The 54741-nt window shown below is 61.2% G+C and carries 51 protein-coding genes, 2 pseudogenes and 3 riboswitches (1 of these 56 cut by a window edge); of the genes and pseudogenes, 29 read left to right on the top strand and 24 right to left on the bottom strand.

The annotated features are described in order from the left end of the window. Nucleotides 1-705 precede the first annotated feature (705 nt). From E0L29_RS08220 to E0L29_RS08210, 3 genes and pseudogenes are all read left to right on the top strand, one after another. Nucleotides 706-1764, top strand: coding sequence for an IS5 family transposase (locus tag E0L29_RS08220; RefSeq protein WP_242664333.1), 1059 nt, complete (start codon nt 706-708; stop codon nt 1762-1764). 125 nt (nt 1765-1889) lie between these two features. Further along, nucleotides 1890-2183, top strand: a pseudogene (locus E0L29_RS11735) (NAD-dependent dehydratase); the annotation flags it as partial. A 130-nt stretch (nt 2184-2313) separates the two neighbouring features. Then, nucleotides 2314-2604: pseudogene (locus E0L29_RS08210) on the top strand (GDP-mannose 4,6-dehydratase); the annotation flags it as partial. Nucleotides 2605-2818: 214 nt separating this feature from the next. On the opposite strand, the gene E0L29_RS08205 reads toward E0L29_RS08210, so the two are convergent. Next, nucleotides 2819-3208 (bottom strand): hypothetical protein, encoded by a 390-nt coding sequence (locus tag E0L29_RS08205; RefSeq protein WP_131357495.1) that lies wholly within the window; start codon nt 3206-3208, stop codon nt 2819-2821. A gap of 242 nt (nt 3209-3450) precedes the next feature. On the opposite strand from E0L29_RS08205, the gene E0L29_RS08200 reads away from it, so the two are divergent. From E0L29_RS08200 to E0L29_RS08165, 8 genes are all read left to right on the top strand, one after another. Further along, entirely contained in the window at nt 3451-3906 is a 456-nt protein-coding gene (locus E0L29_RS08200; RefSeq protein ID WP_207387764.1) for a VanZ family protein, read from the top strand. A gap of 94 nt (nt 3907-4000) precedes the next feature. Then, nucleotides 4001-4648: a tetratricopeptide repeat protein gene (locus tag E0L29_RS08195; protein ID WP_131357492.1), complete on the top strand. Its 648-nt coding sequence runs from the start codon at nt 4001-4003 to the stop codon at nt 4646-4648. A 133-nt stretch (nt 4649-4781) separates the two neighbouring features. After that, the gene (locus tag E0L29_RS08190; protein WP_131357489.1) at nt 4782-6206 is read left to right on the top strand and encodes a mannose-1-phosphate guanylyltransferase/mannose-6-phosphate isomerase; all 1425 of its coding nucleotides are present in this window, start codon (nt 4782-4784) and stop codon (nt 6204-6206) included. Between the two features lie 466 nt (nt 6207-6672). Beyond that, nucleotides 6673-6957, top strand: a complete 285-nt coding sequence (locus E0L29_RS08185; protein WP_165498858.1) for a helix-turn-helix domain-containing protein — start codon at nt 6673-6675, stop codon at nt 6955-6957. Between the two features lie 115 nt (nt 6958-7072). Then, a complete protein-coding gene (locus E0L29_RS08180) occupies nt 7073-7864 on the top strand; it encodes a hypothetical protein (RefSeq protein ID WP_165498857.1) in 792 nt (263 codons plus the stop codon). A gap of 23 nt (nt 7865-7887) precedes the next feature. Then, nucleotides 7888-8412: a hypothetical protein gene (locus E0L29_RS08175; protein ID WP_131357484.1), complete on the top strand. Its 525-nt coding sequence runs from the start codon at nt 7888-7890 to the stop codon at nt 8410-8412. A gap of 346 nt (nt 8413-8758) precedes the next feature. Continuing rightward, a complete protein-coding gene (locus E0L29_RS08170) occupies nt 8759-11239 on the top strand; it encodes an ATP-binding protein (protein WP_131357481.1) in 2481 nt (826 codons plus the stop codon). Nucleotides 11240-11295: 56 nt separating this feature from the next. Further along, nucleotides 11296-11808 carry a UpxY family transcription antiterminator gene (locus tag E0L29_RS08165; protein WP_131357478.1) on the top strand — a complete coding sequence of 171 codons (513 nt, stop codon included), beginning with the start codon at nt 11296-11298 and terminating at the stop codon, nt 11806-11808. Nucleotides 11809-11833: 25 nt separating this feature from the next. Here E0L29_RS08165 and miaA read toward each other — a convergent pair whose 3' ends face one another. The 5 genes from miaA to E0L29_RS08140 all read right to left on the bottom strand — a co-directional run bounded on the left by miaA (nt 11834) and on the right by E0L29_RS08140 (nt 18094). Further along, entirely contained in the window at nt 11834-12772 is a 939-nt protein-coding gene (miaA, locus tag E0L29_RS08160; protein ID WP_242664332.1) for a tRNA (adenosine(37)-N6)-dimethylallyltransferase MiaA, read from the bottom strand. A 4-nt stretch (nt 12773-12776) separates the two neighbouring features. Beyond that, nucleotides 12777-13358, bottom strand: a complete 582-nt coding sequence (locus E0L29_RS08155) for a Maf family protein (protein ID WP_131357472.1) — start codon at nt 13356-13358, stop codon at nt 12777-12779. Between the two features lie 8 nt (nt 13359-13366). Then, nucleotides 13367-15124, bottom strand: a complete 1758-nt coding sequence (locus E0L29_RS08150) for a sodium:solute symporter family protein (protein WP_131357469.1) — start codon at nt 15122-15124, stop codon at nt 13367-13369. A gap of 75 nt (nt 15125-15199) precedes the next feature. Further along, nucleotides 15200-16111, bottom strand: coding sequence for a PfkB family carbohydrate kinase (locus E0L29_RS08145; protein WP_131357466.1), 912 nt, complete (start codon nt 16109-16111; stop codon nt 15200-15202). 78 nt (nt 16112-16189) lie between these two features. Then, nucleotides 16190-18094, bottom strand: coding sequence for an alpha-amylase (locus E0L29_RS08140; RefSeq protein ID WP_131357463.1), 1905 nt, complete (start codon nt 18092-18094; stop codon nt 16190-16192). Between the two features lie 86 nt (nt 18095-18180). On the opposite strand from E0L29_RS08140, the gene truA reads away from it, so the two are divergent. The 6 genes from truA (at nt 18181) to E0L29_RS08110 (ending at nt 24599) form a co-directional block, all read left to right on the top strand. Further along, nucleotides 18181-18918, top strand: coding sequence for a tRNA pseudouridine(38-40) synthase TruA (truA, locus tag E0L29_RS08135; protein WP_131357460.1), 738 nt, complete (start codon nt 18181-18183; stop codon nt 18916-18918). A 111-nt stretch (nt 18919-19029) separates the two neighbouring features. Further along, nucleotides 19030-20523, top strand: a complete 1494-nt coding sequence (locus tag E0L29_RS08130; RefSeq protein ID WP_242664335.1) for a lytic transglycosylase domain-containing protein — start codon at nt 19030-19032, stop codon at nt 20521-20523. Between the two features lie 159 nt (nt 20524-20682). Continuing rightward, nucleotides 20683-21876: an ArsA family ATPase gene (locus E0L29_RS08125; protein ID WP_131357454.1), complete on the top strand. Its 1194-nt coding sequence runs from the start codon at nt 20683-20685 to the stop codon at nt 21874-21876. Between the two features lie 204 nt (nt 21877-22080). After that, nucleotides 22081-23133 (top strand): 3-deoxy-7-phosphoheptulonate synthase, encoded by a 1053-nt coding sequence (locus E0L29_RS08120; RefSeq protein ID WP_131357451.1) that lies wholly within the window; start codon nt 22081-22083, stop codon nt 23131-23133. Between the two features lie 37 nt (nt 23134-23170). Beyond that, nucleotides 23171-23374 carry a DUF2892 domain-containing protein gene (locus E0L29_RS08115; RefSeq protein ID WP_131357448.1) on the top strand — a complete coding sequence of 68 codons (204 nt, stop codon included), beginning with the start codon at nt 23171-23173 and terminating at the stop codon, nt 23372-23374. Between the two features lie 88 nt (nt 23375-23462). Then, the gene (locus E0L29_RS08110; protein WP_131357445.1) at nt 23463-24599 is read left to right on the top strand and encodes a GNAT family N-acetyltransferase; all 1137 of its coding nucleotides are present in this window, start codon (nt 23463-23465) and stop codon (nt 24597-24599) included. A 2-nt stretch (nt 24600-24601) separates the two neighbouring features. Here the strand turns inward: E0L29_RS08110 and E0L29_RS08105 are convergent, their stop codons facing one another. The 5 genes from E0L29_RS08105 to E0L29_RS08085 all read right to left on the bottom strand — a co-directional run bounded on the left by E0L29_RS08105 (nt 24602) and on the right by E0L29_RS08085 (nt 27808). Next, nucleotides 24602-24937 (bottom strand): type II toxin-antitoxin system PemK/MazF family toxin, encoded by a 336-nt coding sequence (locus E0L29_RS08105; RefSeq protein WP_131357442.1) that lies wholly within the window; start codon nt 24935-24937, stop codon nt 24602-24604. Continuing rightward, nucleotides 24927-25151: an AbrB/MazE/SpoVT family DNA-binding domain-containing protein gene (locus tag E0L29_RS08100; RefSeq protein WP_131357439.1), complete on the bottom strand. Its 225-nt coding sequence runs from the start codon at nt 25149-25151 to the stop codon at nt 24927-24929. Before E0L29_RS08100 ends, E0L29_RS08105 begins: the two co-directional genes overlap by 11 nt. 176 nt (nt 25152-25327) lie before the next feature. Then, nucleotides 25328-26011 (bottom strand): hypothetical protein, encoded by a 684-nt coding sequence (locus E0L29_RS08095; protein ID WP_131357436.1) that lies wholly within the window; start codon nt 26009-26011, stop codon nt 25328-25330. A 108-nt stretch (nt 26012-26119) separates the two neighbouring features. Continuing rightward, the gene (locus E0L29_RS08090; protein ID WP_131357433.1) at nt 26120-26461 is read right to left on the bottom strand and encodes a P-II family nitrogen regulator; all 342 of its coding nucleotides are present in this window, start codon (nt 26459-26461) and stop codon (nt 26120-26122) included. Nucleotides 26462-26482: 21 nt separating this feature from the next. Then, nucleotides 26483-27808 (bottom strand): ammonium transporter, encoded by a 1326-nt coding sequence (locus E0L29_RS08085; RefSeq protein ID WP_131357430.1) that lies wholly within the window; start codon nt 27806-27808, stop codon nt 26483-26485. 222 nt (nt 27809-28030) lie between these two features. Here E0L29_RS08085 and E0L29_RS08080 point away from each other — a divergent pair, with 222 nt between their 5' ends. Beyond that, nucleotides 28031-28483, top strand: coding sequence for an ATP-binding protein (locus E0L29_RS08080; protein ID WP_242664330.1), 453 nt, complete (start codon nt 28031-28033; stop codon nt 28481-28483). 37 nt (nt 28484-28520) lie between these two features. Next, nucleotides 28521-30209 (top strand): glucose-6-phosphate isomerase, encoded by a 1689-nt coding sequence (gene pgi, locus E0L29_RS08075; RefSeq protein ID WP_131357540.1) that lies wholly within the window; start codon nt 28521-28523, stop codon nt 30207-30209. On the opposite strand, the gene E0L29_RS08070 is transcribed toward pgi, so the two are convergent. From E0L29_RS08070 to E0L29_RS08010, 13 genes are all read right to left on the bottom strand, one after another. Then, entirely contained in the window at nt 30189-31256 is a 1068-nt protein-coding gene (locus tag E0L29_RS08070; RefSeq protein WP_131357427.1) for an FAD:protein FMN transferase, read from the bottom strand. The two genes, pgi and E0L29_RS08070, sit on opposite strands and share 21 nt — an antisense overlap. Further along, complete coding sequence (rsxA, locus tag E0L29_RS08065) at nt 31256-31831, bottom strand: electron transport complex subunit RsxA (protein WP_131357425.1); 576 nt, start codon at nt 31829-31831, stop codon at nt 31256-31258. The genes E0L29_RS08070 and rsxA overlap by 1 nt, the downstream gene beginning before the upstream one ends. A gap of 3 nt (nt 31832-31834) precedes the next feature. Beyond that, a complete protein-coding gene (locus tag E0L29_RS08060) occupies nt 31835-32437 on the bottom strand; it encodes an electron transport complex subunit E (protein ID WP_131357422.1) in 603 nt (200 codons plus the stop codon). Then, nucleotides 32434-32979 carry an RnfABCDGE type electron transport complex subunit G gene (locus E0L29_RS08055; protein ID WP_131357419.1) on the bottom strand — a complete coding sequence of 182 codons (546 nt, stop codon included), beginning with the start codon at nt 32977-32979 and terminating at the stop codon, nt 32434-32436. The genes E0L29_RS08060 and E0L29_RS08055 overlap by 4 nt, the downstream gene beginning before the upstream one ends. Further along, nucleotides 32976-33950: an RnfABCDGE type electron transport complex subunit D gene (locus tag E0L29_RS08050; RefSeq protein ID WP_131357416.1), complete on the bottom strand. Its 975-nt coding sequence runs from the start codon at nt 33948-33950 to the stop codon at nt 32976-32978. Before E0L29_RS08050 ends, E0L29_RS08055 begins: the two co-directional genes overlap by 4 nt. A 21-nt stretch (nt 33951-33971) precedes the next feature. Next, nucleotides 33972-35297 carry an electron transport complex subunit RsxC gene (rsxC, locus tag E0L29_RS08045; protein ID WP_131357413.1) on the bottom strand — a complete coding sequence of 442 codons (1326 nt, stop codon included), beginning with the start codon at nt 35295-35297 and terminating at the stop codon, nt 33972-33974. Next, nucleotides 35298-36131: a Fe-S cluster domain-containing protein gene (locus tag E0L29_RS08040; RefSeq protein WP_131357410.1), complete on the bottom strand. Its 834-nt coding sequence runs from the start codon at nt 36129-36131 to the stop codon at nt 35298-35300. 180 nt (nt 36132-36311) lie between these two features. Further along, nucleotides 36312-36740 (bottom strand): SoxR reducing system RseC family protein, encoded by a 429-nt coding sequence (locus E0L29_RS08035; protein WP_242664328.1) that lies wholly within the window; start codon nt 36738-36740, stop codon nt 36312-36314. 7 nt (nt 36741-36747) lie between these two features. After that, a complete protein-coding gene (purB, locus tag E0L29_RS08030; protein ID WP_131357407.1) occupies nt 36748-38055 on the bottom strand; it encodes an adenylosuccinate lyase in 1308 nt (435 codons plus the stop codon). A 52-nt stretch (nt 38056-38107) separates the two neighbouring features. Then, nucleotides 38108-39535 (bottom strand): CCA tRNA nucleotidyltransferase, encoded by a 1428-nt coding sequence (locus tag E0L29_RS08025; RefSeq protein ID WP_131357404.1) that lies wholly within the window; start codon nt 39533-39535, stop codon nt 38108-38110. A gap of 5 nt (nt 39536-39540) precedes the next feature. After that, the gene (locus E0L29_RS08020; protein ID WP_131357401.1) at nt 39541-40599 is read right to left on the bottom strand and encodes a Gfo/Idh/MocA family oxidoreductase; all 1059 of its coding nucleotides are present in this window, start codon (nt 40597-40599) and stop codon (nt 39541-39543) included. Nucleotides 40600-40618: 19 nt separating this feature from the next. Beyond that, a complete protein-coding gene (locus tag E0L29_RS08015) occupies nt 40619-41923 on the bottom strand; it encodes an MFS transporter (protein ID WP_131357398.1) in 1305 nt (434 codons plus the stop codon). Nucleotides 41924-42023: 100 nt separating this feature from the next. Beyond that, nucleotides 42024-42920 (bottom strand): cobalamin-binding protein, encoded by an 897-nt coding sequence (locus tag E0L29_RS08010; protein WP_131357395.1) that lies wholly within the window; start codon nt 42918-42920, stop codon nt 42024-42026. Nucleotides 42921-43082: 162 nt separating this feature from the next. Between E0L29_RS08010 and E0L29_RS08005 the strand changes: the two genes are divergently transcribed. From E0L29_RS08005 to cobJ, 10 genes are all read left to right on the top strand, one after another. Beyond that, nucleotides 43083-44756, top strand: coding sequence for a Na/Pi cotransporter family protein (locus E0L29_RS08005; RefSeq protein ID WP_347564595.1), 1674 nt, complete (start codon nt 43083-43085; stop codon nt 44754-44756). 60 nt (nt 44757-44816) lie between these two features. Then, nucleotides 44817-45035: riboswitch (cobalamin riboswitch) on the top strand. Between the two features lie 29 nt (nt 45036-45064). Continuing rightward, the gene (locus E0L29_RS08000) at nt 45065-45376 is read left to right on the top strand and encodes a hypothetical protein (RefSeq protein ID WP_131357392.1); all 312 of its coding nucleotides are present in this window, start codon (nt 45065-45067) and stop codon (nt 45374-45376) included. A 49-nt stretch (nt 45377-45425) separates the two neighbouring features. Continuing rightward, nucleotides 45426-45634, top strand: a riboswitch (cobalamin riboswitch). A gap of 145 nt (nt 45635-45779) precedes the next feature. Then, nucleotides 45780-46751 (top strand): alcohol dehydrogenase catalytic domain-containing protein, encoded by a 972-nt coding sequence (locus tag E0L29_RS07995; RefSeq protein WP_131357389.1) that lies wholly within the window; start codon nt 45780-45782, stop codon nt 46749-46751. A gap of 92 nt (nt 46752-46843) precedes the next feature. Continuing rightward, entirely contained in the window at nt 46844-47926 is a 1083-nt protein-coding gene (trpD, locus tag E0L29_RS07990) for an anthranilate phosphoribosyltransferase (RefSeq protein ID WP_131357386.1), read from the top strand. An 86-nt stretch (nt 47927-48012) separates the two neighbouring features. After that, nucleotides 48013-48216, top strand: a riboswitch (cobalamin riboswitch). Between the two features lie 121 nt (nt 48217-48337). Further along, nucleotides 48338-50494: a ribonucleoside triphosphate reductase gene (locus E0L29_RS07985; RefSeq protein ID WP_131357383.1), complete on the top strand. Its 2157-nt coding sequence runs from the start codon at nt 48338-48340 to the stop codon at nt 50492-50494. Beyond that, nucleotides 50491-51171: an anaerobic ribonucleoside-triphosphate reductase activating protein gene (locus tag E0L29_RS07980; RefSeq protein WP_131357380.1), complete on the top strand. Its 681-nt coding sequence runs from the start codon at nt 50491-50493 to the stop codon at nt 51169-51171. Before E0L29_RS07985 ends, E0L29_RS07980 begins: the two co-directional genes overlap by 4 nt. Before the next feature lie 12 nt (nt 51172-51183). After that, a complete protein-coding gene (cobA, locus tag E0L29_RS07975) occupies nt 51184-52002 on the top strand; it encodes a uroporphyrinogen-III C-methyltransferase (RefSeq protein WP_242664327.1) in 819 nt (272 codons plus the stop codon). A gap of 8 nt (nt 52003-52010) precedes the next feature. Next, entirely contained in the window at nt 52011-52964 is a 954-nt protein-coding gene (locus tag E0L29_RS07970) for a sirohydrochlorin cobaltochelatase (protein ID WP_131357378.1), read from the top strand. Continuing rightward, nucleotides 52961-53698: a precorrin-2 C(20)-methyltransferase gene (locus E0L29_RS07965; protein WP_242664326.1), complete on the top strand. Its 738-nt coding sequence runs from the start codon at nt 52961-52963 to the stop codon at nt 53696-53698. Before E0L29_RS07970 ends, E0L29_RS07965 begins: the two co-directional genes overlap by 4 nt. An 11-nt stretch (nt 53699-53709) precedes the next feature. Then, a protein-coding gene (cobJ, locus tag E0L29_RS07960; RefSeq protein ID WP_131357375.1) for a precorrin-3B C(17)-methyltransferase crosses the window boundary here: on the top strand, nt 53710-54741 show its 5' portion. 378 nt of this gene lie beyond the right edge of the window; 1032 of the gene's 1410 nt are visible here — the first part of the coding sequence; its start codon is at nt 53710-53712; its stop codon lies off the right edge, out of view.

Genomic DNA, 54741 nt, shown 5'->3' with positions numbered 1-54741 from the left:
TTTTTTGCGCCTGTTCGAATGGCTCCTTTTGGAGCTTGACGTAATCAGAAATTCGTTCGTGTGGTCACCTTCCCGAACGGTGATTGAGTGCCGCTCGGCGATGGCTTGAATTCTTCAGCAACCCCTATTTAATGACGCAGATCTAATTATCTTCGCGAATATTGATGGTAGGTCTGACATTCATTCTGTTCGCCATCTTCTTGATGTTGCATCAACAAATAACCATCGGGTTATTTTTATTGGCTCTAAGCACTTTGGATATAATCTTGACTGGATAACACGGATTGATAGGGATAAGAGAGGGCTGCTTCGTAATCCCCTTTTAGATGGAGTATTGCGCTCTGAAGAAAACGTGAAAAGACTTCAGCTGCCTTCTCTGAACTATATTTCAATTATTGATCCTCTTTGTGACGGTAATGGTAATATCTTGATTACTGATGATCTCGGTAGATTGATTTCACCTGATCGAAATCATTTGACAAAGTACGGAGCGATATATATCGGTCAGCATGTCTTTCACTCATCAATTCTGTCGGATCTATTACCTCGAAAATCCTGTCAGTTTTAATTGGGAATTATCATACAGGAGGGGATCTCTATTTATTCTTAAATGATATATCTTTCATAAAAATAATAACTTAGCATTCATAAAAAGGCCGGAAATCCGTATATTTCAGCAGATTTCTTCATTCATCCTCTGCTATCATGAAAAACATCAATCCTCTTGGCCTTTTCGACGAACATTTTCTGCTGGAACGGCTCACCAAGCTCAAAGATCCATTGGTAAAACTGGATACATATATCGACTGGAACATCTTTGCGCCGATCCTGAATGTCGTCTTCAGTAAGCCTGAAAACAGTAGCAAAGCAGGTCGCCCTCCGTTTGATAGAGTCATGATGTTCAAACTGCTCATTCTACAAAGCTTGTATAGTCTCTCCGATGATCAGATGGAGTTCCAAATAACAGACAGGCTGAGCTTCAAGCGATTTCTGAAGCTGAAGACCAGCGACAAGGTTCCCGACAGCAAGACCATCTGGAAGTTCCGTGAAACTCTCATCCAGGAAGGGGTTATCGAAGCCCTGTTTCACCGGTTCAATGAGGCCCTTGACGACCAGTCCGTCTTTGCAAATACCGGCCAGATTGTCGATGCCAGTTTTGTTGAAGTGCCCCGTCAGCGCAACACACGGGACGAGAACCAGCAGATCAAGAAAGGCGAAACCCCTGAAGCCTGGAAAGCAAAACCCAACAAACTTCGTCAAAAAGATCGTGACGCCCGCTGCACCAAGAAAAACAAGATGTCTTTCTATGGCTACAAGAACCATATAAAAGCCGACAAGGGAACAAAGCTCATCAGCGACTACATGGTTACCGATGCTTCAGTTCATGATTCACAGGAGCTTGAAACCCTTATCAGTACCGACGATGGCGGTCAGAAACTGTACGCAGACGCAGCCTATATTGGACAGGAAGAAACTATCGAAAGCAGTGGTATGAGGAATATGGTTCATGAAAAAGGCAACAGGTACCATAAGCTCACCGATGCCCAGAAGGCTTCGAACAAAGAAAAGTCTCGTACTCGCGCCAGAGTTGAACATGTGTTCGGCTTCATGACCAATTCGATGAACGCCATGTACATCAGAACCATTGGCTACATACGGGCAACTGGCAAGATTGGATTAGCTAACTTGACCTATAACATGATGCGCTGCACACAGCTGAAGAAGAAAGTGCACAATGTTTTCCTGCGGGATAGCTACGCCTAAAAGGTGCTTCCAGGGGGCTTTTAAGCCCAAAATGTGTCAAAGAACGGTGTTTTTTAGGATCGACGACAATCCTGCCGGGTCACCCGGTTACAGCGATATATCAAAAATCAATTCTTAGAGGTGCCCTTTACATAGATGAATGCCTTGAAGCCACCCTTCGATTGACCCGTTCAAATTGGACCGGACCGGTAAATATTGGTTCAGATGAAATGGTCTCTATTGATCAACTTGCTGAAATGGTTATGGACGTTGCGGGAAAGAGGCTAAAGATCAAGCATATCGATGGGCCCTTGGGCGTCAGAGGACGGAATTCTGATAACCATCTTATCGAAGAGCGTTTAGGGTGGCGTCCCACACAGGCATTACGGGTAGGGCTGGATAAAACCTACGCATGGATACAGACCCAAACCAAACCGTAACGTTGGACGGTCGAGACCCGTTGACTGGCCCCCGAAAGATCTTGCAACGGGTCTCGGTCATATTCATGCAACTTCCGTGTTTCATGGCGTGAACATATTCCACTCCAAGATTGCATATGGCAGGTGAAAGGATGAGGTCGGTATTGTCGAGTCGTGCCCTTCCCCCTCAGGCGAACAGGAGTGCCCGTTGATGGTTCCCGGCCGGGTGATCGTAAGGATTGATCCGAGGTACTTCCGCCCGGCGGAAGTGGAGACCCTGCTCGGCGACCCCTCGAAAGCGGAGCGGGAACTGGGGTGGGTGCCGGAGATCGGCCTGGAGCGTATGATCGAGGAGATGGTTAAGCATGACCTCGACGCTGCCCGAAGCGGCGCCCTCCTCAGGGCCCACGGCTACGATTTTGCCGTCACGCATGAGTACTGATTGTGAGGCATAGCCTCCAATGAGGCGCTGGCCGGCAGCAGAGCTTCGCGGTGTAGCGCTTCGAACCGATGCGTTGACGTTCTGCATGCCGGCACCTGCCGGCAATCCCTGCAGGGAAACCCGCCTCCTCACCTCTGTCCCAGCCGGAGGCCCCCCCGGCCATTCGCTTTCCGGATAAGGCACCTCAACCCCGTCAGGGTTTTAGCTGCACACGTCAGACCTCCTGCCGGGATAGCGCATCCGGCGGGTCGTTCTCCGTAAGGATGAGCTCCCGCCGCTCTTCGGCCTCGAGTTCACGCCTCCTTGCCTCGTACTCCATGGTCATTTTCCTCTCCAGGTACCGGCTGTAGTGTTCGTCGTCCTGCATCTCCGGCCGGTAGCGGCTCTGGAGAATGAAGAGGCCGACGAGGCCGATGATGGTGATGAGGAGGTCGCCGAGGATGACGAGCATCCGCACCATTGGCGCGTCCCCGATCGATACCGCAACCGAAAGCAGTACGATGTTGATGAGGACGATGCCGGTGATCTGCGCGGCCGTCAGCTGGGTGGGCTTACCGATGCGTTCGGGATCGAAATGCGGTGGCGTGGTGAAGATGCTCATCATGCTTCTCCTCTTGTCTTGAGTTCTCCTCTCCCGGAGTGCTGGAAAGGATTCCGCCGGGGTGGCGGGGTGCTGCCCTCGTCCTCTCGCCGGTGCCCCTGGCGATGGAGGAATGAACTCTATGTAGTGTATAAATATATGAAAAAACGCACATAGGCGCAAAAGCCGCGTAATGGAGCGCCTCACCCTGCAGCAAGACGAGGGGAAACGGGCGCAATCCTGAGTGCGGCGCATCACCATCACACATGAGTACAGATACCAACCCCTCATCCGCACCGGACCCCGATGGCTCGGCCCCGCCGGGGGGGCTGCGCCCGAAACACTCGCTGGCGGAGTGGTACTGTGCGCTCGGCCGCGTCGCAACGGTTGTCCTGATGATCGTCATCTTCTTCGTCGCCCTGGCTCCGAGGGAGGTCCTTCCGACGGTGGAGGGGTGGAACGACAAGGTGGAGCATTTCATCGCCTTCGGCGTACTCTCCATAGGCATTTCTCTCTATTGGAGGCTTTCTGGGTGGCCGGTCGCCGCCATCCTGACCTGCTACGGGGTGCTGATCGAGGTGGCCCAGTCGTTCACTCCGTGCAGGCAGGCAAGCCTCTTCGACGTGGCGGCCGATATCGCGGGGATCGCCATGGGGCTGCTCCTGCATGCGCTCGTGCGCCGGGCATCCCGATCTGTTCTTGGGACGGGTGCCCTGTCCTGAAGCGCCTGGCTGCCGTTGCCGCGGGTATTGTCCAGCGCAGTTCCCTCCGCTTGCGGGCGAGGTGACCGAATAATAAACAAGAAGTGGTGAAGCGATGAGTAAAAAGACCGATTGGCCCTCCCGGGCCTACCAGCTCGAGCAGCGGCGCGAGTTTGCGGAGCTCGAGATCCATTGCCGGCAGTGGGTTATTGCCGAATCGGAAAGCGCCACGGCATGGTATCATCTGGGCAACGTCCTGCTCAAAACGCAAAAGGTTCACGATGCCCTCGAGCCGTTCAGGAAATGCGTCTCGCTCGACAGCGGGATTGCAGAGGGCTGGAACAACCTCGGCGTGGCCTTGATGATCTCCGGCGAGGGGGCTCCTGTCGAGATGTTCGAAAAGGCGATCGCCCTGAAGCCCGGGTACGCTGAAGCCTTGAACAACCTCGGTGTCGCGCTGAAGGACGTCGACCCCGCCCGCTCTCTCTGGCTGCTGCGGAAGGCGATCAGGCTGAAGGCCGATTATGCGGATGCGTGGAGCAACCTCGCCGACATCCTCTGGCGCGGCGGCAATGCCGATGCGGCCGTCGACGGGTACCTGCATGCCATCGCCCTCAGGAAAGAGTATCCCCAGGCATGGTCGCGCCTCACCCATGCCTGTCGGCAGATGGTGGAGCCGGCGAGGCGCCGGGAGGTGCTCGACGAACTGCGCCGGATAGATCCCGCTCGATCGGAATCCTTCGCACGCGAGGTGCTGGCGTAGGAGTGCAGGGGCGACAGGCTGTCCGCCCCGTCTTCCTTGCGCCGCTGATTCACTTCATTCAAGCAATTGCAACGACTTCGTTTTATGCCGGATTTCGTACCGGCGGGGGCGAAGGCATCCCTACAGAAAGAATATGGCTGAAGTGAAGCTTCTCACGGTCATCATGGCCGGCGGTTCGGGTACGCGGCTCTGGCCGCTGTCACGCGAGTCCAATCCCAAGCAGTTCCTTTCCCTCGCAGGGAAAGAGTCGATGCTGCAGCAGACGCTGCGACGGGTCGAAGGGCTCGGCGATTCGCTCCCGCTCGTCATCTGCAACGAACGGCACCGGTTCCTTGCCGCCGAACAGCTGCAAGAGCTCGAACTGCTCGACCATAACGTCATGCTTGAGCCGGCCGGCCGCAATACCGCTCCCGCCGCGGCCCTTGCCGCACTGAAGGCGATTCTGGGGGGGGGCGATCCCGTGCTGCTGGTGATGGCGGCCGATCATGTGATAGCCGACGGCGTGGCGTTCCGGGATGCCGTGAAGGAAGCGTTGGCGTATGCCCAGTCGGGATCGCTGGTGACGATGGGCGTTGAGCCGGACCGGCCCGAGACCGGCTACGGCTATATCCGTACCGGAGAGGAGCTGGTGCCCGGGGTCTGGCGGGTTAAGGAGTTCGTGGAGAAGCCCTCCCTCGAGACGGCCGAATCCTATCTCTCCTCAGGCGACTATTTCTGGAACAGCGGGATGTTCATGTTCAGGGCGAGCCGCTACCTTGAGGAACTCGAGCATCACCGGCCAGACATTCTTGCCGCATGCCGCCAGGCGCTTGCTGAAGCGGTCAGCGATAAGGATTTCATCCGGGTCGATCCGGCTGCGTTCAAGGCCTGCCCTGCCGATTCCATCGATTATGCCGTGATGGAGAAGACCGGGGACGGGGTGGTGGTGATGCTGGACGCCGGCTGGAGCGACGTGGGGGCGTTCGGCGCCCTCCGCGACGTATTGGCGAAGAACGAGGATGGAAATGCGCTCAGCGGCGACGTGCTTGTCCATGACAGCCACGACAACCTGGTGATTGCCGAGAACATGCTCGTGGCAACGGTCGGGCTGGAGAACTGCATCGTGGTGCAGACCAGGGATGCTGTTCTTGTCGCATCGCGCGACAGGGTCCAGGAGGTGAAGCGCATCGTCGAGTCGTTGAAGGCGGCAGGCCGAAGCGAGCATGAGCTTCACCGGCAGGTATACCGGCCGTGGGGGCACTACGACTCCGTCGAGGCGGGGGAGCGCTATCAGGTGAAGCGCATCTGTGTCAACAGGGGAGCCAGGCTCTCGGTACAGCAGCACCACCACCGTGCGGAGCACTGGATCGTGGTGTCCGGGACGGCGAAGGTGACCCTTGACGCGACCGAGCGGCTGCTGACGGAGAACCAGTCGATCTACATTCCGGCCGGCTCGGTGCATTCGCTCGAGAATCCCGGTCGGATCCCTCTCGAGCTCATCGAGGTGCAGTCGGGAAGTTACCTCGGGGAGGACGACATCGTCCGGCTCGAGGATCTCTATGGGAGATGCCTTTCATGATTGTTGTGCCGGTTCCTCCGGCATGGCCCGATGCCTACCTCTCATCCTGTATTTCATCATCACCACTATTTGATGCCCGCTGAACAGTAACCCGCGGCGTAGCGGTCCTACCGCTACAGGTCCGGGCTGTGGCGACTCTCTCCCGACTGCCACGTGGCATGGCATAGGGAGGGCTGTCCCACGGCAGTCCAGACTCCCGCATCTTTGACTCAGCGGCTGCGTCCGCAATTTCCTCTTTCGGTTTTCAGTCGCTTTCGGTAGCGGCTGGCATGCCTTTTACGAAGACGGTGTAATTCGAAGTCCGGCCGGACTCGTTCTAACCGGTATTCATGAACATGAAACGCAAGCAACTATGGTAGAGCAGCAAGGACCAGCGTGTTCAGAACGTCCGCCGCAAGGGGACGGTGCCCGGCTTCGATCCCCTCAAGGAGAGGATTCGTCAATGGGCGAACGGGAGTGGGTCCTGTTGCATCAGAGCTGGGAGATCGTTTCACCTGAGAACGGTCGTATCCAGCTGACTTTCAGGGAGTTCCAGGCGTTCCTGCTGCTTGCGACTGCCGAGGGCAATGTCAAGGATCGTGGGGAGATGCTCTCCTTTTTCGGCTACAGTGACGACAAATTGGGCTACAAGGCCCTTGAGTCGCTGGTCTACAGGATCAGGAAAAAAACGCGGCGCATCGGTTTCCCCAACCTTGTCAACACCGCCTACGGCCTCGGCTGGACGCTGAGCGTGGCGATCAGGGTGGTCTGACGGTTCGTTTACCCCTTCCGCCGGGGGGGCGTTCCCTCCGCGCGGAGGGTTCATCCCTTCGCCACAGGGCTAATCTCTCCCCGATATCGCTTATAACCACTTACCCCCAATTACCATGAAGCACACGAGACTGTTTTGCTCTGTTCTTGTTCTCAGCTCTCTGGGTTCGCTTGGGCTGACGGCGCCCTCCGCCCATGCGGCAGCTCTTCCCGAAGCAGCCTACCTTCCGAACTACCACGGAAAATCAGTCACAACCCCCGTCGCCTGGGGTGCTTCAGACAACGTGGTGTTCGTCGGCATCGGCGGAACGACCCCTTCCCCCTACATCGGCACCAACGACGGCGCTGCGGTTTTCGGCTTCGGCGTCGGCAACCCTGAAAAGAACGTCGGCATCCAGGTCGCGCTGGTCTCCGTCGACATCAGCGAGTGGAAGGAGTATTCCGCCGGCCTCCATCTCTCCAGGGAGATCGGCAAAGGCAAAGGTATCGGCGTGGGTGTCGAAAGCATCATGCTGACCGATGGCGGCGACGCTACTGAGAGCTATTACGTGGTTTACAGTCAGGTTGTGCAGGCCGAGCCCTTCATCAACAGGCAGACCGGGAAGTCGAAGTTCCATTTCAGCGTGGGAGCCGGTACCAACCGCTTCGGCGAAAAAAGCCCCGTGGACCAGGAGCATGGAAAGGGCCGGTACGGAACCTACGTGTTCGGCAACGTGGCCTACGAGGTGGCGGAGTCGTTCAATCTGGTCGCCGACTGGAACGGCCTGAATCTGAATGCCGGTATCGCCAAGACGTTCCTCCTTCCCGGGTTCCCGCTCGTCACCACGATCGGCGTGGCCGACCTGACCGAGAATTCCGGAGACGGTCCCCGCCTGGTCTTTGCCGTAGGTACGGGCCTTAAACTCTAACCATCTATTTACGGAGAACACACATGAATCATACCACCGCATTCGTTACGGCTCCTCTTGCCGGGTTCATCATGCTGTCGGTCTGTGCCGGTGAGCTCAGGGCCGGTGGCACGGGGACGATGACCGACGTCTCGGCCGGGTCCACGCCGATGACTGTTTCCTCTACAGTCTCCACGGCCATCAGCGCCATTCCTGCCGCCCCATCTGTCCCGGTTGCCCCTGCGGCGCCGGCGACCCCTGCCCCAGCCCCTGCGGCGCCGAGCGCTCCGTCGTCACCCTCGTCTCCCTCAGCGCCCGACGTCGACAAGAAGACCTTCGTCATCGAAAAAGGTGCGACCTCTGAAGGTGTGGGGGCGCCTGATGTCGACAAGAAAACCATCGTGATCGAGAAAGGCTCGAAATCTGAAGGCGTGTCGGTGGATGGACCCGAATCTCCCGATGTGGATAAAAAAACGCTGGTTATCAAAGAGTCGCCCTCAGAAAAGGACGGTGTCCCGGACAACCAGCCCGAAGGCTCCGAGGGAGGAGACGGGCAGACTGCCGATTAGATGAAGCGCGAGATGAAGGACCAGATTGGACCTCTCAAGTAGTCTGAGATGCGATACGTTGTTGCTGCCGCTCCAGCTCTTTTCCTTTCATGTGGCCACCTTGCGCGGATGCGATCTCGATCGGCCCCGGAATCCTGCCATGTCGGCAACAACCGAGTGAGGGACTCGCCCGAGCCCCCCTCGTTCGGGTGGAACACCCGGTTAGCTGTAGTCCTGCCGAAAAGCCGCCTCGGTTCCTCCGGCCAGAGCGGGCTGCAAGGGGTCGGCCTCCGTCCGAACCCGCCGGTACCGATCAGGTTCGTGGAAATGGGCGGGTGGCCGAAATCAACATTCCTTACTCGTTGCAATGAAAAAACAAGCCGCCGGCGCTTCCGGCAGTATCGGTGGATCCGGTACGGGCGGGTTGATCAACAGCCTCTTTGAAAGTACCTCCGACCCCATACTCTCCTTAGTGCATGCCGGCAGATGGGTATGGGATGTGACGACGAACGCCAATGAATGGTCAGAGGAACTCTGGCCCTTATACGGCCTCGCCCCTCACAGCACCGAGCCATCCTATGCCTCGTGGCGACAGACGGTATCGCCTGAAGACCGTGACGCCGTTGAGGCGGCAGTCCATAATGCCGTGTCGAAAGGCACGGAATTCAACAGCACCTGGCGTGTGAATCTTCCTGAGGCGCCGGACGAGGTTCGGTGGCTTATGTCGAAAGGGACTCCCATACGGGACGAAGAGGGGCGGACAGTCCGTTATGCGGGCATTGTTTTCGACATTACCGAGTGGATGCGTGCAGAGGAGATTCGGCGTGAAAGCCAGGCCTGGTTCAATGCTGTGTTTGACAGCAACAGCGCCGTCAAGCTCATTCTCGATCCTCTCACCGGCCGGATCATCGACGCAAACGGATGTGCGCAACGCTATTATGGGTGGACGCTGGCCCAGCTTCCGTCCTTGCACATCAGCCAGATCCATGTGCAGCCCCGGGAAGCGCTTCGGATGCTTCTCGGAGCATGGGAAGAGCGCCAGAGCCAGCGGTTTGAATTCCGTCATCGCCGGGCCGACCACAGCATTCGCGACGTCGAAGCCTTCGGGAGCAGGATCTGCATCCATGGCAGAACCTATGTGTATCTGATCATCAACGATATGACGGAGCGAAAGCGCCTGGAGTCCCTGATGGCCTTCAGGCTTCGCCTGTTCCAGATGTCAGGGAGCGCTGAAGAACCCGAACTGCTGCGGGCCACGCTCGACGAAGCCGAACGACTGACCGGCAGCACCATCGGGTTCTGCCGCACGCTTGAGGCTCCGCTTATTGCTGAAGCCCGGCAGGTCCGGGTCTGGTCGAGCAATACCATGCAGCACGAGTGCCGCATGGAGGACTGCGAGGGCGATATGGGGATGGATATGGACGGGATCCCGGGTAAGGTGCTTCGAGAGGGAAAAGCGGTCATACACAATGATTTCAAGGCGCTCAAGCCCAACCGCCCGCTGCCTCACGGCCACTGCGACGTAGAGCGTGTACTGATTGTCCCCCTTATGGAGGGGAGTGCCGTCACAGCAGTTTTCGGGGTCGGCAACTGCCCTTACGACTATACCGAAGAAGATGCGACCCTCGTCAGCAACCTTGCCGGTTTCGCGCGTGACATCATTGCCCGGAAGCAGGCCGAACGGGCGGAGCAGGCCATGCAGGAGCAACTGAACCAGTCGCAGAAACTTGACCTTGTAGGCCGGCTTGCAGGAGGGATAGCGCATGACTACAACAACATGCTGGCCATTACCTTAGGACATGTGGAGATCCTGCTGGAGCAGGTCTCGGAAACGCACCCGTTCTTCAATGGGCTCCAGGCCATTCGCAACTCCACCGAGCGTTCAGCCTTAATCACCAGCCAGCTGCTGGCGTTCGCCCGGAAACAGACCAACCGGCCGGCAGTCATGAAGATGAATACGCTGGTCGAAGAGTGCCTTCCGATGATTCGGGGTGCTATGGGTGAATCGATCACATGCGCCTGGCATCCCGGTCCGGAGAGCCTCTCCGTCTTGATTGATCCCGGACAGTTCAGCCAGATTCTCATCAACCTCTGCTTCAACGCCCGGGACGCCATACAGGGGAACGGCACCATTACCGTTACTGCTGCCGACAGCAGGGCGGCGGGGAACACGGATAAACAGGCGCCGGCCTCCGCCGTCCTTACCGTCACCGATAGCGGCGCCGGTATCCCCGAGCACCTTCTTCCGCACATTTTCGAGCCATTCTTCACCACAAAAGAGGTCGGCAAGGGCACCGGGCTCGGCCTCTCATCCGTCTACGGGATCGTGAAGCAGAACAATGGCCAGGTCGCATGCACCACCGAACCGGACACCGGCACCACCTTCAGTGTATCCTTCCCCCTGTACGCTGAAGCGTCTGGAACAGAAGCACCCGCTGATGCTGACGCAAGCGGATCGGAAGGGGAGTCCGGCAGGAAAATCCTGATTGTCGAAGACGAACCCGATATTCTTCATCTTGTCAGGAAGATTCTTGAAAAAAATGGATACCTGGTGCGCTCGGCCCCGGACGCCGAAAGCGCCCTGACGCTCAACTGGAAGGGCAGCAGCCTGCTGCTTACGGACGTGATGCTGCCGGGCATGAACGGGGTGCAGCTCTATGAGAGGATGCATGCGGCCGATCCTGAGCTGCAATGCCTGTTCATCTCGGGATTCGCCCCTGAACGTCTTGATCACCCTCACCGGCTCCAGGAAGGCGTGAACTTCATCCGCAAACCCTTCAGCATCAAAGATCTTCTCAGGCTTGTTCAGCGGAAACTTCAGCCTCCGCCGCCGTCCGGGCAGCGGTGAGGTGGACGATAACACCAAGAACATACATACCCACACGATAGGAGAAGACCGTGCTTATGGATAACGGGTGTGCTCAGCACTGGTATGCGGTCTATGTCCGCTCGCGCTACGAGAAGAAAGTCCATCAGTGGCTTGAGGAGAAGGAGTTGACCGCGTTCCTCCCGCTCATGGAAACCGTCCGCCAATGGAGCGACCGGAAGAAAAAGGTGCAGGAGCCGCTGTTCAGGGGCTACGTGTTCGTCTGCATCGATATGCGTAAGGAGCATGTGAAGGTGCTTGATACCGAAGGCGTCGTGAGGTTCGTCGGGATCGGCAGGGTTCCCTCGGTTGTCGGCGAGCGCGATATCGAGTGGCTCAAGACGCTGGTGCACGAACCCGACGCCCTGCACCGGACCGTGGACTCGATGCCGGCCGGAAGGAAGGTTCGGGTGCTGGCCGGGCCGTTCCGGGGCATGGAGGGTGTGGTTGTCAAGCAGGGCCGACAGGAGCGGATCGTGGTGTTCTTCGAGAGTATCATGCAGGGCATCGAGGTGAGCATTCTGCCCGATCTGCTCATGACGCTGAAATGAACGGGGGCCGAGGGCCAGAAGCGCTTCAGAGAAGGCCGAGGAGCTCTTCGCTGCCGATGGTTGCCGGCACCCACCTGCACTGCAGGCGGTTTCGCATGAAGGTCAGCTGGCGCTTGGCGTAGTTGCGCGTGTGCTGCTGGATGAGTGCGACGGCCTCATCCAGGGTCGTCTTTCCCCGGAAGTGCTCGAAGAGCTCCTGGTATCCGACGGTGCAGAGCGAGGGGAGCGAGCGGTCCTCGATTTCCCTCTGGTAGCGCCTCCAGAGCCCTTCGGCTTCCTCGAGCAGCCCCTCGTGCATCATCTGCTCCGTTCTCAGGTTGATCCTTCCGTAGAGCTCCTCCCTCGGGCGAAGGAGTGCGAAGAGGGTATAGTTCGGTTTCCATTTTTGTGTTGTGGCGTCAGTGTGTGTGCGCTGCAGTTCCGTGACGCTTCGTCCGGTGGTCTCGATGATCTCGAGGCTTCGGACGAGGCGTTGCGTTTTTGTGGGGTCGAGCGTCGCCGCCTGTTGCGGGTCCAGCTTCCTGAGCCGTTCATAGAGGCGTTCAGCGCCGAAGTCCGCCAGCTGCCGTTCGAGCAGCTGGCGGACTTTTGCGTTTTTCGGGGGCAGCCCGGCAAATCCTTCGACAAGCCCCTGCAGGTAGAGAGCCGAGCCCCCGACGACGATCGCCCGTTTTCCCCGCCGGATGATCCCGAGTATGCGCGCTTCGGCCTCTAAAGCGTACTCTCCGGCGCTGAAGGGTTCTGTGAGCTCCTTTTCGTCGATGAAGTGGTATCTGACCTCACAAAGCATTCCGGGGTCGGGCTTGGCCGAGCCGATGGTGAGCTCGCGGTAGACTTGGCGGGAGTCGCAGGAGACGATCTCGGCGTCACCGAGAAGCGCCAGGCGGTGGGCGAGCGAGGATTTGCCGGACGCGGTGGGGCCGGTCAGGACCAGCACCTCGTTCTCGATCGGCGGCACCCTCACCTGCTCAGTCCGAAAAGGTTTCGAGGGCCTGCCACAGGCGCGAGAGCGGCAGGCCGACGACGTTGTAGTAACATCCTTCGATGGCCGCGACATGGCAGGCCATGACCGGATCCTGGATGCCGTAGGCGCCGGCCTTGTCCATGGGGCCGCCGGTCTCGACGTATCGCATGATCTCGGCGTCCGTCATGGGGTTGAGGGTGACCCGTGTGGTCGCCATTTCGGTCTGCAGCCGATCTCCAAAGAGCAGGGCGAAGCCGGTGTGCACGCTGTGGGTGCGCCCCTGCAGCCGGCGGAGCATGGCAACGGCGTCGTTTCTGTCCTTCGGTTTTCCGAGGATGCGCCGGTCCATGGCGACCACCGTATCTGCGCCGAGTATGAGGGCCTCTTTGGCGGCATCGGGGTGCTGGAGGAGTGCCGCCCGGGCCTTTTCGGCGGCGATGCGCATGACGTTCTCTTCGAGCGGAAGCCCGGCCTGGAACCGTTCGGGGGTGTCGACGCCGACGGCCGAGAAGGGGACGGCCATGAGGGAGAGCAGCTCCCTGCGGCGCGGAGACTGTGAAGCGAGAAGCAGGTGCGGTATCCTCATCGTTCGGTTCAGTTCAGGGTGTTCCAGCCGCGCCGGTTGAGATCCATGAAGATGAACGCCCCGGCAACCGCTCCGGCTGCAATGAAGAGCGCGCCTTCGAAGGGGTCGCCGAAAATGATCCGCCCGGTGCCGAAGAGCACGGCGTAGACCATGGCGATGCCGAGCCCCCAGTCGAGGAAGAGGCGGAGGAACCCGGTGTCGGACTCCACGTCCGGAAGGGAGCGGGAGACAGGGTTCCACAGTATTCCGCCGACCCGCGTCTTGCGGTAGAAGGCCTCGAGGTGCTCCCGCTCGGTCGGCGCGGTGATGAAGGTGACCAGCAGGGTCGCTGCGATCGTGAAGGCGACGATGATGAAAATGGAATTCGGGAAGGCGACGTCGGTGAAGAGCGAGAGGTAACTGTAGGCAAGGAAGGGCGCCACCATGGAGGTGATCTCGCTCCAGGCGTTGAGCCTCCACCAGAACCAGCGCAGGATCAGCACGAACCCGGTTCCGGCTCCGCACTGGATGAGGAACTCCCAGGCTCCCGTGATGGTCTCGAGGACGAAGAAGGTGATGTAGAGGGCGAAGCCTGCCGTAAGGGCGGTCGTGAGCTTGGAGACCCGGACGTAGTGCTTCGCCGAGCCGTCGGTTTTGATGAAACGGCGGTAGAAGTCGTTGATGATGTAACTCGTGCCCCAGTTGAGGTGGGTCGCGAGCGTCGACATGTAGGCGGCGAGGAATGCGGCGATGAGCAGTCCCTTGAGGCCGGGCGGAAGCACTGCCTGCATGACATGGACGAACCCGTCCTCCTTCTCCGCCATGGGCAGGTCGGGGAACATCACGAGGCTCGCAAGGGCGACCACGATCCAGGGCCAGGGCCTGAGGCAGTAGTGCGCCACGGTGAACCAGAGCGTCGCCAGGAGCGAGTGCTTTTCATCTTTCGCGCTCATCATGCGCTGGGCGATGTAGCCTCCGCCGCCGGGCTCTGCGCCGGGATACCAGCTGGCCCACCACTGGATGAAGGCCATCGCGGCGAACGAGGCGAAGGGGAGTGCGAAGGCGCCGCTTTCGCCGACGCCGCTGGAGTCGATGGAGGGGAAGAAGTCGAACATCCACGCCGGCAGGGCTGCCTGGAGTCCCCCGGCGTCGACGACGGCCGGCGACTGCACGGCCAGGACCGCCAGGATGATGCACCCCACGATGGCGATGACGAACTGGACCGCGTCGGTGATGGAGACGCCCCAGAGCCCGGAAAGTCCGGAGTAGAAGGTGGTGAAGAGGACGAGGGCGACGATCGTCAGCTGCGGGTTGAGGCCCGGCATCATGATGCTGATGATCTTGAACATGGCCAGATTCACCCAGCCGATGATGACGGCGTTGATGAAGAGTCCGAAGTAGATGGCCTTGAAGCCGCGCAGGAACCGGGCTGCCCTGCCGCTGTAGCGGAGCTCGATGAACTCGAGGTCGGTCAGGATCTCGGCGCGCCGCCAGAGCCGTGCGAAGAAAAAGACGGTGAGCATGCCGCCCGAGACGAAGGTCCACCAGACCCAGTTGCCGGCGATGCCGTGGCGTGCGACGAAGCCCGTGACGGCAAGCGGCGTGTCGGCGGCGAAGGTGGTGGCGACCATGCCGGTTCCGGCGATCCACCAGGGCAGCTTGCGCCCCGAGAGGAAGAACTCCCCGACGTTCTCGGACGCCCTCCTGGAGAACCAGAGCCCGATGAAGAGCGTGAGAAGCAGGTAGCCGATGATGAAGCTGTAGTCGAGGGCGTTGAGTGCGTTCATGGGCTGGAAGGGAATCCGGGGGAGGGGTCCCCCGGGTTCATGGGAATGGGGGCCCGGGGGCCCGTCGGGGAATTGTCAGCATTCGATGCGCGAGAGCTCGAGGAAGCTCTCGTAGCGGTCCTCGATCTCGAGCATGTCGAGAGCGGCGATCTTCTCGGTACCGAACTTCTCGACGCAGAAGCTGGCCATGGCGCTGCCGTAGAGGACGGCCCTGCGCAGTTCCGTCTCGGTGATCTCCGGGCAGCGGGAGAGGTGGCCGATGAAGCCTCCGGCGAAGGTGTCTCCGGCTCCGGTCGGGTCGTAGATGGACTCGAGCGGGAAGGCGGGGGCGGCGAAGATGCCGCTGTCGGTGAAGAGCAGGGCCCCATGTTCGCCTTTCTTGATGATGAGGGTTTTCGGGCCCATCTGGCGGATGATGCGGGCGGACTTCACGAGGTTCGGGTCTCCGCTCAGGAGGCGTGCCTCGCTGTCGTTGAGGATGAAGACGTCGACGCGCTTGAGGGTCTCCTTGAGCGCTTCGGGTTTGCCTTCGATCCAGAAGTTCATGGTGTCGAGGATGACCATCTCGGGCTTGTTGATCTGGTCGAGCACCTTCAGCTGGAGCTCGGGGTCGATGTTGCCGAGCACGACGATGCCGGTGTCCTGGTAGTGGTGCGGGATATGGGGATCGAAATCGGCGAACACGTTCAGCTGGGTGTCGAGCGTGTCGCGGGTGTTCATGTCGTAGTGGTAGCGGCCGGCCCAGCGGAAGGTCTTGCCGCTGTCGACCACCTGGATGCCCCTGGTGTCGATGTCGCGGTCGTGCAGCAGCTTGAAGTGCCCGTCCTCGAAGTCGTTGCCGACCACGCCGACCATCTGGATCTTGTCGGCGAAGTAGCTTGCCGAAAGGGCGATGTAGGTGGAGGATCCTCCGAGGGTGTTGTCGGAGCGGCCGAAGGGGGTTTCGATATCGTCGAATGCGAGGGAGCCGACAATGAGAATGGGCATGATGCGATGGTCGTTTAAAGGGTTCGATGGAAAATCACTCAAGATACAACTTTTACGCCGTATGATTCCAAGGCCGGCTCAATTTTCATCCGGCAGCCGGAACAGCCTGCACTCGCCGGGCCGGAGTGTGAGTTCGAGGCGGTGGTCGATGACCCGGAATGGCTCGCCGGTGATGAGGCCCCGAAGCTCCAGCGAGGCTTTGCGGAACTCGATGACCCCGCTCTTCTCCTCCTCGAGGCTGCTGTTGCCGGCAAAGAGGATGGAGCGCCCGGCGGCGGTGCGCTTGAGGGCGAAGATGGCTTCGTCCGAGACGATCGGGATGGCGATGGAGCCCGGTTCGCCGGAGAGGATGACGTCGAGGTTCTCCTTCCGGGCCTCGAGCACACGCCTGATGTAGCCGTTGAGGGGGGCGAGCCGGTTCGCTTGCTCCCAGTCGAAGGCGGCTGCGCTGAAGAGCGGGAGCGTTTCGGGGGGCCATGCCGCCCGGTCCTCGTCGTTGAAGTTGAGCCCGAGGTTGACCGGCCGCCACTCGACGATCTCCATGCCCGCATGCAGGAAGGGGATCGCCGGCAGGACGGAAGCGAGCGTGAAGACGAAGCGCGAGTAGTTCCTGCCTGCCTCCTTTTCGGGATTGCGGAACGGGATGCGGGGGGTGTTGTGGTTCTCGCCGGTTCCGAAGAACGGCAGCGCCACGCCGGTGCGGTTGAGGAAGTTGAGCAGCCCGCGGATGTAGATGATGTCGCTTACGACGAAGGGGAGGGAGCCGAAGACGGCGTTGAAGCCTTCGTCGCGGATTGCCGGAGTCGGGTCGAAGTTCTCGTCCCAGAAGACGAAGTCGGGCCGGGAGCTGCGCGCCCTTCTGACGATCTCTTTTTTCAGTTCGGAGGGCAGGGCGTGGCCCATGTCCATCATGGCCCCGTCGATCCCGTATTCCTCCTGGTAGCGGGGGATGATGGAGGCGATCTCTTCCCAGAGCCCGCTGTTGAAGGTCTCCGGATCGCTGAGGGCGGCGTCGTACTGCCGTATGGTGTTGTAGGCGATGTAGTCGAACTCCGCCGGGGTGTGCATGCGCAGGTAGGTGACATCGGTCCAGGCGGGCTGGCGGTCGTCCGGCGGCCAGTCGGAGAACGCGCTGGCGATGCGGCACGCTTCTCCGTCGGCATCGGTTCCCCTGAATCCGCCGCTTTCCGTCCTCTCGGCGGTGACCGGATGGCGGCCGAACTGCCGGCGGTACTCCCCGGAGGGGGCCGGCAGGCCCTCGAGCTCCCTCCGGTCGACGAGGCCGTAGATCTCGTTGAGGGTTTCCTGGTCGAAATGCGGCGGGCCGTAGGATTCTGCCGGCACGCTCTCCTTCAGCCAGTAGAACCAGTCGGGGTGCTGTTCTATCCAGCGGCTGTCGACGGAGGCGGTGCGGAACACGAATTCCAGCACGACGTGCATGCCGAGGAGATGGGCGGCTTCGATGAACGCCTTGAGGAGGAGTTCGGCAGAGAGGCCGAGCGCCGGTTCGGCAAGCATCGGGTCGAGCCGGAGCGGATCGCATACGGCGTAGGGGGAGCCGAGGGTGCCTTTCCTGTTCTTTTCGCCGATGGCGGTGAGGGGGAGCAGGTAGATGGTATTGGCGCCAAGTTTTTTTATATAGGGGAGCATCGCCGTGGCCTTCAGGAGCGTGCCGGTCTCGCGGAAGCCCGAGGGCAGTGCCTCGCCGGAGACCCTGCCGTCGCCGTCATGGTCGAAGGCCGCGGCGAAGCGCACGAAAAGGTTGTAGACGACGGCTTCGCGGTGCCACTCTCCGGCCCGTTCCTGCGCTCCGTCCTCCAGGATCCCGAGGAGCCGCTCGCGGTACCACTGGGCGGGGTCGACGTCGAGCGAGCCGGGCGTTTCATCTTCCCACATGCGCGGGATGCGGTAGCCGGGCCCGTTGGCGGCTGAAGGAAGGGCGCCGAGGGCGGCGATGAGGGTTTCGAGATGCTCTCTCTGCACGGTGGAGGGGGTTGGATGGATGAATCGTTCGTTCCGCCCTGGCGGCGGCCTCGATGCTCGTAACGGTATGGAATGTAGCAAATCCCATGAGGAATATCAGACTGCGCGTGGAATATGACGGAACGCCCTATGCGGGATGGCAGCGCCAGCCGGGCGGCATCGTGACGGTGCAGGGTGAGCTGGAGGCCGTTCTCGGCCGCATCCTGCAGGAGAAGGTCAACCTTGCCGCTGCGGGCAGAACCGACCGGGGCGTCCACGCCCTCGGCCAGGTGGTCAACTTCACGACCGCCTCCCTGCTTCCCCTCGACAGGCTCGCCCATTCGATCAACTGCCTCCTGCCCGATACCATCCGCGTCGACAGGCCGATGGAGGTCGATGCCTCCTTCCACGCCCGCTTCAGCGCCACGGAGCGCCAGTACCGCTACTTCCTCATCGAAAGCCCTTCGGCCGTCTGTGGGCGTTTTACCGGCTGCTCCTTCGGGCCTGTCGACATAAAGCTCATGCACTCGCTTGCGGAGTCGATCCGGGGCACGCACGATTTCAGCGCCTTCTCCCGTGAGGACCGGGACGGAACGGGAAGCCTCTGCAGCGTCCGCACGGCAGGGTGGTACCGCCACGGCCGGTTCCTCGTCTTCCATGTCGCCGCCAACCGCTTCCTGCGCAGCATGGTGCGCGGCCTTGTCGGAGCGATGCTCGACCGAGGCCGCGACCGGCTCGACCGCGATTCCTTCCTCTGCATGCTCGAGGGCGGCGCTCCGGGGCTCAGGTCTCGTCCGGCGGACGCATCGGGACTCTTCCTTACCCGCGTCGTCTATCCCCGGTAGCGCCTCCGTCCCCGCAGGATCCCTCTTGTAATAGTCGGGAAGTGTTCATATGTTGATTTCGAGCAGTACCCCCTTGACCCAGAACTTCCATACCATCATTCCTTGCCGAACGTGACCGTAAGGATCCACCATACCCTCCGGGGGCTGCTGCTTGTGCTGCTGCTCCACATCGCTCCGCTCACCCGGGCTTCCGGCCAGGACAGCTCTTCCGAGGTTTTTTCGAGCGCTACGCTTTCGGCGCAGCTCGACAGCCTGATGGAGGCGACCTACTTCAGCGACGAACACTTCGATGCGCCCGTGCCGGGTGATTCGCGCATGGCCTTTCCCTCCCAGTTCGTCCCCCAGTTCAGCGATTCGGTCTATGCCTCGAGGATCGAGGCCCTCAACCGCAAGACCCCCTTCAAGCTGACCTACAACAATCACGTCAAGGGGTTCATACGGGTCTATGCCGTCGACAAGCGGATCGCGACGACCAAGATCCTCGGCCTTACCCGCGTCTACTTTCCGGTGTTTGAATCCGCGCTCCGCCGCCATAACGTGCCGCCGGAGATGAAGTATCTGGCCATCGTGGAATCTGCCCTGAATCCGACCGCCGTATCACGCGCCGGAGCCAAGGGGCTCTGGCAGTTCATGTACGGTACCGGCAGCCTCTACGGTCTCGAGTCGTCCGCGTTCGTCGAGGACCGGTTCGACCCCGAGAAGGCCAGCGACGCTGCGGCACGCCATCTGCGCGACCTTTACGACATGTACGGAGACTGGTTCCTGGCGCTCGCCGCATACAATTCGGGGCCCGGCAACGTCAACAAGGCCATCAGGCGCGCAAGGCGCTCCATGGGTTCCGGGGTCGGCAAGGACTACTGGACCATCTGGCGCTACCTGCCGGCCGAAACCCGGGGGTACGTGCCTGCCTTCATCGCCGTCAACTATATCATGAACTTCAATCGGGAGCACAACCTCGAGCCTCTCGAGCCGGGGTTCCTCTACCGTGACATCGCCACCGTCGAGGTGCGCCGTCCGGTCTCATTCGAACGGGTGGGCCTTCTTCTCGGACTTCCTGTCGACGACCTCCGATTCCTCAATCCCCAGTACAAGATCGGCATCGTCCCCGCCGGCAACGGCACGAAGGGCGGGCTTCGCCTTCCGGAACAGTATGCGGAGCTTTTTGCCGAACGCCAGGACGAACTCTATGATCCTTCCGCTCCCCTCACCGCAGCGGTCGACTCGCTCGAAGGCAGGGCGGCGGCCGTTTCCGGGACGGAGCCGCCGCCACAGCCGGCAAGGATACTCGTCCATCGGGTGGAGAAAGGGGAGACGGCGGCCTCCATCGCGCGCCGTTACGGAACGAGCGTGCAGCGCCTCGCCGAGCTCAACAGCCTCGACTCCAGGATGAAGATCCATCGTGGACAGCGACTCCGGGTTGCCCGCCCGGGACCGCAGGACAATCGCTACGGACGCGATACGCGCTACCACCGGGTGAGAAGGGGAGAGAGCCTCTCCGTCATCGCCGCCCGCTACCATACGAGCGTAAGGCGCCTGGTCGAGTGGAACCATATTTCCGGTCGAAAGGTCATCCGTCCCGGACAGCGGCTCAGGGTCTCGCCCTGAAGCCGGTCTCGTCCCGAACGGGGCCTAATTAGTTGGCCGGGATGGTTCAATTAATGGAGAATTTTTTTATCTTTATCCTTTTCAGGTTGCGTGGCCGAATGGTTGCAGGTGGTGGAGACGTATTTTTCTTAATTCCTTAAATGAGAATCATCAAAACGTATGCGTAATATCATTTTTACCGGAAAGGGTGGCGTTGGTAAGACCTCTGTTGCAGCGGCAACGGCGCTGAGAGCCGCCGACATGGGGTACAAGACGCTCATCATGTCCACCGACCCGGCACACAGCCTCGGCGACTCGCTCGACGTCAAGCTCGGACCCTCGCCCGTGAAGGTTGCTGAAAACCTCTGGGGCCAGGAAGTCAGTGTGTTCGGCGACCTGAACCTGAACTGGGATGTCGTCCGCGAGCATTTCGCACAGCTCATGGAATCCCGCGGCATTGAAGGCGTCTACGCCGAAGAGATGGGTGTGCTTCCCGGCATGGAAGAGCTCTTCTCGCTTTCCTACATCAAACGCTACAACGAGGAACAGGCCGGCGAGTTCGACCTTCTCGTCGTCGACTGCGCTCCGACCGGAGAGACCCTCCGCCTGCTCTCGCTTCCCGAGACCTTCGGCTGGTTCATCAAGATGATCCGCAACATCGAAAAGTACATGGTCAAGCCGGTCATCCGTCCGCTCGCCAAGAAGGTCAAGAAGATCGACGACTTCGTGGCTCCCGAAGAGGTCTACGAGAAGGTCGACAACCTCTTCTCCTCGACCGAGGGCATCATCGACCTGCTTGCCGACGGCTCGAAGACCACCATGCGCCTCGTCATGAACCCCGAGAAGATGGTCATCAAGGAGTCCATGCGCGCCCTGACCTACCTGAACCTCTACGGCATCACGGTCGACCGCATCACCATCAACCGTGTCATGCCTGACCAGAGCCCGGATCCCTACTTCCAGCAGTGGCGTTCCATCCAGCAGAAGTACATCGACCAGATCGAAGAGGCTTTCGCTCCGATCCCGATCGCCGAAGTTCCGCTCTTCAACAACGAAGTTGTGGGTCTCGACATGCTCCGCAAGGTCGGCGAAAAGGTCTACGGCGAGCAGAACCCGATGGAGGTCTGCTTCAGGGAGAACCCGATCGACATCAGCAAGGTTTCCGATGGGCACTACAAGGTCCGCGTCCGTCTTCCCTTCATGGAGAACATGGGTCTCGAGCCCAAGATCATGAAGCTCGGCGACGACCTGACCATCCGTATCGGCGACTACCAGAAAATCGTTGCCCTGCCGATCTTCCTGGCAGGCATGGAGTCTACCGGCGCCTCGTTCGAGGACAAGTGGCTCAGCATCGATTTCGAAAAGGGCGCGTAAGGCCGGCGGCGCCCCGGACGTCGGGGCTCCCGTTTCCAAGAGTTCCAGCCTGCCGGTTTCCGGCAGGCTTTTTTAATGCCCGTGCCGTCAGAGCGGACCGGGTTCTCGGGGGACCGGAATTTATTGGTGCACCACTTCATTATTATATCGTTGTTTTTTTTATCTTCACTCACTACTAGAACGAGCATTTTGTCTGTATCGCTGATGGAACAGTTACATGATTTACGGGTCTCGAGCATCATCCGGCTCTCGTCCCCCGGCGACCTGAAAGAGCAGCTTCCGGTCGATGAGGCTGCGGCCGGGACCGTTGCCGCCGGCCGCCGTGAGGTGGAGGGAATCCTGACGGGCAAGGACCGTCGCATGCTGGTGATCGTCGGTCCCTGTTCGATCCACGACATCGGTTCCGCACGCGAGTACGCCGAGCGACTGCTGGCCCTTCGTCGCGAGCTGAAGGAGGATCTTTCGATCGTCATGCGGGTCTACTTCGAGAAGCCCCGCACGACCATCGGCTGGAAAGGATTCATCAATGATCCGCACCTTGACGATACCTTCGATATCGAGCACGGACTGTTCCACGCCCGGAAGCTCCTGCTCGAGATCAACGCCATGGGCCTGCCCTGCGCCACGGAGTTCCTCGATCCCATCACGCCCCAGTACGTGGCCGACGTCATCAGCTGGGCCGCCATCGGCGCCCGCACCATCGAGTCGCAGACGCACCGCCAGATGGCCAGCGGCCTCTCCATGCCCGTCGGGTTCAAGAACTCGACCGACGGCCGCCTCGGCGTGGCCGTCGACGCGATCCGTTCGGCCATGCATCCGCACAGCTTCCTCGGCATCGACCAGGAGGGTCGCAGCAGCGTCATCACCACCAAGGGCAATCCGTTCGGCCACATGGTCCTGCGTGGCGGAAGCGGCGGGCCCAACTACGACAGCCGGAGCATCGCATCGGCGGAGGCCCTCCTGAAGAAGGCCGGCCTGCAGCAGTCGCTCCTTGTCGACTGCAGCCATGCCAACTCCGGCAAGAAGCACGCCGAGCAGCTCAACGTCTGGGAGAACATCCTCAGCCAGAAGCAGGCAGGCAACCGCAGCATCGCCGGTGTCATGATCGAAAGCAACATCTGTTCCGGCAACCAGCCGTTCCCCGAGGACCCCGAAAAGCTTCACTACGGCGTCTCGATCACCGACGAGTGCATCTCGTGGGAGGAGACCGAGCGCATGCTGCGGCAGGGAGCCGAGGTGGTCCGCAATCTCTCTTGACAGTTCTCATTTTTAAGTAACACAACCCCGTTCAACCATGAATATCGATAAGCTTGTCCTTGCCATCGCCGGCACCCTGATTCTTGTCAGCATCGCCCTTGCCATGACCGTCAGCACCGCCTGGCTCTGGCTGACCGCCGTCGTCGGCACCATGATGCTCCAGTCCGCCTTCACCGGCTTCTGTCCGATGGCTCTCATCCTCAAGTCTCTCGGCGTCGAGCCCGGCAGCGCGTTCAAGTAAACCGCCCTTCAGAGAGCGATCATTGACTGAAATCCCCCTTCTCCAGGGGGATTTCTTTTCCTGAAAAGCAAATCCCCGAGGAGGACCCATGTCCGTAGAGATCCGACAGGTGCGTACGAAGGCCGAACGCAAAGCGTTCATCAAGTTCGCCTGGAATGTGTATAGGAAGGACCCCCAGCTGAAGAAGAACTGGGTTCCGCCGGTGATCTCCGACTACATGAAGACGCTCGACACCGAGACCTTTCCGCTTTACGAGCACGCCGAGCTTGCCATGTTCACGGCCTGGAAGGACGGAGCGATGGCCGGCACCATCGCCGCCCTAGAGAACAGCCGCCACAACGAGGTGCATCAGGACAGGGTCGGGTTCTGGGGGTTCTTCGAGTGCTACAACGACCAGGAGGTCGCCAACGCCCTGTTCGCCGCTGCCGCCGTATGGCTGAAAAAGAAGGGGCTCGACACGATGCGCGGACCCGTCAGCCCTTCGATGAACGACCAGTGCGGCATGCTGACGAAGGGCTACGACAGCCCGCCGGTCTTCCTCATGCTCTACAACCCTCCCTACTACAACGACCTCGTCATCAATGCCGGCCACCATGTCGGACAGGAGCTGCTGGCGTGGTATATCGACCAGAAGATCATCGATATCGGCCGTCTCCGTAAGATCTCTCAGCACGTCATGAAGCGCGAGGGTCTTTCGATCCGCATCATCGACATGAAGAACTTCGACGCTGAGATCGCCAAGGTGCGCGATATCTACAACAGCGCATGGGAGAAGAACTGGGGGTTCGTGCCGATGACGGATAGGGAGTTCGACTTCATGGCCAAGAGCCTCAAGCCGATCGCCAATCCGCACTACATTTATTTCGTCGAGGATGCAGAGGGCAGGACCATCGGGTTCTCGCTCTCGCTGCCCGACATCAACCAGGCGCTCCGCCACGTCAACGGCAACCCGTTCACCCCGTGGGGCTTCCTGAAGTACCTCTGGTACAGCCGCAACATTTCGCTGGTCCGCACCATCGTGATGGGCGTGCTTCCCGAATACCGCAACAAGGGCATCGACAGCATCCTCAACACGCATATCGCCGATTACGGCGGGCAGCACGGCCTGTTCGCAAGCGAGATGAGCTGGGTCTTGAAGTCGAACGAGGCGATGTCGAAGCTCGCAAAGGTGATCGGCGGCAAGCCCTACAAGGAGTACGTGATCTACGAGAAGAAGATCGCCTGAGCCTACCTTCCGAGGCTCTCGTTGAGGGCGCGCCCGGCCGACGTCCGGTCGCGCTCCGACAGCGAGCCGAGTTTCCTCGATACCAGGCTTTTCGGGAGGGTGAAGCACTTCAGCCGGATCCGGCAGGGGTGCATGAGCCGTGCCTCCTCCCAGTCCAGAACCTCGCAGTCGCTCTTCCAGCGGCTGTTGCCGGCCGTCGTGATCATGGCAAGTATCAGGTGGTCGTGCAGGCGGTTGAACGCTCCCGTCGAGACGACGAGCGCAGGCCTTCGCTTCGTTGCCGCCCTGTCGGTGAAGGGGAAGGGGACCACCACCGTATCGAACTGCTCAAAGTCCACTCCACGCCTCCTCGTCTTCCTTTCCGTACCATTCCGAAAGCGACTCCTCGACGCAGATGAGGTAGGGATCCGCCTGCGGCGTGATCTTCGTCATGATGATACTCTTTCCCTCGATCCCGACTTCCAGCGTATCACCTTTTCTCAGGCCGGCAGCTTTTCTTATCCGGACGGGTACGGTGACCTGGCCCTTTTCCGTTATTCTGGTGGTTTCCATTCTTCTGTCAGTGTGGTATGAATATCCTACTTGTAAGAATATAAGTATTGTGTCGAAAACCGGCAATTACCGGGATCGATCGAGCGGAAACGGCAAAAGGGCCCGAAGGCCCCTTTGCTGCTCTGCTGTCAAGCACACACACAAGACAGTTTGCGGAAAGAACGATGTGATTCCGTTTAGAACGACGCCATGAAGGTCAGGAAGGACTTCTCGGAATCCGGGTTGTAGATGTAAGCCGCGGTGTAGCGGTCCTTCGAAACCGAGATGCCGGTGTTGACGACAGCAAAGTCCTTATTCGAGGCTGCCGGGCGATAATACGCTTCGGTGCCGCCGCCGACGAATGCCGAAGCGGTATAGCCGTCCTTGTCATAGAACCCGTAACCGACCTCACAGTAGACGGCGTTGTTGGTGTCAATACCGCTGAGGTTGACTGCCGCCAGAAGGCTCAGGTCGTCGATCTCACCGCTTGCGCTAAGCTCAACGACGTTCGGGCCGTCTTCCCCGAAATCGAAGTTGTTGGCGGCGTCAGGGGTGCAGTTGTAGTTGGTAAGGGTAAAGGCGACCGGGCCGACCGGAACGGTTGCATAGAGGTCGATCTCCTTGTAACGGCTGGACACGCCATCCGTCGTGTGTTCCGAAACGGCATACGATCCCCATGCGCCGACTTCGACGCCGATGCCCGGGAAGGTGTAGCTGAGGCTCGGCTGGATATTCAGCCCGCCGTCGAATTCAACACCCCTCCACACGTAGCTGCTGACGACGTCGGCGCCGATGCTGAAGCCTTCGTCTGCCTTTGCGGTGCCGGTGAACGCAGCTGCCAAAGCTACTGCGAGGGTAAGGGATTTAAGGGTCTTTCTCATTTGTCTTCTCCTGATTGCTGATTGTTGTGTGGTTGCCGGGGCGCTCATAACGGCGCCCCGACGGTTGGTTGTTTACGCGAAAGAACAGCGAAAGAACGGTTTCGATTCTCAGCCGATGGCGTCGGAGCCGTTCTCTTCGGTACGGATCCTGACGCAGTCGGGCAGGTCGAAGATGAAGATCTTTCCGTCGCCGATCTCACCCGTCTTGGCGCCTTTCACGATGGCCTTGACGGTCTTGTCGGCGTAATCGTCGTTGACGCCGATCTCCAGCTTTATCTTTTTGAGGAGGTTGACCTCGCTCGGCACGCCGCGGTAGACTTCCGTGTAGCCTCCCTGTGCGCCGCAGCCCAGAGCGTTGGTCACCGTCATTTTCCTCACTCCGATCTCAGCAAGCGCCTCCTTGACGTCGGGCAGCTTATGCGGCTGGATCATTGCAATTATGTATTTCATTGTGTGAGCTCCGGTTATTGGTTACCTGGTGGTGAAGATGTCGAATCCGTAGTAGGCCTCCTCCTCGTGCTCGGAGATGTCGAGACCCTTCATTTCATCGTCCCTCGAGACGCGCAGCATGCCGACCGATTTGAGGATCAAGAAGAGGACCAGCATGGTGGCGAAGCCCCAGAGCGGGATGACGATCGAGCCGACGATCTGCGCAACCATCGGGTGGCCGCCGAAGATCCAGGTGGCCAGGCCGCCCCAGACGCCGTTCAGGCCATGGACCGGCCATGCGCCGACCGGATCGTCTATCTTCAGGGCGTCGAGCATCTTTACGCCGAGGACGACGAGGATGCCGGCGACGATTCCGATGATGAGCGATTCGTTGTAGGTGACCGAATCGCAGTTGGCGGTGATGCCGACAAGTCCGCCGAGGAGGCCGTTCATGGCCATCGTCAGGTCAGGCTTCTTGAAGATCACCCAGGCGAAAAGCATTGCGGCGACAGAGCCGGCTGCTGCTGAAAGCAGGGTGTTGGTGGCGATGATCATGACGATGTCAGTGTTGGCCGCTCCTGCGATCGCAAGCTGGCTGCCGGGGTTGAAGCCGAACCAGCCGATGAGCAGGATGAAGACGCCGAGCGTGCTGAGTGCAAGGTTGTGGCCGGGCAGTGCGTTCGGCGAGCCGTCAGCATTGAAGCGGCCGATACGTGGTCCGAGGACGATGGCTGCGGCCAGGCCTGCAAATCCGCCGAGGGCGTGCACGACAAGGGAACCGGCGAAATCATAGAAGCCCATCTCGTTAAGGAATCCGCCGCCCCACTTCCAGAATCCGCTGATCGGATAGACGAAGGCGGTGATGATGACCGAGTAGATCAGGTAGGCTTCGAACTTCATCCTTCCTGCAACGGCGCCGGAGACGATGGTTGCGGCGGTTGCGGCAAATGCCACCTGGAAGAGGAAGTCGACGGCCGGGTGCAGGTTGCCTGCAGCGGCTCCGGGTGAGTCTGCGCTGATGCCGAATCCTCCGAATCCGAACCATCCACCCGAGAACGCATCCCCGGGATACATCAGGCCGTATCCGATGACGTAGAACAGGATGACGCCGATACCGAGGTCCATCATGTTCTTGAAGAGGATGTTGACCGTGTTCTTCGCGGCGTTCAGGCCCGACTCGACGAGTGCGAATCCTGCCTGCATGAAGAGGACAAGCACGGCGCAGATGAAGAGAAAGAAGTTGTCTATCGCATAGGCGTTTACGGCGTCCGCCGTTGCCTCGGCCGCATGGAGCGGCGGGCTGAGGAGGGCGAGCGCCAGAAACGCGCCTACGGAAAGAACTCCCGATGTCAGCGTTGATCGTTTCATGCTGGTGATTGTTTACTGTTTGTTAAAAAGATTAAGCGTGATTGATGCGCTGGGAAATTCTTTAAGAGAATTCCTTGGATTAATATAAAGAAATAATGCAATCACACAAATAAGTAGTAAATAATTAATGAAAATATCCCCTGCCCTTTAATAATTAAGCCGATTTCCGGATCCGGTACGGTTTGGCCCGGCGTTCCCGGGGTGCTACATTTCAGCAGTGGTATGCATTCGAAAACGCAGGCAGGACAATCCTCGATGGGAGAGTGCGTCATAACGGTACGCGGGAGTGTGGACGCCTACGAAGCGCTTCGTGAAGAGGTGCGGCTGTTCGCCGCGGAAGAGGGCTACGGGCGGGATTTCTGCGGGCAGCTGCAGCTTTCGCTGAAGGAGCTGTTCGTCAATGCGGTCCGCCACGGCAACCGCGGCATGGAGCATCTCCGCATCACCTTCCGCTTCCAGGCTTCGCTCGAGGCCAACGGTCCGGTGCTGCGGGTGTCGGTGACCGACTGCGGCAGCGGCTTTGCCCTTGCCGATCTTGCCGATCCGACCTCTCCGCAGTTCCTTCTGCGCTCTTCGGGGAGAGGAATGTATATTATATCGAGCATCGCAGAAATCGTCGGGGTCGAGCGCCACGGACCGGGCTGCACGCTCCGGCTCCGGTATGCGCCCTACTGACCCCCTTCAATCTCCTAAACAGGAACAGAAAATCATGATGGATCTTTCGAGAAGCGCGGCGTGGAGCGCACTTGTATCACACCGCCAGGAGATGGAACGTCTCCATATGCGCGAGATGTTCACTTCCGATCCGGGGCGTTTCGATCGTTTCTCGCTCTGCTGGAACGGCCTGCTCCTCGACTACTCGAAGAACCGCATCACCCCGAAGACCATGGAGCTTCTGATGGAGCTGGCCCGGCAGGCGAAGGTGGTTGAGGCTCGCGAGAGGATGTTCGGCGGGGAAAAGATCAATTTCACGGAGGATCGTGCGGTCCTGCACACTGCGCTGCGCCGACCTGCCGGCTATCGGCTCGAGGTCGACGGCGTCGATGTGCCCTCCGAGGTCGCTTCGGTGCTCGAGCAGATGAAGGCGTTCACCGACCGCGTGGTCGGCGGCGAATGGAAAGGCTACACCGGCAAGCGCATCACCGACGTCGTCAATATCGGCATCGGGGGATCGGATCTCGGCCCGTGCATGGTGACCGAGGCCCTGCGGCCGTTCGCCCACGGATCCATCGCCGTGCACTTCGTCTCCAACATCGACGGAACGCATGTGAGCGAGGTGCTGCGCCGTCTCGATCCCGAAACCACTCTCTTCGTCATCGCCTCGAAGACCTTCACCACGCAGGAGACTCTCACCAACGCCATGACGGCCAGGGAGTGGTTCCTCAGTCGGGCGCTCGAGCCGTCCTACATCGCCCGGCACTTCGTCGCCGTTTCGACCAACCGCCAAAAGGTCGTCGAGTTCGGCATCGATCCCGACAACATGTTCCGGTTCTGGGACTGGGTCGGCGGCCGTTATTCGCTCTGGTCCGCCATCGGGCTCTCCATCGCACTCTATCTCGGATTCGAGGGGTTCATGGAGCTCCTTCGCGGAGCGCGGGCCATGGATGAGCACTTCCAGGAAGCTCCGCTCGAAGAAAACATTCCCGTCATCCTCGCCCTGCTCGGCATCTGGTACGCCAACTTCTTCGAAGTGCCGTCCCACGCCGTCATTCCCTACGACCAGTACCTGCACCGGCTGCCGGCATACCTCCAGCAGCTCGATATGGAGAGCAACGGCAAGCGCATCGACCGGCTCGGCCGGACGGTGGAGTACCCCACCGGTCCGGTCATCTGGGGCGAGCCGGGCACCAACTCGCAGCACGCATTCTTCCAGCTCCTGCACCAAGGCAGCGGATTCATCCCGGCCGACTTCATCGTGCCGCTGAAGACCCAGAACCCGAGAGGGGAGCATCACGACATCCTCGTAGCCAACTGCTTCGCCCAGACCGAGGCCCTCATGCGCGGCAAGACCGCGGCCGAGGCTGGCGAAGAGCTGCGCGAGGCGGGTGCCGACGAAGAGCGGCTGCGAGAGCTCACGCCGCACAAGGTTTTTCCGGGGAACCGTCCGACCAACACGCTGCTGTTCGACGAGATCAACCCCTTCCATCTCGGCAGCCTCATCGCCATGTATGAGCACAAGGTGTTCGTCCAGGGGGTGGTATGGCAGATCAACTCTTTCGACCAGTGGGGGGTGGAGCTCGGCAAACAGCTGGCGAAGGCCATCCTGCCGGAGCTGCAGGCGGGTGAGGAGTGCGCGGCCCACGACAGTTCGACCAATGCGCTCATCAACACCTACCGCAGCTGGCGCGAAGGGCATGCCGGCCTCTCCGGCCGGCAGATCTCATTCTTCGATGAAGCCTGAGAGGTTGGGGCTCCGGTAGAGGGTTCCCGCGCTGTCGACGAGGACGAAGGCGATCGAGGTGTCACGCCGTACCCTTTCGAGGGCGGCGTTTGGTTCCATGACGAAGAACGCGGTCGCATAGGCGTCCGCGTGCGCCGGATCGAGGGCGAAGACGGTAGCGCTCTTCATCCCGCGGGCGGGACGGCCGGTCCTGAGGTCCAGGATGTGGTGGTATCTCCGGCCCTTCCAGGTGAAGAAGTTTTCGTACCCGCCGCTTGTGGCGACGGCGCAGTTGCGTTTGATGCGGAAGCGCAGGATGGGAGGTGCGTCCTTCCGGTCGGGATCCTGTATGCCCGAGGTCCACTCTCCGGTTCTTTTCCTGCCGTGTACCCAGAGGTCCCCGCCGGCGTTGATGATGTAGTTCCCGATTCCCGCCTTCTCAAGGATTCGCCCGGCTTCGCGTGCCGCATAGCCTTTCGCGATCCCGCCGAACCCGATCTTCATTCCCTTGCGCTCAAGAAAGAGGGTCCTGTGCGCCGTATCGAGCCGTACGTGCCGGTAGTCGACATGGCGGAGGGCCATGGCGATGCTGTCGGGGGGCGGCGGGGCCTTGCGGTGCTTGATGTCCCAGAGCCTGCCGAGCGGGAGGAAGGTGGAGTCGAAAAGTCCGTCGGTGCTGTCTGAGATGGCCAGCGAGAGTGCGCTCACGCGGGCGAGGTCTCTGGATATCGTGACGGGAGCCGAGCCGGCGTTTTCTGCTGCCCGGCTGACCGGGCTTTGCGCAATCCACTCGCTCATCTCGGATTCGAGTTCTGCGATGCGGCGGAACCCGCTGGCGAATGCTTCGCGCACCTCGTCTTCGTTCATCCCATCGGTTTCGGCCTTGAAGGAGAACACGGTGCCCATGAGCACTTTCTCCTGTTCGTAGATCTTCGCTCCGCTATCGGGATTCGAGCAGGAGAGCAGCAGGAGCAGGGGGGCGAGAAGAAGGAAGAGTGCCGGGGCCCGAAAACAGCACCGCCTCCGCTGTGGGGCGGAGGCGGCCGGCCGGTTTCGCGCCGAGGTCATCAGACGAGGCCGGAGAACCCCATGAATGCGAGCGAGAGGATCGCCGCACCGATGAAGGCGATGGGGACGTTGCGGAAGGGGGCCGGGATGTCGGCGTCCTCGAGCTTTTCGCGCATGCCGGCGAAGATGACGATGGCCAGGATGAAGCCGATGGCCGAGAAGAAGGAGAAGACCACCGACATGACGAAGGAGTACTCCTCCTGGATTGCAAGAAGCGCCACGCCGAGGATGGCGCAGTTGGTGGTGATGAGCGGAAGGTAGATGCCGAGCGCGCTGTAGAGCGGCTTGGATACCTTTTTCAGGACGATCTCGACGAGCTGTACGAGCGAGGCGATGACCAGGATGTACATCACGGTCTGCAGGAACTGGATCTTGAACGGGACCAGTACGCCGAAGTAGAGTACGTAGGTGATGGCCGTGGCAAGCGTCATGACGAAGGTCACGGCCAGGCCCATGCCGATGGCCGTATCGAGCTTCTTGGAGACGCCGAGGTAGGGGCAGATGCCGAGGAAGCGCGCAAAGACGACGTTGTTGACGAAGATTGCGCTGACGATGACGAGCAGGTATTCTCCCATGGGTTATTTTCCTCCCTTTTTCTTTTCGAGCGCATTGTTCAGGGCGATGATGGCGCCGAGGCCTGCGAAGGCGCCCGGAGGCAGCGCGAAGACGAGCACGGTCGAGGCGTCCTCGCCGACGACCGGGATGTTGAAGATGGTGCCGGCTCCGAGGACCTCGCGGATGGCCGAGAGGAGCAGGAGGGCGAGCGTGAAGCCGATGCCCATGCCGATGGCGTCGATGACCGAATACCAGACTCCGGAGCGGCTGGCGAAGGCTTCGGCGCGGCCGAGTATCATGCAGTTGACGACGATCAAGGGGATGAAGATGCCGAGCGCCTGGTTGAGCTCGGGCGAGAACGCCTTGATGAGCATGTCGACGATCGTGACGAAGGTCGCGATGATGAGGACGAACGACGGGATGCGTACCGTGTCCGGGATCATCTTCGAGGTAAGGGAGATGACGACGTTCGAGCCGAGCAGCACGAAGGTGGTCGCCAGGCCCATGCCGAGTCCGTTGATGGCGGTCGTCGTGACGGCCAGGACGGGGCAGAGGCCGAGGAGCATCTTCGTCACGGGGTTTTCCCTGACGAAGCCCCTGGTCAGTATGTTGAGCGCTTCATTCATTTGGCAGCAGGGTTAGGATATTGCTTGTTGATCAGTTCGAGTCCCGAGTGGACGGCGTCGGTGATGGCCCGCGAGGATATGGTCGCAGCGGTGAGCTGGTCGACCCAGCCTCCGTCCTTCTTCACCCTCCAGTCGTAGCCCTCGAGGGTCTTGCCGCTGAACTGCTGCTTGAACTTCGGCTTGTCGATCTTGTCGCCGAGTCCGGGCGTTTCCATGTGGGCAAGGACCTTGTAGTCGATGATGGTATGTTCCGGGGTGACTCCGAGCAGCACCTCGATGTGTCCGCTGTAGCCCTTCTCTGTGGAACACTTCACCGCCAGGCCGCGCAGCGCGCCTTCGGCGTCGTAGGCTTCGAAGAAGGCGGTGCCTTCAGCCGGCACGGTTGCCAGGCTGTCGATCTGGAACGGAAAGATCTGCTCGATGGCCTTCCGCTCCATTTCTTCTTTCGCTTTGGCGATCGGCTCGCGCGTGAAGTCGTCCATGGTGGCCAGGAGCGCGGCGCTCAGAAGGCCTATGATGGTAAGGATGATGACAGGTCTCATGCTGTTTTCGGGGACTGTTGTTTCTTGGCCTTGATGTCGTTCAGATCCCAGCTGTCGAGCAGCGGAACCAGCGAGTTCATGATCAGGATCGCGAAGGAGACGCCTTCGGGATAGCCGCCCCAGAGCCTGATGACGGCGGTCAGAAGTCCGCCGCCGACGCCGAAGAGGATCTGGCCGCGGAGGGAGAGGGGACTTGTGACCATGTCTGTGGCCATGAAGAATGCTCCGAGAATCAGGCCCCCGGTGAGAAGATGGAAGATCGGGTCGGCATAGTTTGCCGGATCGATCGCCCATGCGATGCCGACGAGGGCAAGCGTGGAGCCGATGAAGGTAAGCGGAATGGTCAGCGTGATGTAGCGCTTGTAGAAGAGCCATGCGGCGCCGAGGAGCAGCGCTGCAGCCGATGTCTCACCGAGGCTTCCGCCGGTACGGCCGAGCAGCGCGTCCATGTAGCTGAACCCCTGAAGTGCTGCGATCCCGTCGGTCTTCAGGATGCCGAGCGGCGAGGCGGCCGTCTGCATGTCGACGGAGAGCGGTACGGGCCAGCTCGTCATGGCGACCGGGAAGGAGATGAGCAGGAACACCCTGGCGACGAGCGCAGGGTTGAAGATGTTGAAGCCGAGGCCTCCGAAGAGGTGCTTGGTGACGACGATGGCCACGAACGAGCCGATGACGACCATCCAGAGGGGCAGGCCCGAGGGGACGTTCAGGGCGAGCAGGAGGCCGGTCACGACGGCGCTGCCGTCGAAGCAGGAGTCGGGCTTCTTCCGGATCCGGTCGGTCATCCACTCGAAGGCGATCGACGATGCGATGGCCGTCAGGGTCACGAGCAGCGCGGGGATGCCGAAATAGTAGACGGAGAGGACGGTCGCCGGCAGGAGCGCCAGGGCGACGTTGTACATCACCGATTCTATCGAGTCCTTGGAGCGCACGAAGGGCGCGTAGGATACTTTGAGTTTCAATGGTTCCATTGTGGCTTGTCTAGGGGGCGGTTAAGCGGTTTTGCGTTGACGGCGGTTGTTCAGGAGCGCCTTTGCGTACTTGATCCAGTGGACGAGCTCGCGGCCCGACGGGCACTGGTAGGAGCAGCTGCCGCACTCGGTGCAGTTGGCCAGGCCGTAGGTTTCGGCGTCCTCCAGGCGGCGGAACTCGGCTTCGGTCGCCAGAAGCCAGGGCTCGAGCCCCTGGGGGCAGCCGCTGATGCACTTGCCGCAGCGGATGCAGGTGCGCTCCCGCGAGGAGGCGAGCAGGGTGTTGTTGATGAAGAGGATGCCGGAGGTGGTCTTGGTGACGGGTACCTCGAGCGTGAACTGCGAGCGTCCCATCATCGGTCCGCCGGTGATGACCTGGTTGGTCTTCTCCGTCATGCTGCCGGCGAACAGGGCGATGTCGCTGAAGCGGGTGCCGATGATCGCCCTGATGTTCTTGGCGGTTTTAACCTCCATGCCCGATACTGTCACGATGCGATCGACGAGCGGCTTCTGCATGGTGACGGCTTCATAGACCGCAAGCGCGGTGCCGACGTTCTGCACGAGGCAGCCTTTGTCGAAGGGGAGCTGGCCCTCCTCGATGGTGCGGCCGGTGATGGCGTTGATGAGCTGCTTTTCGGCGCCCTGCGGATACTTGGTCTCGAGCGTGACGATCTCGATGCCCCTGCCTTTCGAGGCGGCTTCGAGCGCACTCACGGCATCGGGCTTGTTGGATTCGATGCCGATGTAGGACTTTGCCTTGCCCTCGAAGAGGGAGGCGATGATTGCAAGGCCTTCGACGATGCCCCCGGCCGACTCGAGCATGAGCCGGTGGTCGGCGGTCAGGAACGGCTCGCACTCCGCGCCGTTGAGGATGATGGTGTCGATCGTCTTGTCCTTGGGGGGGGAAAGCTTCACCGAGGTCGGGAACCCGGCGCCACCCATGCCGACGATGCCGGCCTCCTTGATCCGCCTGAGGATCTCCTCCTTCGACAGCGCCTTCCAGTCTTCGGCCGGCGTGTTGCAGCCCTCTATCCACTCGTCCCTGCCGTCGGTGGTGATGACGACCGTCATCGAATAGTTGCCACCCGGGTGCGGGGCGTTCTTGACCGCCTTGACCTTGCCGCTCGTCGAGGCGTGCACGTTGGCCGAGATGAACCCGTCGGCCTGGCCGATCAGCTGGCCTTTCTTGACCTCGTCGCCGACCTTGACGAGAGGCTTGGCGGGCTTTCCGAGATGCTGGCTCATCGATATGGCCACCTCTGCGGGCAGCGGCATCGTTTCGATCGCCTTCGATGCGGTGAGCTTGTATTCGGGAGGGTGGATGCCTCCAACCGTGAATGTCTTCATCTATGAGGCTTGTTTGGTTTTCAGGGTGTCGTTGTGCCGGACGATGCAGTTGACCTTCGTCGGGCAGACCTCGATGCATTTGCCGCACGAGGTGCATTTCTCCTGGTCGATCTTGGCCACGAAGTTCTCGATGACGATCGCGTTCTCCGGGCACACCTTCACGCACTTCTGGCAGGCGATGCAGCCGGCGTCGCAGGCGCGCTTGGTGTCGGCGCCCCGGTCGTGCGAGTTGCAGGCGACGAAAATCCGCTCCGCCTTCTTCTCCTGCATGACGAGCACGCCGGTGGGGCAGGCCGGGATGCAGGCTGCGCATCCGGTGCAGAGCTCTTCGTCGATGACGATGAGCCCGTCTTCGATGCGCATGGCGTTGAAGTCGCACCAGGCGATGCAGGAACCGAGCCCGATACAGGAGTGGCGGCACTGCTTGGGGCCCGCGTAAGCCTGGGTGGCCGCCCAGCAGTCCTGGATGCCGACGTACTCGGCCGACGGGCGGGCGATGTCGTGGGTTCCCTGGCAGAGGACGGCGCAGACGACCGGTTTGGGTTCGGCCATCTCGATGCCGAGGGCGTCACCGAGCTTGGCTGCAAGTTCGCTTCCTCCGACCGGGCAGGTCATGGAGGTGTCCTTCGTGCGGACCAGCTCTTCGGCGAACTGGTTGCAGCTCGGGTAGGCGCAGGCGCCGCAGTTGACGCCCGGAAGAATCCCGTTGATGATCGAGACCATCGGATCTTCGGCGACATAGAACTTCTTGGAGACGAAATAGATGATGACGCCGAGCAGGAGGGCAAGGGTGCCGAGGCTCGTGACGGCGGCTATGAAGGATTCGTTCAGCATTGGCTTCTCTTATAAGGCGGCATACTGCTATGCCGGTTGATACATCATCCGGTACTCGCGGCCCGTTGCGGGGGTATTCCTCTTCAGGCCGCAACACGTGTGCGGGTATTAAAAATACAGATCTATAAGGTACGGCATTTCCCCCTTAAATAAAAGTGCCGGGCGGGAGAATGCCGTTTGTCAGCCCTCTCTCGGGGGCCTTGGCACCACCCGAACGATGCGGTGGTAGGTTTTGTCCCTGAGCAGGACTTTCAGCAGCAGCAGCGTGAGGACCAGGACGCCGCCTCCCGCGGCGGCCGACTGCAGGAGCGGCAGCTCGAAGCCGGCGGCGGCGACGAGCGAGGCAATGAATGTCGCCAGAGGGATGACGAAGAGGATGAGGGCCGCCTTGAGTTCTGCATGCGGGTCGATTTCGATCTCGACGATGCTCCCTTTCGGCGCCCGGGCGTCGTTGCGCGCCAGGATCGTCTCCTGCTTCGTTCCGGACGCACCGCCTCCGGCCGCGCTGCAGAATCCGCAGTGCGGCCCCTTCCTGGCCTCGTCCTCGCAGACGACGGTGATCTCGGCAAGCCTGCCCTTCAGCCCGTGGACCTTTGCGTACAACGCCATATCCCGCTCAGCCGAGTCCGTTGCGGCTGAAGATGACGTCGACGCTGCTTTTCAGCTTCTTGAGAATGTTCTCGATGCTGAAGAGCTCGCGGACCTCGTCGGCGCTGATGTGGCGGAGCAGTTCCTCGTCCCTGAGGACCAGCTCGCGCAGGTGTGTCTTCGTCGACCAGCTCTCCATGGCGTTGCGCTGCACGAGCCGGTAGGCCTCCTCGCGGGTGAGCCCTTTGGCGGTGAGGGCGAGCAGGAGCGTCTGGGAGGTGGTCAGCCCGTAGGAGGTGTTGAAGTTCTCCTCCATGCGCTCGGGATAGACGAGGAGGGTCTCGAGCGAATCACTGAAGGTGCGGAGCATATAGCAGAGCGCGATGGTCGAATCCGGCATGATGATGCGCTCGACCGAGGAGTGGGAGATGTCGCGCTCGTGCCAGAGGGCGACGTTCTCCATGGCGGCGACGGAGTTCGAGCGGACCACGCGGGCCAGGCCCGTGAGGCGCTCGAAGGTGATGGGGTTGCGCTTGTGCGGCATGGCGGAGCTGCCCTTCTGCCCCTTGCTGAAGAACTCCTCGGCCTCGCGGACCTCGGTGCGCTGCAGGTGGCGGAGCTCGACGGAGAACTTCTCGATCGACGAGGCTGCGATGGCCATGGCCGTGGCGAACTCGGCGTGGCGGTCGCGCTGGAGGATCTGGGTCGAAATGGACGAGGGCTCGAGGCCGAGCTTGCGGCAGACGGCGGCTTCGATCGTGGGGGGAAGGTGCTGGTAGGTGCCGACCGCTCCGGAGATCTTGCCGACCGAGACGGCGGCGACCGCCCGTTTCATGCGTTCGAGGTTGCGTTTCATCTCCTCGTGCCAGAGCAGGAGCTTGAGGCCGAAGGTGGTCGGTTCGGCATGGATGCCGTGGGTGCGGCCCATTTCGACGGTATACTTGAACTCGACGGCCCGTTTTGCCATCACTTCGATGAGCCGCTCCATGTCCCGGACGAGGATCGCGCCGGCGTCGCGCATCTGCATGGCCAGGCAGGTGTCGACGACGTCGGAGGAGGTCAGCCCTTCGTGCACGTAGCGGGAGTCGGGGCCGACGTAGCCGGCGACGTTGGTGAGGAAGGCGATGACGTCGTGCTTGGTCTCTTTTTCTATCTCAAGGATCTCTTCGACCTTGAAGGCGGCTTTCTTCTTGATGGTCTCAAGCGCTTCGGCCGGCACGATGCCGGCTTCCATGCGGGCTTCTACGGCTGCGATCTCGAGCTGGAGCCAGCGCTGGAACTTTGCTTCGTCCGTCCAGATCGCCGACATGTCCTTGGGGGAGTAACGAGGTATCAAGGGTGTGCTGTTTTGATGTTCAGGAAAAGGTGCAATATAAGCAAGTCGGGGCTCATTTCCCCCCGTCGGGGCCGGTTCCCCCCTTCATGCGGCGGTAGGCCTCCCTGACGAACTCAAGCGCCGCTTCGCGTTCGTAGGGGATCGTGCCCTCGACGACGGCGTTCTCCATCTCCTTTTTGATCATGCCGACCGTTCGGCCCTCCGGGAGGCCGAGCTCCTGCATGATCTCGAGACCGTCGATCGGGGGGCGCCACTTGGCGAGCAGGTCCTTTTCTCCGACCTCCTCGATCTTCCTCTCGACGTTCGTGAAGTTCCGCATGATGCGCTCTACCTTCTTCGGGTTCTTGCTCGTCACGTCGGCCCGGCAGAGCGTCATCAGGTCCTGCAGGTCCTCGCCCGCGTCGAACATGAGCCGCCGAACGGCCGAATCGGTGATCTCGCTCTTCGAGAGGGGGATGGGGCGGTGGTGCATGCGGATCATCTTCTGCACGTAGGTGAGCCGCTCCTGCGGCCAGCGCATCTGGCGGAAGATCCTGGCGGCAGTGCGGACTCCCACGGCGTCGTGGCCGTGGAAGGTCCATCCGGCCTTCTTCGTGAAGCGTTTCGTCTGCGGCTTGGCGACGTCGTGCAGGAGTGCGGCGATGCGCAGCCACAGGTTCCCGGTGACCCGGGCGACGTTGTCGACCACCTGGAAGGTGTGGTAGAGGGTATCCTTGTGTCCGAGCCCGTCGACCTGTTCGATGCCGGCCATCTCCCGCGATTCCGGCAGGATCTCGCCGAGGACTCCGGTTTCGTGCAGGAGGATGAGCCCGACGGAGGGGCGCGGGGCCTGCATGATTTTGAGGAACTCGTGACTGATCCTCTCTTTCGAGACGATCCCGATCCTTTCGTGCATGGCCTGCATGGCCCGGGTCGCCTCTTCGACGGGAGTAAAGTCGAGCTGGGCGGCGAAGCGCGCCGTGCGCATCATGCGCAGCGGATCGTCGGAGTAGGTCTGCAGGGGGTCGAGCGGCGTGCGCAGGATTTTTTTCTCGAGGTCCAAAAGTCCGCCGTGCTGGTCGATGATGGTGCCGCGTCCTTCGCGGTTGAGCACGAGCGCGAGGGCGTTGATGGTGAAGTCGCGCCTCGAGAGGTCGTCTTCGAGCGTGCCGGTCAGGGTGATGGGCTTGCGCGATTCGGGGTTGTAGGACTCCTTGCGGGCGCCGACGAGTTCGAGCTTGAAGGGCATTTTGTCGGGACCGTCGAGCTCGAGCTGTGCGGTGCGGAACCGCTCGAAAAGCACGAAGTGCCTTCCCCGGAGCTCTTTCTGGATGGTTTTGGCGAACGGGACGGGATCGCCGATCACCATGATGTCGATGTCGGTGCACTCCCGCTGCATCAGCATGTCGCGGACGTATCCTCCGACCAGGTAGCAGCCGATGCCGCTACGGTCGGCGATGTCGCCGATCCGGAAAAGTATTTCGGGTACCGCGCTCGTCATCTCCTTCAGTCCTCCAGTCCTCCCTCGGCTTTGCGAAGTGCCTCGGTGCTTGCCCGGATCTCTTCTGCGATGCGCGCGGCGACCATGATGGCCCGCCGGCCGTCGAGCGAGCTGACGCTCACCGTCTCTTCCCCCCGGGCGGCGGCGATGAAGTGCAGGAGCTCGTCTTTCAGGGCGTTGACCTTCGGAGGGTCGGGGTGGATGTAGTCGAGCACGAGCCCCTGCATCGACTCCTGGATCTCTCCGAACGATTCGAGGATTTTCTTTGCGGCGAAGCTTTTGATCGGGTTTTTCGTGGATGCCTCCTCGGGCCTGACCAGGCGGAAGACTTCGGATTTGCCGGTCGTCAGGTCGAGCGAGGCGTAGCTTTTCGGGTTGGTACCGAAGAAGCGCAGCTTGCGGCTGCGGCTCCGGCTGAGCCGGCTTGCGGTGACGTTGGCCGTCGCTCCGTTCATGAAGTCGATGCGGGCGGTGGCCATGTCGAGTTCGTTGGAGAAGACACGCACGCCCGAGGCCGAGATGCGGCGGATGTCGGAGTCGATGAGCGAGAGGACGAGGTCGATGTCGTGGATCATGAGGTCGAGGACCACCGAGACGTCGGTGACGCGGCGCGAGAACCCGCTCAGTCGTTCGGCCTGGATATACATGGGCCGGCCGATGTGGGCTTCGACGGCGCGCAGCGCGGGGTTGAATCGCTCGATATGGCCGACCTGGATCGTCACCCCGTGCTCCTTCTCGAGCCCGATGAGCTCGTCGGCCTCTTCGACCGTGGTGGTGATGGGCTTTTCGATGAACAGGTGCAGGCCTTTCCGGAGCAGGTCCCGGGCGATTGCGAAGTGGGAGCTCGTCGTCGTCGCGATGACGGCGGCGTCGCAGGCTTCCGCAAGCGCGTCGATCGAGTCGAAGTGGCCGACCCCGTATCGGGCGGCAATCTCTGCGGCCCTTGCCGCATCGAGGTCGAAGACGCCGGCGCAGGTGACTGCCGGCTGTTCCCGGGCTATTTCAGCCAGCAGTTTCGTGTGGAATTCGCCGAGCTTGCCGACGCCGATGACTCCGATTTTCATGTCGTTCTCCTCTGTTCGTTCAGGCCGCACCGGACTCGGGGGCCACCTCTTCGGTGTCGAGCGCCTCGATCCGGTACTTGAATAGGTCAAGTGCGATAAGCGTGCCGGCGATCGTCAGTACGCCGGCGACGATGTAGGGGGCATGGAAGTCCATGCCGTACAGGATGCTGCCGCTGAAGGGTCCCATGATGCGGGCGAAGGAGTTCACCGACTGGGAGATACCGAGTATCTGGCCCTGCTGCTGCTTGTAGCTGTAGAGGGAGATCATGGAGAGGTTGATCGGCGCGACGAGGCTCGTTCCGACGGCAAAGAAGAACAGGATCAACAGGCCGACGGTGAAAAGGGAGTCCTTCGGTGCGAAGGGGACGAAAAAGACCCCGATGAAGGTGAAGACGTGGCCCCAGAGGAAGAGCTTGTGCTCGCCGAGCTTCCTGATGAGCTGGCGGATGAGCCCGCCCTGGACGATGACGGAGAAGAGTCCGACGTAGGCGAAGATGTAGCCGATGCCCTGGTCGGTCGCCATGAAGTACTCCTTCCAGAGCAGGATCGAGGCCACCTGCATGTTGACGATGGCGAAGGTGAAGAGGTAGTTGGCCACCATCAGCATGGCCAGCGGTCGGGAGCTGAATGCGAGTTTCAGGCCGTCGACGTACTCCCTTGCCTTCTCCTGCAGCGTCGGAGCGGCCTGCTTTGCGCCATTCGGGGACTTCGGCCTGAAGAGCTTGAGCTTGACGGCATTCTTGTTGGACTCGGGCAGCAGGAAGAGCGCGAGCAGGAAGTCGATCGCGATGAGGGCGGCCGAAACGTATCCGACCATCCCGATGCCGGTGACCTGGTAGCCGAGGAAGACGCCGCTTTCGTCGAAGGTGTGCTTGAGCAGGCCGCCGATCAGCGGACCGATGATGAAGCCGATGCCGAAAGCCGCGCCGATCATGCCCATGGCGCCCGAACGGCTCTTGCTGTCGGTCACGTCGGTGATGTAGGCCTGGGCTGCGGCGATGTTGGCCGAGCCGATGCCCGAGAGGCCTCGCGAGAAGATGAGGAGCGCAATGGTGCCCGCCTGTGAGAAGACCAGGTAGGAGATCGCGGTGATGAAGATGCTGATGAGCATGACCGGACGGCGTCCGATACGGTCGCTCAGCTTTCCCCAGAGCGGGGAGAAGATGAACTGCATGATGGAGAAGATCGCCGCGATGAAGCCGATCATGAACGGGCTCGCCCCGAGGTCCTTCGCATAGGTCGGCAGAAGAGGCAGTACGATCCCGAACCCGATCAGGTCGAGCATGACGGTCAGGAGCAGGATGAACAGGGGAGACTTCTTCATGCAGGCGGCGCGTTTTGTTCAGCTGAAGGCCCCGGCGGAGGGCTGAAGGGCGAAAGATACGAAAATTGACGCCGATTCGATACGGCACCCCCCATTAAAATCAGCGCCCGCCGTCCCCTTCCGGGTAGAGGAGCCGGTGCATGCCCGCGACGCCTTCGAGGACTCTCGGCCCCGGGCGGAGGAAGAGGCTGTTGTCGAAGCCGTCGTAGACCCTTCCGGACTTGACCGCCCGAAGGTGCTGCCATCCGGGTCGCTTCATGAGGTCTGAGGCTGCGGAGGTCTCCCTGGCCATGTACATGCAGGCGATGACCTCCGGGTCCTGCCTGATCACCCACTCCTGGGAGATTTCGAAGTACTCCTTGTCGACGACGTCGCCGATGTTGCGCCCTCCGGCGCACTCGATGAGGGCGGAGGTGTAGCTGCCTTTTCCGCCCGTCCAGTAGGGATCGTCCCAGATCTCGAGGTAGACGCCGGGGCGCGTGTGCTTCTTTCGGGCCATCCGCCGGTAACGCTCGAGGCCCTCTTCGATCGCCGTGGCGAGGCTGTCGGCCCTGCGCTCCCTGCCGGCAAGCTTTCCGAGGCGGCGCAGGGCGGCGGGGATCTCCTCGGGCGTCTTGCAGCTGAGGGATTCGCGGCGGATGCCGAGCGACTCGATCCTTTCTCCCATCTTCTCGTCTGCGAGGTCCACGTCGATGGCCAGGTCGGGGTGGATCGAGGCCAGCATTTCGAGGGAGGGCCGGCCGAACGCTCCGGTGACCCGGACCTGTGCGGCCTCCTCCGGATAGTCGCAGGCGCTCGTGCGTCCGACGACCTGCTCTCCGGCGCCGATGGCGAAGAGCATTTCCGTCACGCTCGGCGCGAGACTGACGATCGAGGGGCGGCCGGATGCAGGGGCTTCGCTGCCGCCCTGTTGCGGGGAGCATGCCAGAAGGACGGCCATGAGGCCCAGGATGGGGCCGGCGGCGATTCTTGCCATAAGGGAGCGGTGCTGGCGCATATGGGGCAGGCTTGGGTGGATGGTTTGAGGTACCCTGGGGGAAAAACAGAGTAGAAAGGTACGCACGCAAACCGCCAAAGCCAATAACGCCGGATACTTTTTCCGTCGATTCATCGTTATCTTTCAAGGCAGTGGCCTGCTGCAGGGAACCCACCACCGTCCATGCCTATGAACGAGCAGATCTCTTTTTCATTCGTTGCCGTCTACTTCAGCGGAGGGCTGGCGCTGTTCCTTTTCGGTATCCGCCTTCTCAGCCGGGGCCTCCAGAAGGCTTCGGGGGAGCGGGTACGGGCGCTGATATCGAGGATCGCCGACCGGCCCCTGCCCGGCCTTCTTTCCGGCGCCTTGGCCACAATGGTGGTGCAGAGCAGCAGCACCATCATCGCCACCCTCATCGGCCTCGTGCAGTCGCGCCTCATGACCTTCAGCCAGTCCCTGGCGGTGATTCTCGGGGCGGAGATCGGAACCACCGCCATGGCGCAGCTGATCGCCTTCCGCCTGCACGACTATGCGCTCGTGATCTTCACGGCAGGGTTCCTTCTCCACACCGTCCCGAAGCGCGAGCCGCTGCGGGTCGCCGGCGAGGCGATTTCCGGCTTCGGCCTTCTCTTTTTCGGCCTGGGCCTCATGTCGCAGGCGGTGGCCCCGCTCCAGCACTTCGCCCCGTTCCTCGCTCTCCTCTCATGGCTCCGCAATCCGCTCGCCGGCATCATGGCCGGCCTGCTGCTCACTGCCCTCATGCAGAGCAGCGGCGCTTTCATCGGCATCGTCATCACGCTCGCATCGCAGGGCTCCATCGAGCTTGAGGCGGCTATCCCGCTCCTGCTCGGAGCCAACATGGGTACCTGCATCACGGCGGTCCTGGCCGGCACGGGGATGCTCCGGCCGGCCCGCAGGGTGGCGCTCGCCCAGGTGCTCTTCAATGTCGCAGGCATCGCGATCTTCGTGCTCTTCATCCCGCAGTTCTCTTCGCTCGTGCGCCTGGTGACGGCTTCCGGGGACCTTTCCCGCCAGGTCGCAAACGCGCACTCCATCTACAACGTCTTCATGGCGCTGCTGTTCCTGCCCGCGCTTCCGCTTTTCGAGCGCCTGCTCTACCGGCTCTATCCCGACGACCCGATGGAGATCCGCCAGCAGCCCTCTGTCTGGTACCTTGAGGAGTCGGCGCTTTCGACGCCAGCAGTCGCCCTCAGTTACGCCCGTTCCGAGATCGTACGCATGGCGCGCATCGCCTCACGCATGGTCTGCGCCGCCATGAAACCGTTCGCCGGGGAGGGCGGAGGACGCGACGAGGTGTTCCCGAACCTCTCGGTCGTCGGCGGAATGAGGATGCGCGAAGAGAAGATGGACTTCCTCGAGAAGCAGGTTTCAGTCTACCTCGTCAAGCTCAGCCGCAGCGCCCTCACCGAGGCGCAGTCGAAGGAGGTGTTCCTGCTGATGGAGGTGGTCAAGCAGCTCGAGTCGCTCGGCGACGTGATCGAAGGGCTCTCCCGGAAACTCTTGCGGAGGGAGGAGGGTCCGGCTTCGGCGCTCAGCGCGGTTGGCCGGGAGGAGCTGCTCCGGCTGCATGCGTTCGTCTGCTCCGAATCGCGCCGGCTCGCCGATATCCTCCAGACCCTCGACGGGCGTGAGGCGGCCGATCTCATCGGCCGGGATCCGGAGTTCCGCCGGCTGGTACGCCAGGCCGGGGCATCCCATCTCGAGCGTGTCCGGAGCAACCCCGCCTCGGAGCGGACGCACGACCTCCACATGGAGCTCGTCGACGTTCTCGAACAGGTCCACCACTACTGCAAGGCAGTCTGTTTTGCCCTCATCGCGCCCTCATTGAGAGCGTGATTCGGGACTACTGCATTTTTCTTGGTACGGGGTTTGCGACGGGCTCCTCTTTTTCTTATTCTGGTTTTCAGAACCTGCGGTGCCCGTCATTGATGATGAATGGCGGGTTAAAAGGGAACCCGGTGAGAATCCGGGACAGTATCCGCTGCTGTGATCCCACCCCTTCTTTATGAGGGAACGCGGTTCCTGCTCCACAGCCACTGTTCCACCGCGAAGGGGACGGGAAGGCCGCAGGAACCCGGGAAAGTCAGAAGAGCCGCCGCAGAGTGCATCTCGTGAACGATTCGGGCTAAAGCAGCCATTCCGTCATGAAGAAGAACTCCGTACACCCCGGAGGGGCCGCAGCCTCCCGAACGGGCCTCAAAGCCTTCGTTTCCCGGATTTTCATCTCCATACTCCATCGACTCTTCCCGGCACTCAGGGCCGCCGAATTCCTTGCGCCTCGATCGGTCGACGTGTTCAGTACGAGCCGGCAGCGGCTCTTCACGAGCCCGCGCATGGCGCGAGCCATCCTGCAGCACCGGCGCCCGGAAGCCTGCATGGCCGCGGGCGGACAGGATCGGCCGGCCGATCCCCTCTGGGATCCGTTCGGCTACGGCTATCCGCAGTCGCTGAACTGAAAGGATTGACTGGCGTCATCTGTTCTCGTATATTCAATCCTCGAGGCACTCTCTCTTGTACTGCAGAAGTGCCTGTGTATATCGCAGCATCCAGGAACACGGTTCGAATCCGTGGCGGTCCCGCCGCTGTAACCGGGGACTGAACCTGCACGTGATCCCTTCGGGGATGGTCACTGTTCCGGCAAACCGGAGCGGGAAGGCCTGCAGGGGAGGAGTGATCCGGGAGCCAGAAGACCTGCTGTGAGGGTACGTTACATATCGGGGTGTCCGCAACAGGATATCCCTGGGAGAATCCCGATGGAAAAGGGCTTCGCCCCATCTTTCAAAAAAAGGTGGGACGAAGTCCTTTTTGCATTTCGGACGGACGGTATCCATGCTTCTGAAACTGAAAAATCCAGCAGGAATGAAAGCGCTCGTGCTCAATGGGGTGAAATCCTTCTCTCTGCTCGATCGTCCGCTACCGGTTCCGGGCGAGGGCGAAGTGCTCATGCGGGTTGCGGCTGCCGCCATCTGCAGGACCGATGCGAAGATGTGGGCTAGTGGCCATCGGGACCTGGTGCTGCCCCGTATCCTCGGCCATGAAGTCGTCGGGTCTCTCCGGGAAGATCCTGGACGGCTTTACGCGGTATGGCCGGGAACGGCCTGCGGAAACTGCAGCGCCTGCCGGCAGGGGAGGCAGAATCTCTGCAGGGAAATGCGCATAACCGGGTTCCACCGCGACGGCGGATTCGCCGGGTTCATGGCGGTTCCCCGCACGAGCCTCGTCGCTGTTCCGGACGGACTCCCGGCTTCGACGGCAGCGCTTGCCGAGCCGCTCGCCTGCGCGGTGCACGCCGTCCGGCAGGCCGCCATCGCCTCGGGCGAAAGGGTGCTGATCTATGGGGGCGGCACCCTGGGGCACCTGCTTGGGCTCGCCTGTGCCGAGCGTGGCGCCCGGGTGGGGATGATCGATCCCGATAAAGAAAAGCTCCATCGGGGCCGTGGGTTAAGGCTGCGGCGGGGCATCTCGGTAGAAGATCATTCCGGCGCGGATGCCGGGCAGGTCGACGTCGCACTCAACGCAACCTCATCGCCCGATGCCTTCATGGCTGGTGTCGGGCGGCTTAAGCCGGGCGGAAGGTTCTGCCTGTTCAGCGGTCTCGGGGGCGCGGCCGGAGATATGCACCGCCTCATCGACGAACTCCACTATCGCGAACTTCTCTTCGTCGGTTCTTACGGATGTACCGCCGAGGACATGCGGGAGGCGCTGCGGCTTCTCTCGAAGTCCGGCGATGACCTCCGCTTCCTGATAGAGCGCACGATAGCGCTCGACGAGGTGCCTTCGGCAATGGAGAGGGTGCTTGCAGGGAAAGGGTTCCGGCTGGTCGTCGCCTGAGGCATCTCCGCCGGAGAGTGGATATCAACGTTATGCAACCATTCCGGAGCGGCGTTTGGGGCTCCGGTGCAAAAGAAAAGGGAGAAACAGCTGTGCAGAATGAACAGGAACTGCGGAAGTTCGGAGGATTGGTCACGGCGATTGCCGCGGGCCATACCATGACGCGTGAGGAGGCATGCGAAGCCTACCGGCAGGTGATCCTCGACCTGCAGCCGGAGCTTCAGCAGGGGGCATTCCTCTCGGCCCACCTGATGCGCAACCCGACGAGTGCCGAGCTGTCCGGCGCCTGGGACGCGCTCGACCGGTACGATACGGCGAAAATCGAGGTTGATCTCGAGGGCCCGGTATGCGACATCGTCGGCACCGGTTCCGACCGGCTGAAAACGCTGAACTGCTCCAGCCCTGCCGCCCTCATTGCGGCCGCGTGCGGTCTTCCGGTCGCCAAAAAGGGGGCCCGGCTCGTGACCGGCGTATCGGGTGCTTCCGATATTTTCGAGTCGCTGGGCATCGATCTCGACCACCCGCTGGAGCGGGCCGCCATGAGCCTGCAGCATGCCGGCATATGCTACCTGCCGGGAGAGGCCTTCCTGAAATCGGGCTGGGCGCGGCTCATCCGAAGCATGCGCTTCACCTCGGCGTTCAATATCCTCGGGCCCCTCACCCGCCCCTGTTCCCGGAACAACTGTGCGGTCATCGGGGCCTATTCGCCGGAAGTGTCGCTGCAGATGGTTGAAATCCTGGCTGAAATAGGCATGGAGAGGGCGCTCTCTCCCTACGGCACGGCCCGGGGGCATGATCCCGAATACGGCATCGATGAATATTCGCTCTCAGGGCCGACACGGGTGGTCGAGCTGCGTCACGGCTCGATCAGCGTGCATGAAGTCACCCCTGAGGATTTCGGGCTGAAAACCCGGCCGTTCGAGGCGATCGCAAGCCGCTCGAGCGCGGCCGAAAACGCCGCGGTGGTCATGGATGTCCTGGAAGGGCGGCTCGGCGGTGCGCCGGCCGATTTCTTCAGCATGAACGCGGCCGCAGCGCTCTACGCCTCCGGCATTGCCTCGACCTACCGCCATGGTGCCGACATGGCGAGGGAGGCTCTCGAAACGGGCGCGGCACTCGAGAAATTCGAGGCCATGCGCCAGTACCAGGGTCGAGGCGCCCTCGCGGGCGTCTGACCCGGAAGGGTGATTTCCCTTCCGGGCGGGAATGGAAATCACTTGGTTTCTGCGTGGAAATTCATTATCTCCAGAAAAGAGATTCTGTTCTTTCTTATGCATCTGGTGCCGGCATGAAAGCCGGAGAATAGGGAAGTACGCGCAATTCGTACACTGTACCCGCAACTGTAGCGCGGTTCGCCGAGACGTTCGGCGTGCCACTGCGGCTGTCCGCCAGGACAGCTGTGGGAAGGCACGGCGAGTTATGGGCCGCCAAAGTCAGGAGACCTGCCAGGATGCATTCGCAATAGTAGATCGGACTACGGCGTATGGTCCGGCGCGTCTTCTTCCTCCAGCAGGCACTACGGTGTCCTGACGTTGCCGCATCGTTTTCCATCCGCCCGATTCCACAACACCAAACCATCGGGAACAATGGGAAACATCGACGTGGCGTTCAACGCCATCATCAAACGCGACGGGACGAAAGCCCCGTTCGATCAGAAGAAAATCACCTACGCCATCTTCCGCTCGCTGCGTGCCGTCGGCAGGCCCGACCGGCAGAAGGCCGAAAAACTCTCGGGCGACGTCCTGGCCTGTCTGCACGAGCTTGCCGGCGACAGCGAGCCGACGGTCGAAGGGGTGCAGGACCAGGTCGAGAAGGCGCTCTTCAGGGCAGGGGAGTTCGAAGCCGCCAAGGCCTACATCATCTATCGCCACCAGCACCGCACCCTCCGCGACGCCAGGGAGATCTTCAGCAACGTCGATCTCGTAGACCAGTACCTGAACCTCGAGGACTGGAGGATCAAGGAGAGCGCCAACTCGAGCTGGTCGCTGCAGGGGCTCAACCAGCACATCTCCACCATCGTCAGTTCCCAGTACTGGCTGAACCGGATCTATCCGCCGGAGATCAGCGAGGCGCACACTTCCGGCACGATGCATGTGCACGATCTCGGGTTCCTCAGCGTCTACTGCGTCGGCTGGGACCTCGAGGATCTGCTCCGCAGCGGCTTCACCGGCGTCTCCGGCCATGCGGCGAGCAAGCCCACGCGCCATCTCCGCTCGGCGCTCGGCCAGATCGTCAACTTCTTCTACACCATGCAGGGCGAGGCTGCCGGCGCCCAGGCATTCTCGAACTTCGACACCCTGCTCGCCCCGTTCATCCGCTACGACAAGCTCGACTACGACGGGGTGCGCCAGTGCCTGCAGGAGTTCTTCTTCAACATGAACGTGCCGACGAGAGTTGGATTCCAGACCCCGTTCACCAACGTGACGCTCGACCTCACCGTCCCCTCCACCCACCGCGACATGCCGGTCATGATCGGCGGCGAGGCGATGGAGGAGAGCTACGGCGAGTTCCAGCAGGAGATGGACCTCTTCAACCGCGCCTTCGCCGATGTGATGACCGCGGGAGACGCGAGCGGCGCCGTCTTCTCATTCCCGATCCCCACCTATAACATCACTCCCGACTTCGACTGGGACAACCCGGTCTACCTTGGCATCTGGGAGATGGCCGCGCGCTACGGCATCCCCTACTTCTCCAACTTCGTCAACTCCTCCCTGAGCCCCGACGACGTGCGCAGCATGTGCTGCCGGCTGCGGCTCGACAAGCGTGAGCTGCAGAAGAAGGTGGGAGGGCTGTTCGGTTCGAACCCGCTTACCGGTTCGGTCGGCGTGGTCACCATGAACATGCCGCGCATCGGCTACGAGTCCCGCAGCGAGGAGGAGCTCTACCAGCGGCTCGGGCACACGATGGAGCTTGCCAGGGAGAGCCTCGAGATCAAGCGCAAGGTGATCGAGCGGCTCACCGCCGAAGGGCTCTATCCCTACTCGAAGTTCTACCTCCGCCATCTTTATGAGAAGAACGGCCGCTACTGGGACAACCACTTCTCGACGATCGGCATCACCGGCATGAACGAGTGCTGCCTCAACTTCCTCGGCTGCACCATCGCCGACGAGGAGGGCCGCGCTTTCGCCCTCAGGGTGATGGACTTCATGCGCTCGAAGCTCGAAGCCTTCCAGGAGGAGACTGGCCACATCTACAACCTCGAGGCCACGCCGGCCGAGAGCACGGCCTATCGCCTCGCCCGCATCGACAAGAAGCTGCATCCGGATCTCATTACGGCCAACGAAGCGGCCGTCGAGGGCGGAGCCGAGCCCTACTACACCAACTCGACCCAGCTGCCCGTCGGCCATACCGACGACCTCTTCGAGGCGCTCCGCCTGCAGGACGACCTCCAGTCGCGCTACACGGGAGGCACGGTCTTCCACGCCTTCGTCGGTGAAAGCGAAATCCCCGCCGAGTCGGTCAAGCAGCTCGTCCGGACGGTGACGGCGAACTTCACCCTGCCCTACATCACGCTCTCGCCGACCTTCAGCATCTGCCCTTCGCACGGCTACCGCTCGGGCGAGCACGAGTTCTGTCCCGAGTGTGCCGCATCGGGCGTCGAGCAGCGCTGCATCGTCTACACGCGCATCGTGGGTTACCTCAGGCCCGTAGAGCAGTGGAACGGCGGAAAGCAGAGCGAATACGCCGACCGGAAGCTCTTCAGCATGGCCTCCGCCGCGAAGGGCGTGGAGGCGGATTCGTGAGCGGCCCTGTGTCGCTGCCGGTGGGAGGGTTCCTGCCGCAGAGCCTCGTCGACTGGCCCGGCCGTGTCGCGGCGGTCGTCTATACTTCGGGCTGCAACTTCCGCTGCCCCTTCTGCCACAACCCCGAGCTCGTGCTTCCCAAGGAGTTCGGGGCCCCTCCGCTGATTCCCTTCGAGGAGGCGCTTGAGCGCATCGCGCAGAACCGCAATCTGCTCGGCGGGGTGGTGGTGACGGGCGGAGAGCCGACCATACACGACTCCCTCCCGGATGCCCTTCGCGCCCTGAAGAAGCTCGGGCTCAAGGTGAAGCTCGACACCAACGGGAGCCGCCCGGAGATGCTCGGGCGGCTCATCGGGGAGGGGCTCGTCGACGAAGTGGCGATGGACGTCAAGGCGCCGCTCGAGCCGGAGGCCTACTCCCGGCTGACGGGAATCGACTGCCCGCCGGAGCTCCTCGGCAGGATACGGGATTCGCTGTTGCTCCTGCGCCGCTCGGGCGTCAGCCACCGTTTGCGCTGCACAGTGGTGAAGGGTCTGCATACGAAGGAGGATGTCGTTGAGCTCACGGAGACGTTCGGTCCTGCGCTGACGTTGCAGCGGTACCGGGCGGGGAAGACCCTGGGGGAACTGGAGGCAGGGCCTTTCGATTCGGCAATGCCGGCCCTGTCGGAGATATGAAAGCCCGTTGTTATGATTTTTCAGGAAAGATCGCTTGACAAGGAGATTATGACGCATCCCTCTAAAGGAACGGTATTCATCGCGGGAGCCGGACCGGGTGATCCCTCGTTGCTGACCGTACGTGCCGCAGATGTACTTCGCGTAGCCGATGTCGTCCTTCATGATGCGCTCGTCACGGAAGAAATCCTGGCGCTTGCCGGCTCCAATGCCGAACTTGTCAATGTCGGCAAGCGTCTTGCTGACGGGCAGAACCAGACCCGGCGTCAGGAGCGTATCAACGACTTGCTTGTCGAACATGCCTCGGCCGGCCGTTCGGTGGTCCGGCTCAAGGCCGGCGACCCCTTCATGTTCGGGCGCGGCATCGAAGAGGTTCGCGCATTGTCGGAAGCGGGCATTCCTTATGAGGTCGTTCCCGGCATCACTGCAGGCATTGCCGCAGCAGACCTGTTTTCCATCCCCCTGACGGAGCGTTACCGCAATACCGCCGCCATATTCTGCACCGGCCACACCGCCAGCCATTCCAGTGCCCATTTCCAGGCCTTCATCGAGCTGATGAAGGCGGGTACGCCACTGGTGATGTATATGGGGCTTGATACCCTGATGCCGATCCTGGCACGCATGAAAGCCTCGGGTCTGCCCGACTCGCTTGGGGTCTGCGCCGTATCGCGTGTTTCGCGGCCCGACCAGGAGCTTGTCTACGGAACCCTCTCGACCATCGCCGGCCTGCTGAAGGAGCGCCCCCTCAAACTTCCCGTCGTATTCATCATCGGCGAATATGCACGCCCGGAATATCCGGACGCGGGCCATGCCGCCAATCCACCTTTCAGCTGACAATCCATATGGAGAAACATCACAAGAAACGCCGCCAGATTAACAAGAAAGCGATACTGATCGCCCATTTCGGGACCACCTATCCGTCGGCTCTTCCATCGCTCGACAACATCAAGCAGCGGATCATGGCGGAGATCCCCGGTGTGGAGACCAGGATATGCTTCACCTCGAACATGGTCCGCAACACCTGGCGGGTCAGGCGGCGGAAGCCCGAGAAGTGGATAGCCGAAGGCGTTACAGAAGAATTTCTCAACATACAGGGGCTTCTCGGCGCCATCGGCAACCTTCAGGACGCCAACTACAGGACCATCATCGTCCAGCCTACCCACATGTACCATGGCGAGCAGTTCGAGGACCTGAAGTCCTACATCAGGGCCATGCAGTCGATACGGACGGTCAAGCGTGCCTGGCAGCCTTTCGAGAAGGTCGTCCTCTCCCGTCCTGCGCTCGGCACCTGGGGCATCGAGCACGATTACAGTGATGATATCGAGGAGGTGGTCGCTCTGTTCGGTGAGGATATCGAGCGTTCGAAGCAGAAGGATGCCGCTATGGTCTACGTTGCGCACGGCAACGATTTTTTCTCGTCCAGCGCATTCAGCGAGACATGCCGGGCAATGCGTGAGGCCTGGCCTGATGCCAGCATCCATATCGGTGTTGTCGAGGGGCGTCCCGGGATCGAGGATATCCTCGGCGATCTTGCCTCATCCGGCCGCAGGAACGTCATTCTCCGTCCGTTCATGATCACAGCCGGCGACCATGCTCACAACGATATCGCCGACGATGGTCCCGATTCATGGAAAGGTGCGTTCGAGGCTGCCGGATACCGGGTCGAAACCCGTATGGAGGGTCTTGGCGCCGACGACCGGTTTGCATCGATCTTTGCCAAAAGGATCCTGGAAACGGCGACCGACAACGGCATCGACCTCGTTTCGGAACCAGTAGAGAACAACCCGCATCCATGAGCGACACAATACAGAAAAGGGGCCGCATCACGAGCGTCTCCCTCGGACCCGGAGACCCGGAGCTCATTACCGTGAAAGCCCTCCGCCAGCTCCGCGAAGCTGACCTCGTCTACTATCCCGGTACGGTTGACGCTTCAGGCGTGGTTATCGGCATTGCCTACGATATACTCATGAAGTGCGATCTTGACGCTTCTCGCCTCCGCGGCATATATGTCCCCATGTCGCGCTCGAGGGGAGCGGCTGAAGAGTGCTATGACGAAGCGTACGCCTCCATGAGGGCGGCTGTCGCAGAGGGCCTCGACGTCACGGTCGTCAGCGTCGGGGACGGAGGGTTCTACAGCACCGCCTCGGCCATCGTGGAGCGCGCCCTTGCCGACGGGCTCGATTGTTCGATGACCCCAGGAATTCCGGCGTTCATAGCCGCCGGTTCGGCAGCCCGCCTGCCCCTCTCCCTGCATGACGACAGCGTTGCCGTGCTTGCCCAGATAGAGTCGCTTGACGAGCTTGATTCCGCACTCGCCATGCACGATACGGTAGTGGTGATGAAGCTCTCCACGGTGCGTGACGAGGTGTTTGCGTTTCTCGAGCGTAACGGAAAGCCGTTCCTCTATGCCGAGAAGATCGGGATGGCGGGGGAGTTCCTTGCTACCGATACGGAGGCCCTCAGGGGTCGTACCATACCCTATTTCTCTCTCCTCGTCTGTTCGAGACGATGGAGCAACGATAAATCATGAACCACTCTCGCATGCAAGGCAAAATCACCGTCGTCGGTCTGGGTCCCGGCGATGCATCCATGACGACCCCCCAGGTGCTCGATGCTCTCGGTACTGCCGACGCGGTCGTCGGCTACAGCGGCTACATGAAGGGCATCGAGCACCTCATCCCGGAGTCCGCAGAGACGTTTTCGAGCGGTATGACTCGAGAAAGGGACCGAGCCGAGCAGGCGTTCGCGCTTGCCGCTGAAGGCAAGCGGGTCGTCGTGGTCAGTTCCGGCGATGCGGGTATCTACGGGATGGCCCCCCTTATCATTGAACTTCATGAGCGCGGGGAACACGGTGATCCTCATATCGAGGTTCTCCCTGGCATCAGTGCATTCCAGGCCGCGGCCGCGCGCCTCGGCGCCCCGATAAGCCACGATTTCTGCGCCATCTCCCTTTCCGACCTGATGACCCCGTGGGAGCAGATAGAAAAAAGGATTTCGGCGGCGGCTTACGCGGACTTCGTTACAGCGGTCTATAATCCGAAAAGCCGGGATCGCTTCTGGCAGCTGGACCGGTTTCGGGAGCTTTTTCTCCGCCACCGTGACCCCTCCACTCCCGTCGCGCTCGTGCGCAATGCCGCGAGGGATGATGAAGAGGTCAGCCTGACGAGCCTCGGGAGCTTCGATTGCGAACGGGTCGATATGTTCACGGTCGTGATCGTCGGCAATTCGCGCTCCCGCATAAGCGGAAAGTTCTTCCTGACTCCGCGGGGCTATTTCGACCGTGAAGATGATGCCGAAGGCAAGCCCGTAGGCGCTGCCATCATGAGCGGCAGTTTCAGGACCATAGCCGGTTTGATGAGGCGGAACGACCTCGAGGAGGATGCGAAATGGGCCGTCATGCATACCATTCATACGACAGCGGATTTCGAGATGGAGCAGTTGTTCCATGCATCCCCCGGCGCCCTGCGCCACTGGCACGGGCGGCTGTCGGCCGGGGGCGCGGAGATCGTTACTGACGTGACGATGGTGCAGTCCGGCATCCGCAAGGCGGCCCTGGAGCGGTATGGAGTCACG

The sequence above is a fragment of the Chlorobium sp. N1 genome, from assembly GCF_004332115.1.
Taxonomy (GTDB): domain Bacteria; phylum Bacteroidota; class Chlorobiia; order Chlorobiales; family Chlorobiaceae; genus Chlorobium.
Note: the sequence above shows the minus strand (reverse complement) of the source record. Positions and strands in the feature narration are given on the sequence as shown.

Bases quoted from the DNA above. Each gene is read 5' to 3' on its own strand.
- E0L29_RS08190 (WP_131357489.1), top strand. From the start codon at position 4,782: ATGGCTGAAGTGAAGCTTCTCACGGTCATCATGGCCGGCGGTTCGGGT.
- E0L29_RS08040 (WP_131357410.1), bottom strand. From the start codon at position 36,131: ATGCTGAACGAATCCTTCATAGCCGCCGTCACGAGCCTCGGCACCCTT.
- cobA (WP_242664327.1), top strand. From the start codon at position 51,184: ATGATTTTTCAGGAAAGATCGCTTGACAAGGAGATTATGACGCATCCC.
- E0L29_RS08220 (WP_242664333.1), top strand. From the start codon at position 706: ATGAAAAACATCAATCCTCTTGGCCTTTTCGACGAACATTTTCTGCTG.
- E0L29_RS08200 (WP_207387764.1), top strand. From the start codon at position 3,451: ATGAGTACAGATACCAACCCCTCATCCGCACCGGACCCCGATGGCTCG.
- pgi (WP_131357540.1), top strand. From the start codon at position 28,521: ATGGATCTTTCGAGAAGCGCGGCGTGGAGCGCACTTGTATCACACCGC.
- E0L29_RS08120 (WP_131357451.1), top strand. From the start codon at position 22,081: ATGGAACAGTTACATGATTTACGGGTCTCGAGCATCATCCGGCTCTCG.
- E0L29_RS07985 (WP_131357383.1), top strand. From the start codon at position 48,338: ATGGGAAACATCGACGTGGCGTTCAACGCCATCATCAAACGCGACGGG.
- E0L29_RS08150 (WP_131357469.1), bottom strand. From the start codon at position 15,124: ATGAACGCACTCAACGCCCTCGACTACAGCTTCATCATCGGCTACCTG.
- E0L29_RS08170 (WP_131357481.1), top strand. From the start codon at position 8,759: ATGAAAAAACAAGCCGCCGGCGCTTCCGGCAGTATCGGTGGATCCGGT.
- rsxC (WP_131357413.1), bottom strand. From the start codon at position 35,297: ATGAAGACATTCACGGTTGGAGGCATCCACCCTCCCGAATACAAGCTC.
- E0L29_RS07970 (WP_131357378.1), top strand. From the start codon at position 52,011: ATGGAGAAACATCACAAGAAACGCCGCCAGATTAACAAGAAAGCGATA.
- E0L29_RS08175 (WP_131357484.1), top strand. From the start codon at position 7,888: ATGAATCATACCACCGCATTCGTTACGGCTCCTCTTGCCGGGTTCATC.
- E0L29_RS08055 (WP_131357419.1), bottom strand. From the start codon at position 32,979: ATGAGACCTGTCATCATCCTTACCATCATAGGCCTTCTGAGCGCCGCG.
- E0L29_RS08205 (WP_131357495.1), bottom strand. From the start codon at position 3,208: ATGATGAGCATCTTCACCACGCCACCGCATTTCGATCCCGAACGCATC.
- E0L29_RS08050 (WP_131357416.1), bottom strand. From the start codon at position 33,950: ATGGAACCATTGAAACTCAAAGTATCCTACGCGCCCTTCGTGCGCTCC.
- E0L29_RS08195 (WP_131357492.1), top strand. From the start codon at position 4,001: ATGAGTAAAAAGACCGATTGGCCCTCCCGGGCCTACCAGCTCGAGCAG.
- E0L29_RS08100 (WP_131357439.1), bottom strand. From the start codon at position 25,151: ATGGAAACCACCAGAATAACGGAAAAGGGCCAGGTCACCGTACCCGTC.
- E0L29_RS07965 (WP_242664326.1), top strand. From the start codon at position 52,961: ATGAGCGACACAATACAGAAAAGGGGCCGCATCACGAGCGTCTCCCTC.
- truA (WP_131357460.1), top strand. From the start codon at position 18,181: ATGAGGAATATCAGACTGCGCGTGGAATATGACGGAACGCCCTATGCG.
- E0L29_RS08005 (WP_347564595.1), top strand. From the start codon at position 43,083: ATGCCTATGAACGAGCAGATCTCTTTTTCATTCGTTGCCGTCTACTTC.
- E0L29_RS08035 (WP_242664328.1), bottom strand. From the start codon at position 36,740: ATGGCGTTGTACGCAAAGGTCCACGGGCTGAAGGGCAGGCTTGCCGAG.
- E0L29_RS08180 (WP_165498857.1), top strand. From the start codon at position 7,073: ATGAAGCACACGAGACTGTTTTGCTCTGTTCTTGTTCTCAGCTCTCTG.
- E0L29_RS08095 (WP_131357436.1), bottom strand. From the start codon at position 26,011: ATGAGAAAGACCCTTAAATCCCTTACCCTCGCAGTAGCTTTGGCAGCT.
- E0L29_RS08000 (WP_131357392.1), top strand. From the start codon at position 45,065: ATGAAGAAGAACTCCGTACACCCCGGAGGGGCCGCAGCCTCCCGAACG.
- E0L29_RS08125 (WP_131357454.1), top strand. From the start codon at position 20,683: ATGCGTAATATCATTTTTACCGGAAAGGGTGGCGTTGGTAAGACCTCT.
- E0L29_RS08070 (WP_131357427.1), bottom strand. From the start codon at position 31,256: ATGACCTCGGCGCGAAACCGGCCGGCCGCCTCCGCCCCACAGCGGAGG.
- E0L29_RS08060 (WP_131357422.1), bottom strand. From the start codon at position 32,437: ATGAATGAAGCGCTCAACATACTGACCAGGGGCTTCGTCAGGGAAAAC.
- E0L29_RS08110 (WP_131357445.1), top strand. From the start codon at position 23,463: ATGTCCGTAGAGATCCGACAGGTGCGTACGAAGGCCGAACGCAAAGCG.
- E0L29_RS08155 (WP_131357472.1), bottom strand. From the start codon at position 13,358: ATGAGGATACCGCACCTGCTTCTCGCTTCACAGTCTCCGCGCCGCAGG.
- E0L29_RS08015 (WP_131357398.1), bottom strand. From the start codon at position 41,923: ATGAAGAAGTCTCCCCTGTTCATCCTGCTCCTGACCGTCATGCTCGAC.
- E0L29_RS08115 (WP_131357448.1), top strand. From the start codon at position 23,171: ATGAATATCGATAAGCTTGTCCTTGCCATCGCCGGCACCCTGATTCTT.
- E0L29_RS08020 (WP_131357401.1), bottom strand. From the start codon at position 40,599: ATGAAAATCGGAGTCATCGGCGTCGGCAAGCTCGGCGAATTCCACACG.
- E0L29_RS08090 (WP_131357433.1), bottom strand. From the start codon at position 26,461: ATGAAATACATAATTGCAATGATCCAGCCGCATAAGCTGCCCGACGTC.
- E0L29_RS07995 (WP_131357389.1), top strand. From the start codon at position 45,780: ATGAAAGCGCTCGTGCTCAATGGGGTGAAATCCTTCTCTCTGCTCGAT.
- E0L29_RS08010 (WP_131357395.1), bottom strand. From the start codon at position 42,920: ATGCGCCAGCACCGCTCCCTTATGGCAAGAATCGCCGCCGGCCCCATC.
- E0L29_RS08145 (WP_131357466.1), bottom strand. From the start codon at position 16,111: ATGCCCATTCTCATTGTCGGCTCCCTCGCATTCGACGATATCGAAACC.
- E0L29_RS08080 (WP_242664330.1), top strand. From the start codon at position 28,031: ATGCATTCGAAAACGCAGGCAGGACAATCCTCGATGGGAGAGTGCGTC.
- rsxA (WP_131357425.1), bottom strand. From the start codon at position 31,831: ATGGGAGAATACCTGCTCGTCATCGTCAGCGCAATCTTCGTCAACAAC.
- E0L29_RS08165 (WP_131357478.1), top strand. From the start codon at position 11,296: ATGGATAACGGGTGTGCTCAGCACTGGTATGCGGTCTATGTCCGCTCG.
- E0L29_RS08025 (WP_131357404.1), bottom strand. From the start codon at position 39,535: ATGACGAGCGCGGTACCCGAAATACTTTTCCGGATCGGCGACATCGCC.
- E0L29_RS08085 (WP_131357430.1), bottom strand. From the start codon at position 27,808: ATGAAACGATCAACGCTGACATCGGGAGTTCTTTCCGTAGGCGCGTTT.